Annotated in this window: 54 protein-coding genes (2 of these 54 cut by a window edge); 37 read left to right on the forward strand and 17 right to left on the reverse strand. The window is 58.1% G+C overall.

What is annotated here, in order from left to right; genetic code table 11:
* The 7 genes from BLP65_RS05030 to BLP65_RS05060 form a co-directional block, all read left to right on the forward strand.
* Positions 1-1,459, forward strand: partial view of a PAS domain S-box protein gene (locus BLP65_RS05030; RefSeq protein ID WP_092993426.1) — the 3' portion only. Its footprint begins 404 nt before the window's first position; 1,459 of the gene's 1,863 nt are visible here — the last part of the coding sequence; its start codon lies beyond the left edge, outside the window; its stop codon occupies positions 1,457-1,459.
* 202 nt (positions 1,460-1,661) lie between these two features.
* On the forward strand, positions 1,662-3,374 hold the full coding sequence (locus tag BLP65_RS05035; RefSeq protein WP_092993429.1) for a PAS domain S-box protein: 1,713 nt from the start codon (positions 1,662-1,664) through the stop codon (positions 3,372-3,374).
* A gap of 184 nt (positions 3,375-3,558) precedes the next feature.
* Complete coding sequence (locus BLP65_RS05040) at positions 3,559-4,575, forward strand: efflux RND transporter periplasmic adaptor subunit (RefSeq protein ID WP_092993432.1); 1,017 nt, start codon at positions 3,559-3,561, stop codon at positions 4,573-4,575.
* Entirely contained in the window at positions 4,572-7,799 is a 3,228-nt protein-coding gene (locus BLP65_RS05045; protein ID WP_092993435.1) for an efflux RND transporter permease subunit, read from the forward strand. The genes BLP65_RS05040 and BLP65_RS05045 overlap by 4 nt, the downstream gene beginning before the upstream one ends.
* A gap of 146 nt (positions 7,800-7,945) precedes the next feature.
* Positions 7,946-8,845, forward strand: a complete 900-nt coding sequence (locus BLP65_RS05050) for a selenium metabolism-associated LysR family transcriptional regulator (protein ID WP_092993438.1) — start codon at positions 7,946-7,948, stop codon at positions 8,843-8,845.
* A gap of 9 nt (positions 8,846-8,854) precedes the next feature.
* The gene (locus BLP65_RS05055; RefSeq protein ID WP_092993441.1) at positions 8,855-9,202 is read left to right on the forward strand and encodes a Crp/Fnr family transcriptional regulator; all 348 of its coding nucleotides are present in this window, start codon (positions 8,855-8,857) and stop codon (positions 9,200-9,202) included.
* Positions 9,199-10,278, forward strand: a complete 1,080-nt coding sequence (locus BLP65_RS05060; RefSeq protein WP_092993444.1) for an AI-2E family transporter — start codon at positions 9,199-9,201, stop codon at positions 10,276-10,278. Before BLP65_RS05055 ends, BLP65_RS05060 begins: the two co-directional genes overlap by 4 nt.
* A 114-nt stretch (positions 10,279-10,392) precedes the next feature.
* On the opposite strand, the gene BLP65_RS05065 is transcribed toward BLP65_RS05060, so the two are convergent.
* The 3 genes from BLP65_RS05065 to BLP65_RS05075 form a co-directional block, all read right to left on the reverse strand.
* Positions 10,393-11,820 carry a PhoH family protein gene (locus BLP65_RS05065; RefSeq protein WP_092993447.1) on the reverse strand — a complete coding sequence of 476 codons (1,428 nt, stop codon included), beginning with the start codon at positions 11,818-11,820 and terminating at the stop codon, positions 10,393-10,395.
* A 105-nt stretch (positions 11,821-11,925) separates the two neighbouring features.
* Positions 11,926-12,411: a peroxiredoxin gene (locus tag BLP65_RS05070; RefSeq protein ID WP_092993449.1), complete on the reverse strand. Its 486-nt coding sequence runs from the start codon at positions 12,409-12,411 to the stop codon at positions 11,926-11,928.
* Positions 12,412-12,534: 123 nt separating this feature from the next.
* Entirely contained in the window at positions 12,535-13,071 is a 537-nt protein-coding gene (locus BLP65_RS05075) for a glycine cleavage system transcriptional repressor (RefSeq protein WP_092993452.1), read from the reverse strand.
* 292 nt (positions 13,072-13,363) lie between these two features.
* Between BLP65_RS05075 and dapA the strand changes: the two genes are divergently transcribed.
* From dapA to BLP65_RS05110, 7 genes are all read left to right on the forward strand, one after another.
* A complete protein-coding gene (gene dapA / locus BLP65_RS05080) occupies positions 13,364-14,239 on the forward strand; it encodes a 4-hydroxy-tetrahydrodipicolinate synthase (RefSeq protein ID WP_092993455.1) in 876 nt (291 codons plus the stop codon).
* Between the two features lie 41 nt (positions 14,240-14,280).
* The gene (gene bamC, locus BLP65_RS05085; RefSeq protein WP_175452448.1) at positions 14,281-15,384 is read left to right on the forward strand and encodes an outer membrane protein assembly factor BamC; all 1,104 of its coding nucleotides are present in this window, start codon (positions 14,281-14,283) and stop codon (positions 15,382-15,384) included.
* Between the two features lie 4 nt (positions 15,385-15,388).
* Positions 15,389-16,150 carry an MBL fold metallo-hydrolase gene (locus BLP65_RS05090; RefSeq protein ID WP_092993461.1) on the forward strand — a complete coding sequence of 254 codons (762 nt, stop codon included), beginning with the start codon at positions 15,389-15,391 and terminating at the stop codon, positions 16,148-16,150.
* Between the two features lie 68 nt (positions 16,151-16,218).
* The gene (gene purC, locus BLP65_RS05095; RefSeq protein ID WP_092993464.1) at positions 16,219-16,932 is read left to right on the forward strand and encodes a phosphoribosylaminoimidazolesuccinocarboxamide synthase; all 714 of its coding nucleotides are present in this window, start codon (positions 16,219-16,221) and stop codon (positions 16,930-16,932) included.
* 171 nt (positions 16,933-17,103) lie between these two features.
* Positions 17,104-18,996 (forward strand): DNA topoisomerase IV subunit B, encoded by a 1,893-nt coding sequence (gene parE, locus BLP65_RS05100; RefSeq protein WP_092993467.1) that lies wholly within the window; start codon positions 17,104-17,106, stop codon positions 18,994-18,996.
* Between the two features lie 81 nt (positions 18,997-19,077).
* Positions 19,078-19,209, forward strand: coding sequence for a DUF3096 domain-containing protein (locus BLP65_RS05105; protein WP_092994329.1), 132 nt, complete (start codon positions 19,078-19,080; stop codon positions 19,207-19,209).
* 409 nt (positions 19,210-19,618) lie between these two features.
* Positions 19,619-21,445, forward strand: a complete 1,827-nt coding sequence (locus BLP65_RS05110; RefSeq protein WP_092993470.1) for an asparagine synthase-related protein — start codon at positions 19,619-19,621, stop codon at positions 21,443-21,445.
* Between the two features lie 46 nt (positions 21,446-21,491).
* On the opposite strand, the gene minE is transcribed toward BLP65_RS05110, so the two are convergent.
* The 3 genes from minE to minC all read right to left on the reverse strand — a co-directional run bounded on the left by minE (position 21,492) and on the right by minC (position 23,394).
* Positions 21,492-21,749 (reverse strand): cell division topological specificity factor MinE, encoded by a 258-nt coding sequence (gene minE, locus BLP65_RS05115; RefSeq protein ID WP_092993473.1) that lies wholly within the window; start codon positions 21,747-21,749, stop codon positions 21,492-21,494.
* Between the two features lie 8 nt (positions 21,750-21,757).
* Positions 21,758-22,567: a septum site-determining protein MinD gene (gene minD, locus BLP65_RS05120; RefSeq protein ID WP_092993476.1), complete on the reverse strand. Its 810-nt coding sequence runs from the start codon at positions 22,565-22,567 to the stop codon at positions 21,758-21,760.
* Positions 22,568-22,713: 146 nt separating this feature from the next.
* Complete coding sequence (gene minC, locus BLP65_RS05125) at positions 22,714-23,394, reverse strand: septum site-determining protein MinC (RefSeq protein ID WP_092993479.1); 681 nt, start codon at positions 23,392-23,394, stop codon at positions 22,714-22,716.
* Between the two features lie 335 nt (positions 23,395-23,729).
* Here minC and BLP65_RS05130 point away from each other — a divergent pair, with 335 nt between their 5' ends.
* The 11 genes from BLP65_RS05130 to BLP65_RS05180 all read left to right on the forward strand — a co-directional run bounded on the left by BLP65_RS05130 (position 23,730) and on the right by BLP65_RS05180 (position 33,721).
* Positions 23,730-24,374: an RNA polymerase sigma factor gene (locus tag BLP65_RS05130; protein WP_092993482.1), complete on the forward strand. Its 645-nt coding sequence runs from the start codon at positions 23,730-23,732 to the stop codon at positions 24,372-24,374.
* Between the two features lie 7 nt (positions 24,375-24,381).
* Positions 24,382-24,828: an anti-sigma factor family protein gene (locus BLP65_RS05135; protein WP_175452449.1), complete on the forward strand. Its 447-nt coding sequence runs from the start codon at positions 24,382-24,384 to the stop codon at positions 24,826-24,828.
* On the forward strand, positions 24,825-25,307 hold the full coding sequence (locus tag BLP65_RS05140; RefSeq protein ID WP_175452450.1) for a periplasmic heavy metal sensor: 483 nt from the start codon (positions 24,825-24,827) through the stop codon (positions 25,305-25,307). The genes BLP65_RS05135 and BLP65_RS05140 overlap by 4 nt, the downstream gene beginning before the upstream one ends.
* Positions 25,308-25,770: 463 nt before the next feature.
* Complete coding sequence (locus BLP65_RS05145; RefSeq protein ID WP_092993491.1) at positions 25,771-27,213, forward strand: hypothetical protein; 1,443 nt, start codon at positions 25,771-25,773, stop codon at positions 27,211-27,213.
* A 60-nt stretch (positions 27,214-27,273) separates the two neighbouring features.
* Entirely contained in the window at positions 27,274-27,765 is a 492-nt protein-coding gene (locus BLP65_RS05150; protein WP_092993493.1) for a hypothetical protein, read from the forward strand.
* A 148-nt stretch (positions 27,766-27,913) separates the two neighbouring features.
* Positions 27,914-28,390, forward strand: a complete 477-nt coding sequence (gene soxY / locus BLP65_RS05155; RefSeq protein ID WP_245688240.1) for a thiosulfate oxidation carrier protein SoxY — start codon at positions 27,914-27,916, stop codon at positions 28,388-28,390.
* Positions 28,391-28,430: 40 nt separating this feature from the next.
* Entirely contained in the window at positions 28,431-28,745 is a 315-nt protein-coding gene (gene soxZ / locus BLP65_RS05160; protein ID WP_092993496.1) for a thiosulfate oxidation carrier complex protein SoxZ, read from the forward strand.
* Positions 28,746-29,328: 583 nt separating this feature from the next.
* The gene (gene soxX / locus BLP65_RS05165; protein WP_092993499.1) at positions 29,329-29,796 is read left to right on the forward strand and encodes a sulfur oxidation c-type cytochrome SoxX; all 468 of its coding nucleotides are present in this window, start codon (positions 29,329-29,331) and stop codon (positions 29,794-29,796) included.
* Positions 29,797-29,806: 10 nt separating this feature from the next.
* Positions 29,807-30,703 carry a sulfur oxidation c-type cytochrome SoxA gene (gene soxA / locus BLP65_RS05170; protein WP_175452451.1) on the forward strand — a complete coding sequence of 299 codons (897 nt, stop codon included), beginning with the start codon at positions 29,807-29,809 and terminating at the stop codon, positions 30,701-30,703.
* Between the two features lie 276 nt (positions 30,704-30,979).
* Positions 30,980-33,238, forward strand: coding sequence for a DNA topoisomerase IV subunit A (gene parC, locus BLP65_RS05175; RefSeq protein WP_092993504.1), 2,259 nt, complete (start codon positions 30,980-30,982; stop codon positions 33,236-33,238).
* A 135-nt stretch (positions 33,239-33,373) separates the two neighbouring features.
* Positions 33,374-33,721, forward strand: a complete 348-nt coding sequence (locus BLP65_RS05180) for a hypothetical protein (RefSeq protein ID WP_092993507.1) — start codon at positions 33,374-33,376, stop codon at positions 33,719-33,721.
* A 66-nt stretch (positions 33,722-33,787) separates the two neighbouring features.
* On the opposite strand, the gene BLP65_RS05185 is transcribed toward BLP65_RS05180, so the two are convergent.
* The 11 genes from BLP65_RS05185 to BLP65_RS05235 form a co-directional block, all read right to left on the reverse strand.
* The gene (locus tag BLP65_RS05185) at positions 33,788-35,917 is read right to left on the reverse strand and encodes a S8 family serine peptidase (protein WP_092993510.1); all 2,130 of its coding nucleotides are present in this window, start codon (positions 35,915-35,917) and stop codon (positions 33,788-33,790) included.
* Between the two features lie 19 nt (positions 35,918-35,936).
* A complete protein-coding gene (locus tag BLP65_RS16620) occupies positions 35,937-36,266 on the reverse strand; it encodes a S8 family serine peptidase (protein ID WP_139181424.1) in 330 nt (109 codons plus the stop codon).
* Between the two features lie 353 nt (positions 36,267-36,619).
* Complete coding sequence (locus BLP65_RS05195; RefSeq protein ID WP_092994335.1) at positions 36,620-37,993, reverse strand: glycoside hydrolase 100 family protein; 1,374 nt, start codon at positions 37,991-37,993, stop codon at positions 36,620-36,622.
* Between the two features lie 141 nt (positions 37,994-38,134).
* Positions 38,135-39,268, reverse strand: coding sequence for a tetratricopeptide repeat protein (locus BLP65_RS05200; RefSeq protein WP_092993516.1), 1,134 nt, complete (start codon positions 39,266-39,268; stop codon positions 38,135-38,137).
* Positions 39,265-40,854 (reverse strand): adenylate/guanylate cyclase domain-containing protein, encoded by a 1,590-nt coding sequence (locus BLP65_RS05205; RefSeq protein WP_092993519.1) that lies wholly within the window; start codon positions 40,852-40,854, stop codon positions 39,265-39,267. Before BLP65_RS05205 ends, BLP65_RS05200 begins: the two co-directional genes overlap by 4 nt.
* A 72-nt stretch (positions 40,855-40,926) precedes the next feature.
* Positions 40,927-42,717, reverse strand: coding sequence for a SulP family inorganic anion transporter (locus BLP65_RS05210; protein ID WP_092993522.1), 1,791 nt, complete (start codon positions 42,715-42,717; stop codon positions 40,927-40,929).
* A 319-nt stretch (positions 42,718-43,036) separates the two neighbouring features.
* On the reverse strand, positions 43,037-43,900 hold the full coding sequence (soxA, locus tag BLP65_RS05215; RefSeq protein ID WP_092993525.1) for a sulfur oxidation c-type cytochrome SoxA: 864 nt from the start codon (positions 43,898-43,900) through the stop codon (positions 43,037-43,039).
* A 71-nt stretch (positions 43,901-43,971) separates the two neighbouring features.
* Positions 43,972-44,286, reverse strand: a complete 315-nt coding sequence (gene soxZ / locus BLP65_RS05220; protein ID WP_092993527.1) for a thiosulfate oxidation carrier complex protein SoxZ — start codon at positions 44,284-44,286, stop codon at positions 43,972-43,974.
* Between the two features lie 41 nt (positions 44,287-44,327).
* Positions 44,328-44,792 (reverse strand): thiosulfate oxidation carrier protein SoxY, encoded by a 465-nt coding sequence (soxY, locus tag BLP65_RS05225; protein ID WP_092993530.1) that lies wholly within the window; start codon positions 44,790-44,792, stop codon positions 44,328-44,330.
* Positions 44,793-44,828: 36 nt separating this feature from the next.
* Positions 44,829-45,200, reverse strand: a complete 372-nt coding sequence (gene soxX, locus BLP65_RS05230; RefSeq protein ID WP_092993533.1) for a sulfur oxidation c-type cytochrome SoxX — start codon at positions 45,198-45,200, stop codon at positions 44,829-44,831.
* 316 nt (positions 45,201-45,516) lie between these two features.
* Positions 45,517-46,989: a M48 family metalloprotease gene (locus BLP65_RS05235; RefSeq protein ID WP_175452452.1), complete on the reverse strand. Its 1,473-nt coding sequence runs from the start codon at positions 46,987-46,989 to the stop codon at positions 45,517-45,519.
* Positions 46,990-47,323: 334 nt separating this feature from the next.
* Between BLP65_RS05235 and BLP65_RS05240 the strand changes: the two genes are divergently transcribed.
* From BLP65_RS05240 to nusB, 12 genes are all read left to right on the forward strand, one after another.
* Positions 47,324-47,644 carry a rhodanese-like domain-containing protein gene (locus tag BLP65_RS05240; RefSeq protein ID WP_092993539.1) on the forward strand — a complete coding sequence of 107 codons (321 nt, stop codon included), beginning with the start codon at positions 47,324-47,326 and terminating at the stop codon, positions 47,642-47,644.
* Between the two features lie 587 nt (positions 47,645-48,231).
* Positions 48,232-48,462: a sulfurtransferase TusA family protein gene (locus BLP65_RS05245; RefSeq protein ID WP_092993542.1), complete on the forward strand. Its 231-nt coding sequence runs from the start codon at positions 48,232-48,234 to the stop codon at positions 48,460-48,462.
* A 167-nt stretch (positions 48,463-48,629) separates the two neighbouring features.
* Positions 48,630-49,100, forward strand: a complete 471-nt coding sequence (gene dsrE2, locus BLP65_RS05250; protein ID WP_092993544.1) for a sulfur carrier protein DsrE2 — start codon at positions 48,630-48,632, stop codon at positions 49,098-49,100.
* A gap of 570 nt (positions 49,101-49,670) precedes the next feature.
* Complete coding sequence (locus BLP65_RS05255; RefSeq protein ID WP_092993547.1) at positions 49,671-50,942, forward strand: OmpP1/FadL family transporter; 1,272 nt, start codon at positions 49,671-49,673, stop codon at positions 50,940-50,942.
* Positions 50,943-51,040: 98 nt separating this feature from the next.
* Positions 51,041-51,958, forward strand: coding sequence for a DUF302 domain-containing protein (locus tag BLP65_RS05260; protein ID WP_217631908.1), 918 nt, complete (start codon positions 51,041-51,043; stop codon positions 51,956-51,958).
* Positions 51,959-52,267: 309 nt separating this feature from the next.
* Entirely contained in the window at positions 52,268-53,524 is a 1,257-nt protein-coding gene (gene glyA / locus BLP65_RS05265) for a serine hydroxymethyltransferase (RefSeq protein WP_092993553.1), read from the forward strand.
* A gap of 46 nt (positions 53,525-53,570) precedes the next feature.
* Positions 53,571-54,089, forward strand: a complete 519-nt coding sequence (gene nrdR, locus BLP65_RS05270; protein ID WP_092993556.1) for a transcriptional regulator NrdR — start codon at positions 53,571-53,573, stop codon at positions 54,087-54,089.
* The gene (gene ribD, locus BLP65_RS05275) at positions 54,089-55,198 is read left to right on the forward strand and encodes a bifunctional diaminohydroxyphosphoribosylaminopyrimidine deaminase/5-amino-6-(5-phosphoribosylamino)uracil reductase RibD (protein WP_245688241.1); all 1,110 of its coding nucleotides are present in this window, start codon (positions 54,089-54,091) and stop codon (positions 55,196-55,198) included. Before nrdR ends, ribD begins: the two co-directional genes overlap by 1 nt.
* A gap of 22 nt (positions 55,199-55,220) precedes the next feature.
* A complete protein-coding gene (locus BLP65_RS05280; RefSeq protein WP_092993560.1) occupies positions 55,221-55,883 on the forward strand; it encodes a riboflavin synthase in 663 nt (220 codons plus the stop codon).
* A 12-nt stretch (positions 55,884-55,895) separates the two neighbouring features.
* Positions 55,896-57,005 (forward strand): bifunctional 3,4-dihydroxy-2-butanone-4-phosphate synthase/GTP cyclohydrolase II, encoded by a 1,110-nt coding sequence (ribBA, locus tag BLP65_RS05285; protein ID WP_092993563.1) that lies wholly within the window; start codon positions 55,896-55,898, stop codon positions 57,003-57,005.
* A gap of 123 nt (positions 57,006-57,128) precedes the next feature.
* Positions 57,129-57,605 carry a 6,7-dimethyl-8-ribityllumazine synthase gene (gene ribH, locus BLP65_RS05290; protein ID WP_092993567.1) on the forward strand — a complete coding sequence of 159 codons (477 nt, stop codon included), beginning with the start codon at positions 57,129-57,131 and terminating at the stop codon, positions 57,603-57,605.
* A 17-nt stretch (positions 57,606-57,622) separates the two neighbouring features.
* A protein-coding gene (gene nusB / locus BLP65_RS05295; protein ID WP_092993570.1) for a transcription antitermination factor NusB crosses the window boundary here: on the forward strand, positions 57,623-57,671 show its 5' end (the start). 386 nt of this gene lie beyond the right edge of the window; only the first 49 of its 435 coding nucleotides appear in the window; the start codon lies at positions 57,623-57,625; its stop codon lies beyond the right edge, outside the window.

The raw sequence follows: 57,671 nt of genomic DNA on the forward strand, positions 1-57,671 counted from the left end.
AAACACAGTAGGACTGGTGCTGGACAGCAGAGGCTACATCGTGCGCTTCAGTCCTGGCGCCGAACGGCTAAGTGGCTTGCCGGCCCAGGAGGTACTTGGAGTCGCCATCTGGAAAACGGTAATTGCTCCGGAGTACGCGGATGAGGTCCGTCGCTGTTTCGAGTTGCCGCTCAAGAACCGCCAGTGGATGCAGGACATCATTTGGAGGACGGCGGAAGGCGGACGGCGACGGCTCTCCTGCTCCATTACTGCGGTCGGTGGTGATGATCTGCGGGCAGAGTACTTTGTGGCCAATGCTGTCGATCTGACAGAGTGCTGTACTGCCCAGCGACAGCTCGCCGAGGCGGAAGAGCGCTATCGCCGAATGGTGGAGATCTCGTTTGAACTCGAAGTTACCCAGTGTGAAGGCGTGATTGTCTCCATGAACCAGAGCGGTGCCGAATTTCTCGGTGCCGATTCAGCAGAGGCGTTCATCGGTCGGCCTATCAACAGTCTCTATGCGCCCGACTGTCGTGAAACTGTTTCACAGAGGGCGCAGCTGGCTATCGAAAGATGGGAACCGGCTCCACTGGAGGAGCGTGACATGCTGCGACTCGATGGCAGCACGGTAACGGTAGAAGTGGCCGCGATACCGATGAACTACGAGGGTCGACCGGCTACCCATGCGGTGATTCGGGATATTTCCGGCCGCAAGGCGAACGAGCGCGAACTGCTTCGCTATCGGGAACATCTGGAGGAACTGGTGGCCCAGCGAACCACAGAGCTGGTGGCGGTCAACCGGGAACTGGAGACATTCAGTCACTCGGTGTCCCATGATTTGCACGCACCATTGCGCGCCATCAACGGCTTTGTCGGAGTCCTGCTGGAGGATTTTGGTGAACAATTCCGGGGAGAAGCGCTCCACTACCTGGGCCGTGTGGCCGCCAATACTGAACGGATGGCCGGGATTATTGACAATCTCATGCTCCTTTCCCGGGTCACGCGGCAGCAGATGGAGCAGCATCCGGTGGATTTGACGGAAGTGGGGCGCAGCGTGCTGGAAGAACTGCGGGTTGCCGAACCGGAGCGTCAGACGGAAGTGTTTTTCGATGAAAATATGCAGACCATCGGTGATCCGGCCCTGCTGCGGGTGGTGGTTCAAAACCTTCTCGGCAATGCCTGGAAGTATTCGGCGCGGGAAGCGGCGCCACGGATTGAATTTCGTACCGAGAAGGACGGTGAAGGGCGGCGCTATTTCTGTGTGCGTGATAACGGTGTCGGCTTTGACATGACTCACGCGAAGGATCTGTTCGGCGCCTTTAACCGCTTTCATAGCCCATCGGAATTCAAGGGTGACGGAATTGGACTGGCGACGGTGAAGCGAATCATTCTGCGCCACGGTGGCGAGGTCTGGGCCCACAGTCGTGAAGGTGAAGGCGCCTGTTTCTGCTTCCGCCTTCCGGGCGTAAAGAAGAGTTAAATCCGTACCAGACAGGAAACCGGTTGGTGATATCGCATATTCCAGGAATAGGAAATTGTGGCTATCGCTATGTTGTTGATTTCATTGGTTACTGCTCCTTGACGTACGTTTTTCAGGTGCTTTTCACTTGAGACGACTTCCAAGCCTGAATAGGATAGGCTCTCCGGCATTACCGGATCGGCCAACGGACCAGGTGAATTCAATGGAACCTCACGCGAGCACGATCCATCTAAAAGTTCTCCTTGTCGAGGATTCCGAAGACGATGCGTTCCTCCTTATGCGCGAACTGCGCAAGGGTGGCTACAGTCCCGAATACCGCCAAGTGGACTGCTTGAGCGACGTCGAGACCGCTCTTTCGGAGAGCTGGGATCTCGTGCTGTCCGACTACAGTCTGCCCGGCTTCACCGCCCTCGACGTGCTCCGCCTTTTGGGGCGCTTCGCGCTGGATCTTCCCTTTATCGTCGTCTCCGGGGCGGTCGGCGAGGAGACCGTGATCAATACGATCCACGCCGGTGCCCACAACTACATCATGAAGGACAATCTGGCCCGGCTGAACTCGGCAGTAGAGAGAGAGCTGGGGGAGGCGGAGGGGCGTCGGCAGCGTCGTCGGGCGGAACTGGCGCTGCAGCAGAGTGAAGAGCATTTTCGACAGCTGGCCGGCAACATCGATGGCGTGCTCTGGCTGATCGATCTGGACGAAGAACGGATGATTTACGTCAATCCGGGATTTGAGCAGATCTGGGAGCGTCCCGCGACCACGCTTTTCGGGGCACTCGACGAGTTCCTCGATTTCGTCCATCCCGAGGACTATGACCGTATTGAATCCATTTTGGTGGAGAAAGGCTGGGTAGGCCTGAACGACGAGTATCGTATCCAGCGACCCGATGGCAGCGAGCGCTGGCTGGCCACTCATTCGTTTCCGATTCGCGATGAATCGGGACGGATATATCGATGTGCCGGCCTGACCCGTGACGTGACTGCACGTAAACAGGCCGAGCAGGAGCGTGAAAAGCTGTTTCGGGCCCTGGAGCAGACGGCCGATATGGTCATGATCACGAACCGGGATGGTGTTATCGAGTATGTGAATGCCGCGTTTGAGGATGTGACCGGCTATCAACGCCAGGATGTCACCGGGAAACAGCCCAGCATTCTCAGCTCCGGTATACAGGACCCCGATTTCTTCACCCGTATGTGGCGGGCGCTCACCAACGGCTTGCCATTTACCGATCTGTTCATCAACCGTCGCAAGGATGGCGATCTCTACTACGAGGCCAAAACCATCACTCCGGTCCGTGATGAGCACGGTGACGTAACCCATTTCGTAGCCACTGGCAAGGATGTGACCCGTCGTCTGGCCCGTCAGGAGTCGCTTCAACACCTGGTGGGGCGGGATGCGCTCACCGGCCTGGGCAACCGGGTGCTGTTTGTCGAACGCCTCTCCAGGGGACTGCTGAGCGCTCGCAGGACCAACGAGTCTCTGGCCGTGATGTGCGTCGGAATCGATCTGTCGGGACTGCTGGGTGAGGCACAGATGGAGGACCTCGGCGAACGTCTTTTGACTGCGGCGGCCCATAGAATCAAGAAGAATCTCGACCGTGCCGAGGGACTCGCGCGCCTGAAACGGGAGCAGTTCGCTGCGATCATCTCCGGGGTGGATGACTCGGCTGAGCTGGAAGTGATCGCGCAGCAGTTGATTGACGCCTTCTCCGAACCGGTGGAAGCCGACGGCTACCAGCTGTTCCTGACGCTCAGTGTCGGCATCAGCGTTTTCCCCAACGACGGGGAAGAGACCGAATCCCTCATGCGGCACGCCGAAACCGCCATGCAGCACACCCGGGCTACGGATCGGGCCGGTTACGGCTTCTTCAACTCGGGCATGTCCTTCTCACGGGGTGAAAAGCCGCTTTCCAGTTAGTTCGTTTGCTGGGGCCAGTACACTAGAGGGGCTTGCCACCGGAACGTGTTCACCCCCGCTGCGGCGTTCGCCGTTGCCGGGGTGTTGTCGTTTGGTGGCCTTGAAAATCGATGGTCCCGTAACCATTTTCTGATGAATATAAGAATCTACTAATATGCCTCTCTGTCATAGAGGATCGAAACGCATGCGGATACAACCCTTGATCGCTGCGGCTGCCTTGCTGCTTGCCCCCTCGACCATTGCCGGTGCCGCCCAGCTGCCGTTTGCCGTCGCCGAGGCGCGGGTCGAAACGATCGAACGCGAACAGGTTTTCGACGCGGTTCTCGAAGCCGTGCACCGGGCCACGGTTTCGGCGCAGACCTCCGGGCGGATTCTCGAAGTGAATTTCGATATCGACGACTACGTCTCCAAAGACGAAGTGATTGTTCGTCTGCGCGACCAGCAGCAGCGCGCGGCGCTGGATGCGGCTGAGGCCACGCTTGCCGAGGCGCAGGCCAGTTTCAGACGCATGCAGGATCTGCTGAACCGCGACCTGGTGTCTCGATCCGAGTTCGACAAGGCCGAAGCCGCCCTGCTATCGGCCAGGGCGGCGGTGGAGCAGGCACGGGATCAGCTTGAAAATACCCGGGTGCGGGCCCCCTTCAGCGGCATCGTGGTGGAGCGACATGTGGAGCCCGGTGAAACGGCCAGTCCGGGGCAGCCCCTGATGACCGGCCTCTCCCTCGAGCAGTTGCGCGCCACGGCCAACGTATCCCAGCCGTACGTAGATCAGGTCCGCCAGCGGGGGCAGGCGCGCATTACTCTTCCCGCCGCAGTGGGCGAAGAGCAACAGGTGGTGGAGGCCAAAAGCATAACCGTCAGTCCCTATGCGGATTCTGAGAGCCATACCTTTCGAGTTCGGGTCGATTTGCCGGATGGGCGGCACGGCTCTTATCCGGGTATGTTCGCCAAAGTGGCTTTTACCGTCGGCGAATGGGAGCGACTGCTCGTTCCGAGCCAGGCGGTGGTCCACCGTTCCGAGGTCACCGCTGTTTACGTCGTGCGGGATGGGAGTATCAGCTTCCGACAGATCCGTGTTGGCCGTGACCACGACGGCATGACCGAGGTTTTGGCCGGGCTCTCCGACGGTGAAAAGGTTGCACTGGACCCGATTCGGGCCGGTGTCTACCTGAAGGACGTTCGTGCAGGTGAAGCTCAATGAGTGAAAAGCTGGGTATCTCCGGCCGCATTGCCAGCCGCTTCCTTACTACCGAGATTACGCCACTGCTGGCGCTCGTCGGACTGCTGCTGGGCGTCTTTGCAGTGCTGGTTACCCCGCGCGAGGAAGAGCCGCAAATCAATGTCACCTTTGCCAATATCTTCATTGCCTACCCGGGTGCGCAGGCCCGGGAGGTCCAGAACCTTATCAGTGTTCCAGCCGAACAGATCCTCTCCGAAATCGAAGGAGTGAACCACGTCTATTCCACCTCGCAGCCCGGCTTGTCGGTGCTGACGGTGGAATATGAGGTGGGTGAGGATCGCACCAGTGCCATCGTTCGGCTCTATAACGCGATTTTTTCCAACGAGGACTGGCTTCCGCAGAACCTGGGCATAGCCCAGCCGATCATCAAGCCCAAGGGCATCGATGATGTTCCCATCGTGTCGCTGACCCTGTGGAGCGAGGACCCCGCCATCGGTGGCTATGAGCTGCAGAAGGTGGCGCATGCCATCGAATCGGAACTGAAGCGCGTTCAGGGTACCCGGGACATCTATACCATCGGTGGTCCGGATCAGGTCGCCCATGTCCTGCTGGATCCGGCCAGGCTGGCCGGCTATGGCATCGCCTTCGACGATCTGCGTCAGGCCCTGCAGGTGTCCAATGCCACCCGCCCCTCCGGTGCGCTGGTCAATAACAATCGCGAAATCCTGGTTCAGTCCGGTGAGTTCCTGACGTCGGTGAACGAGGTGCGTTCGCTGGTGGTGGGAGTCCATGACGGCAAGCCGGTCTATCTGGATGACGTGGCCGAGGTAAGTCGCGGTCCCGATCAGCCCGAGCAGTATGCCTGGTTTGGTACCGGCCCTGCGGCCGAAGCCAAGGGGATCGATACCGCCGGTGAGTTTCCTGCCGTGACGGTGGCGATTGCGAAACAGCCTGGAACCAATGCGGTGGCGATTGCCAATGAGGTTATCGAGCGCTTCGAACAGCTGAAGGGCATCGTTGTACCGGACGGGGTCCAGGCGACCGTCACCCGCGATTACGGTCAGACGGCTAACGACAAGGCGCAGACCCTGATCACAAAGCTGATGTTTGCCACCGCCTCGGTAGTGTTGCTGGTGCTGCTGGCCCTGGGCTGGCGGGAGGCCATCATTGTCGGCACCGCAGTGGTCATCACCCTGGCCATTACCCTGTTCGCATCCTGGGCCTGGGGATTCACCCTCAATCGGGTATCGCTATTCGCCCTGATTTTCTCCATCGGGATACTGGTCGATGATGCCATCGTGGTGGTGGAGAATATCCATCGCCATATGCAATTCGGAGACAAGAGCCTGCTGGAGTCAATCCCGGCCGCGGTCGATGAGGTAGGGGGCCCGACCATCCTGGCAACCCTCACTGTCATTGCCGCACTGCTGCCGATGGCCTTCGTAACCGGCTTGATGGGACCCTATATGAGTCCGATTCCCATCAATGCCAGTATCGGCATGCTGATCTCCCTGGCGGTGGCATTCATGATCACACCCTGGATGTCGAACAAGCTGCTGAGCCGTTCGCATGCGGCCCATAGTGGAGATGAATCGGGTGAAACCGGGCTCTACAAACTGTTCCTGCGTGGTATCGGCCCGTTTCTGAGCGAACGCAAGGGGCGCGGCAGGCGCTGGATACTGGGCGGCGCGGTGATAGTGCTCATCATGGGCTCCATGGCACTGGTCGGCATGCAGCTGGTGGTGATGAAGATGCTGCCCTTCGACAACAAATCGGAGTTCCAGGTCGTGGTCGATATGCCGGAAGGGACCAGCGTCGAGCGTACCGCCCGGGTACTGGGCGAACTCGGCGAGTACCTGGCGACGGTTCCCGAGGTCACCGACTATCAGGCTTACGCGGGCACGGCCTCGCCGATCAACTTCAATGGGCTCGTGCGCCAGTACTACCTGCGAGAGGGCGCCAACGTCGGCGATATTCAGGTAAACCTCGCCGATCAGAAGGACCGTGAGCGCCGGAGTCACGACATCGCCCTGTCGGTGCGCGAGCCGCTCCAGACGATTGGGCGTCAGTACGATGCAAACGTCAAAATCGTCGAGGTACCGCCCGGACCGCCGGTACGTTCACCGCTCGTGGCGGAGATCTACGGACTCGATTACCAGGGACAGATCGAAGTGGCCAAGGAGGTTCGGGCGGTGTTCGAATCGACCGAGGACATCATCGACATCGATGATTCCGTGGAGACGCCCGCACCGAAATTCATCCTGCGGGTCGATCAACAGAAAGCGGCGCTGCTCGGGGTGCCGCAGCAGAACGTGGTCGAGGCGGTCCACGCGGCACTATCCGGCAGTGATGTTTCCTACCTCCACGATGTCAACATGAAATACCCGGTGCCGATTCGCCTGGAGTTCGCGGTTGCCGACAAGGCGGAGATCGAATCGGTATTGCAACTGCGGATGAAGACTCGGCAGGGCACATTGGTGCCGCTTTCCGAGATGGTCCACGTACGGGAGACCTCTCGGGAAAATGCGATCCATCACAAGGATCTGCAGCAGGTGGTCTATGTGACGGCCGATATGGCGGGAGAACTGGACAGTCCGCTCTACGGTATGTTCGCTATTCGGGATAAACTGCAGAAGCCGCTAGCGTTCGGGGCCACTATCAACCAGTTTTTGATCGACCCGCCGAAAACCCCTTATGAGTACAGCCTGAAGTGGGATGGTGAATGGCAGGTGACCTACGAGACCTTCCGCGATATGGGAATCGCCTACTCGGTGGGGCTGTTGCTCATCTATCTGTTGGTCGTCGCCCAGTTCCGGTCCTATCTGGTACCGCTAATCATTATGGCTCCCATTCCGCTGACCCTTATCGGGGTGATGCCGGGCCACGCGTTGATGGACGCCAAGTTCACGGCGACATCGATGATCGGCATGATCGCCCTGGCAGGCATTATTGTCCGCAACTCGATCCTGCTGGTGGACTTCATTAATCAGCAGGTGCGGGAGGGCACTGCACTGGATGAGGCGGTGGTTCGTGCGGGTGCGGTTCGTGCCAAGCCGATTGTTCTGACCGGCTTGGCGGCTATGATGGGCGCCTTCTTCATCCTCGATGACCCGATCTTCAGCGGACTGGCGATTTCGCTGATCTTCGGGATTTTTGTCTCCACCCTGCTGACGCTGGTGGTCATCCCGGTGATGTACTACGCCTTCATGCGCAAGCGCGTCGACTTCATCCGGGCACGCGATTAGAGATCGGGAAGCGAACAGGGGGAACCGGTTGACGCTGTATTGACTCAGAATTGCTGCAGTTGAAGCACTTTGCGAGGATTGTCCCCGCTGGTTCGAATAAAGTATCCTTTCCTCCATAAATGGCGCGCATAAAACGATAACTCGATATGGCTGATAGACGCCTGCAAGTTTTTCACACCGTGGCCCGGTTGCTCAGCTTTACCAAAGCGGCCGAATCGTTACACATGACCCAGCCGGCGGTAACTTTTCAGGTTCGCCAGCTCGAGGAGTATTTCAATACCCGCCTTTTCGATCGTACGCATAACCGGATTAGCCTGACCGAAGCGGGAGAGCGTGTATATCGCTACGCCGACGGGATTTTTGCGCTCTATGCCGAGATGGAGAATGCTGTCCGGGACCTCACCGGAGAGGTGAGTGGGGTACTTTTGGTCGGGGCGAGTACCACCGTGGCCGAGTACATGCTGCCGGCCCTCCTGGGAGACTTCAAGAAAAAGTATCCGGAGGTGACGATCCGCCTTTCGGTAGCCAATAGCGATGCCATTGTGGCCATGGTGGAGAATAACTCTATCGACCTTGGAGTTGTGGAGTCACCAGTCCATAACAAGAATCTGGTGGTCGAGACCTGCCGGGTTGACCAGATGGTGCTGATCATCCCTCCGGGACACGAATTGGCGGGCCGGGATTCGGTTCCCATCTCCACCCTGCTGGAGTACCCCTACATCTGTCGTGAAGAGGGCTCCGGCACCCGTGAGGTGATTCTGGATCAGCTCAAGCAGACCTCCATCGATTCGGCCAATCTTGATGTGGTGATGGAACTGGGCAGCCCGGAAGCGGTGAAGGGCGCGGTCGAAGCGGGGATGGGAATCTCCATTGTATCCCGCGCCACCATTGCCAAGGAGCTGGAGCTGGGTACACTGCTGGCGATTAATATCCAGCCGCCCATGGAGCGTCCGTTTTCCTTCGTCCATCAGAAGCAGAAATTCCGCTTGCGGGCGATCGAAAAGCTGCTCGATTTCGCCAAGATCTATTGTCAGGAACATCCCTGAGCGACCACTATGGGCCATCCCGAAAAAAACCTGCTGGAGTGCTTCCGGCGCTTGCCCGATGCAGAGCGTGACACCTTGGTGGCATTTGCAGAGTTCCTGGTGGAGCGGGCCGGGAGCGAGCCGGTGGACAAGCAGCCCAAACCGATCCCCCGTCCGGAGCAGGAGAGCGTCATCGGGGCCATCAAGCGGCTCTCCGAGACCTATCACATGCTCGACCGCTCTAAAATGCTTCATGAAACCTCGGCCCTGATGGCCCAGCACGTCATGCAGGGCCGGGCCGCCTCTCAGGTCATCGACGAGTTGGAGGTAGTCTTCCGGCGACACTATGAAAAGCAGTTCGGTGACGATAACCGATGAACGTCATCACCGATTGGTTCCGGCGCTACTTCTCGGACCCGCAGGCAGTGCTGCTGGTGGTGCTGCTGATGCTTGGCTTTGGTGTTGTTCTGACCATGGGCCGGATGTTGGCCCCGGTCTTGGCGGCGATGGTCATCGCTTATCTGCTGGAGGGCATCGTCGCGGTCCTTGAGCGGGAAGGAGGCGGACGGACCAGCAGTGTTATCCTGGTCTTCCTCGTGTTCATGACTTTCCTGATGTTCCTGCTGTTCGGGGTGGTGCCGCTGCTGTGGACCCAGACGGTGGAGCTGATTCGTGAGCTGCCGAGCTATGTCAGCACCGGCCGCGACGCCTTGCTGCGACTGCCCGAGCATTACGCCTTCATTTCGGAGCAGCAGGTCAATGAAATCATCAGCGTGCTGCGGCTCCATATCACCAATCTCGGGCAGCGTATGCTTTCGCTCTCCATCTCCTCGATACCGGGTCTCATCACCCTGGTGGTGTACCTGATTCTGGTACCGCTGCTGGTGTTCTTCTTCCTGAAGGACAAGCACCGCATCGTCGTCTGGGTGACCGGCTTCCTGCCACGGGAGCGCTCTCTTGCCTCGCATATCTGGCATGAGGTCGATATCCAGATCGGAAACTACGTGCGGGGCAAATTCTGGGAGATCCTTATCATCGGGGTGGTGACCTATGTGATCTTCGCCCTGATGGACCTCAAGTATGCGATTCTGCTGGGGGTGCTGGTGGGGCTCTCGGTGCTGGTGCCCTATATCGGTGCTGCCGTGGTCACGTTTCCTGTGGCTGTGATTGCCTATTTCCAGTTTGGCTGGACTCCCGAGTTTGCCTGGATCATGGTCGCTTATGGGATTATCCAGGCCATCGACGGCAATCTCCTGGTGCCGCTGCTGTTCTCGGAAGTGGTGAATCTGCACCCGGTGGCGATTATCGTCGCCGTCCTCGTCTTCGGCGGAATGTGGGGCGTATGGGGCGTCTTCTTCGCCATCCCGCTCGCCACCCTCGTCAATGCCCTGATCCGTGCCTGGCCCCGCACCGAACCCGACGACCAAATGCCCGAAGAGCCGGCGAGCAGTTAACCACGGGGAACAAGGGAACGGCTTTTAAACCACAGAGGGCACAGAGAGTTTTAAAAGAAGTTCTCTGTGTTCTCTGTGTTCTCTGTGGTTTTCCGTAGTTCCCCGTGGTTTGATCTAAAGCGCCTCGGAAGCGAAATCCGCCAGCCGCGAGCGTTCGCCGCGGAGCAGGGTGATATGGCCGCTATGGGCCCAGCCCTTGAAACGATCGACGACGTAGGTTAGACCGGAGTTGGTTTCGGTCAGATAGGGCGTATCGATCTGGGCGACATTGCCCAGGCAGATTACCTTGGTACCGGGACCGGCACGGGTGATCAGGGTTTTCATCTGCTTCGAGGTCAGGTTTTGGGCCTCATCGATGATAATGTACTTGTTGAGGAAGGTCCGACCCCGCATGAAGTTCAGGGAGCGGATTTTTACTCGCTTGGCCACCAGTTCCTGGGTGGCTGCCCGCTCCCAGTCACTGTTGTGTTCGGACTGGGTGAGAACCTCGAGATTGTCCATCAGGGCGCCCATCCAGGGGGCCATCTTCTCCTCTTCGGTGCCGGGGAGAAAACCGATATCCTCGCCCACCGGAACGGTGACGCGCGTCATGATGATTTCGCTGTAAAGCTGTTCATCCAGGACCTGCGCAAGGCCGGCCGCCAAGGTCAGCAGCGTCTTGCCGGTACCCGCCTGACCGACCATCGTCACGAAATCGATCTCCGGGTCCATCAGCAGATTCAGTGCAAAGTTTTGCTCCCGGTTACGGGCGGAGATGCCCCAAATCTTTTGACTGCCGCGGAAATCTTTTACGGTTTCGATGATGGCGCTTTCATCCTCCACCGTCCGCACCACGGCCTCGAAGGAAGCGGGCTCGTTGTCGTCTCCGTTCAGGAAAAGGAATTCGTTGGCATGCCAGTGAGCGGCGTCGGGACCGGCTACGCGGTAGAACGTGCGCCCCTCCTTTTTCCAGGATTCCATTTCCTTGCTGTGTAATTCCCAGAAATTGCTGGTCAACTCCTCGTTACCGCTATAGAGCAGATTGACGTCTTCCAGCACCTGATCGTTGCGGTAATCCTCGGCGTGAATACCGATAGCGGCAGCCTTGATGCGCATGTTGGTATCCTTCGATACCAGGATGACCGTCTGTTCAGCGTGCGTTTCCCGGAGCGCGAGGGCCGTTCCGAGGATATTGTTATCCGGCTTGCTGCCCGGCAGGGTGGCGGGAAGATTGGCCTCCATACTGGAGGTCTGGAAAAAGATCCGGCCGGTGGGGCGCTGCCCGGCACTCTCCCCCGGCTCACCGAGGGGAAGGCCCGCGTCGATGTCGGCCTTGTTGGCACCCGTCATCACTTCGTCGAGGAAGCGGCTTGCCTGGCGAGCATTGCGGGCAACTTCCGAATGGCCTTTTTTATTATTGTCGAGCTCTTCGATGACGACCATCGGCAGATAGATATCGTGTTCCTGGAAGCGGAACAGGGCGGTGGGATCGTGCATCAGCACGTTCGTATCAAGCACAAAAAGCCGTTTACCGGCCGGACGGGCGCTTTTGTTGTCAGTCATTGAATGTTCAAAACTCCGGATATTTTTCGAGCGCGGGACGGGCACGCTTGTTGAGAAAAAACGCTGTAAAAACCCCGCGCAATCTGCATCCCAGTGGTGCAATTCTCACTCATGGTTTTGTGCATGGAGTCCTTTAACAGCCTCCAGAACGGCTTCGGCATGGCCGTCCACCTTCACTTTGCGCCACTCCTCCCGCAGGATCCCTGCAGCATCGACAAGAAAAGTACTGCGCTCGATGCCCATGACCTTGCGACCATACATGTTTTTTTCCTTGAGAACGTCGAATGCCCTGCAGAGGAGCTCTTCCTTGTCCGATAGCAAATCGAAGGGGAAGCCCTGCCTGGCCTTGAAGTTTTCATGGGCCTTCACGCTGTCCCGGGATACGCCCAGGATGACCGTATCGTACTTATGAAAGGAATCATGAAGGTCACCGAACGCCTGTCCTTCCCGGGTGCAGCCGGGTGTGCTGTCCTTCGGGTAAAAATAGAGCACCAGGTTCCGACCCCTCAAATCCGACAGACGAATCGTCTGATCGCCGGTCGCAGGCAGGCTGAAGTCGGGGATTTCCTTTCCGATCGCTATTTGGCTCATGGTTGTCCGCTCCTTTCGATATTGGCCTTTGATCCTTCGCCGCGCGCAGGGACGGCGGAATAATTGGACTGCCGGCAACTGCAGCAACTGACTGGTTCCGTTTGCTTGCGGGCGGTTAACTGCTCAACCCTTGACCGGCTCGAGGACTGCATCGAGATTGAGCGAATCGCAGAAATCGAGAAACTCGTTTCGCAACTGGGCGATGTGAATATCGCCGGGAATGTTTACCGTGATGTTGGCCGAAAACATCTGGGTCCCGGTATGGGCCGCGCGATAGCTCTCGGTATAGAGATCCTCGATGTTGATGTTACGGGTCGAGAAAAATCCGGCAATCTGGTTGACGATACCCGGATGGTCGAGTGACACCACATTGATCAGGTAGGGCATCCCGCCGGTCCGATCGGGGCGCTCTTCGGTGCGCTTGGCGATGATGGTCAGCTCAAGCCGCTTTTCCAGCACGGGGAGCAGGTGTTCGAGCTTGGCGACTTCAGCCCAGGAGCCCTCCACCATCAGAAGAATGGCGAACTCGCCGCCCAGAACTGTCATGCGGGTATCGAGGATGTTACAGCCCGCTTCCATTACGGGACCGGTGAGGCGATCGACGATACCGGGCCGGTCCTTGCCGAGTGCGGAGATCACGAGATACTTGGACTGAGTCATGCGGTAGAGTTCTTATCCTTGGAGGTTCCATATTGAGTTTATCACCCAATATGGGCTCCGACATAGCCGCCCCTGGTGCGGCTGCAGGCGTTATTTTGTTGCGCGCCGTACCCCTGCTGCTCAGGCCGGAATCAATGAAGGATTGTAACCACGGGGTACACGGGGTACACGGGGACCACGGGGCACAATGCTCCGCTCACCTCTGGTAGCGCCCGCCTGCGGAACAGTTCGCTTGTCTTCAAACAGGTGCCAAAGTACCATGCATTCTTAATTTTTCGGCTGGAGAACGGGCATGTTTCATGGCAGTCTGGTGGCCCTGGCAACGCCGATGCGGGCCGATGGTTCCATCGACGAGCAGAGCCTGGAACAGCTGGTCGAGTTCCATATTGAAAACGGCACGGACGGAATCGTGGCTGTTGGCACCACCGGAGAGTCCCCAACGCTCGATCATGACGAGCACTGCTGGGTGATAAAACGGGTGGTTGACATGGCCGGCGGCCGGATTCCGGTGATAGGAGGTACTGGCGCCAATTCCACCCGGGAGGCGATCGAGTTGACCCGTTGCGCCATGGAAGCAGGGGTGGACGCCTGCCTGCTGGTGGTACCTTACTACAATAAGCCGACTCAGGAAGGCATGTACCTGCACTTCGCCGCTATCGCAGAGGCGGTTCCGGTGCCTCAACTCCTTTATAACGTGCCGGGTCGTACGGCCTGTGACCTTCTGCCGGATACCGTTGAGCGGCTCTCCCATGTCTCTAATATCGTCGGCATCAAGGAGGCGACCGGGGACATGCAGCGTGCCCGGGAACTGATCGAGCGCTGCGGCGACCGGATGGACATCTTCAGCGGTGATGATGCGACGGCGATGGAGCTGATGCTGATGGGTGGCAAGGGAAATGTCTCCGTGACTGCCAATGTTGCTCCCAGGCAGATGCATGAGATGTGTGCGGCCGCCATTGCAGGCGACCGTGAAATGGCGGAGGCGATCAACAGTAAGCTGATGCCCCTGCACCGCAAACTGTTCGTCGAAGCGAATCCTATCCCGGTCAAATGGGCACTGCATGAAATGGGGCTCATCCCGCCCGGAATTCGTCTGCCTCTGACCGTACTTTCGGATGCACACCACGAAACGGTACGCGACGCACTGCGCCAAGCGGGCGTTCTGTAGGAACCGGGTGCTCCCCATTTTTGAGTGTTGAGGATTTTTCGGTGCGAAGACTGATTTTGATCGTGGCGGCATTGACCCTTTTGTCACTGGTGGCCGGCTGTAGCAGTGGTTCCAAGTCCACCCGTAATGCCGAGTATCGGCAGGCCGGAACGCTGCCGCCACTGGAGATTCCGCCGGACCTGACCAGTCCGGTGGTGCGGAACGACACCTCCCTGCCGGAAATTTCGTCCGGCCAGCACGCCTCTGTGACGGACGCAGGCGGTCAACGTTCGGCTGTGCTTGCCAACAAGAGCAATGTTGAGGTGAAGGGCCGGGGCGACCAGCGATGGCTCCAGATTGATGCCGCGCCCGAAGACGTCTGGAACCGGGTTCGTGGATTTTGGTTGGAGCACGGTTTCGAGCTCGAGATTGATGAGCCGGATATCGGCATTATGGAAACCCGCTGGACCGACGATCCGACCGACAGGCCGGAAGGGTTCCTCCGCAAGTTGCTCGACCGGCTCTATTCTGCGTCATCGCGTGACAAGTTTCGTGTGCGCCTCGAGCGTACTGATGATAACAAAACCGAACTCTATCTGACCCATTACGGGGTAGAGCAGGTGGTGATGGAGCAGCAGGTAAGGGGCAATGAGGACCTGGTCTGGCAGCCGCGTCCGAGCGATCCCGAACTGGCTCAGGAGATGCTGAATCGGATTATGGTTTCCCTGGGAGTTGATGCGCAAACCTCGAGTCGCATGCTCGCTGAGGTAGAACCGGAGCGGCCGCAAGCCGAGCTGGTGAAAGCCGGAAGTGAACTGCATGTCGTTGTGCAAGATGGCTTTGACCGCGCCTGGCGACGCACCGGCATAGCGCTGGATCGCATCGGGTTCGTTGTGGAAGACCGTAATCGCGCCGAGGGTGTGTATTTTGTCCGTTACGTTGATCGGTTGGCCGATGCGGGCGAAAAGGCGGAGCAGGGGTGGCTGAGCAAGCTGTTCGCCAGCGATGACGAGCGTGATTCGGTGAAAGACGGCGAAAAGGCGCGTGTGGTGGTCCGTGGCGACGACCGTGAAACCCGGGTTGCCCTGCAGAACGCCGAAGGCGCTGCCGCCGATCCACGCCGGGCCGAGATGGTGTTGGAGCGATTGGCGCAGCAGTTGCGCTAGCCTGGTGCGATTTGCATCTCTTGGCAGCGGCAGTAGCGGAAATGCTGCACTGGTAGAAGAGGGCGGCACCTGCGTCCTCATCGATTGTGGCTTCTCCGTTCGGGAAACCGTGCGACGGCTGGCCCGTCTGGGTCGCTCGCCGGAATCGATCGACGCGATACTGGTGACCCATGAACACGCTGATCACATAGGCGGCGTGGGGGTTTGGGCCCGGCGCTACGGTACGCAGGTCTGGATGACGCCCGGTACCTGGGGGCGCCGGGACCTCGGTGAGCTTCCCCGGATTGAGTTGTTCAGCTGCCATGAACCGTTTGCCATCGGTGATCTCGAGATTTGGCCTTTTCCGGTACCACACGACGCCCGTGAACCGAGTCAATTCGTGATTGGCAACGGTGCCTTTCGGCTGGGAATCTTGACCGACGCCGGGCGCTCCACACAGCACATCGAAGCGCAACTGGAAGGCTGCGATGCGCTGATGATTGAATGTAATCATGATTCGGGGATGCTGGCCAACGGGCCATATCCGCCCTCACTCAAGGCGCGGGTAGGCGGGGAACATGGACATCTCAGCAACTCCCAGACGGCGGGCGTACTGGAACGGCTGAATACCTCGGGGCTCCAGCACGTGGTAGCCGCCCACCTCAGCGAGAAGAACAATCACCCGGACCTGGCGCGGGCCGCCATCAGTGATGCCCTGTGTTGTGCACCGGAATGGGTTGCGGTGGCTGAGCAGGACGAGGGTTTTGGCTGGCGCGAGATTGTCTGAGCAGATTCTTCGAGATCGCGATGAATTACTATTGATTGCCCTTGTTGGGCGAAATCCGGGAAGCCGATATGGAAAAGAAGTCTGAACTCTACGCCGGCAAGGCGAAATCGGTGTACAACACCGACGAAGCGGACAAGTTGATCTTGCAGTTCCGCGATGACACCTCGGCGTTCGACGGCGAAAAAATCGAACAGTTGGCACGCAAGGGCATGGTGAACAACAAGTTCAACGCCTTCATTATGCAAAAGCTCGAAGAAGCGGGCGTACCCACCCACTTCGAGCGTTTGCTGTCCGACACCGAGTCGGTGGTAAAGAAGCTGGAGATGCTTCCGGTGGAGTGCGTGGTGCGAAATATTGCAGCCGGTTCCATCGTCCGGCGACTGGGCGTGGAGGAGGGCATCGATCTTGACCCGCCCACGTTCGAATTCTTTCTCAAGGATGATGCCCGGCACGATCCGATGATCAACGAATATCACATCCGGACTTTCGGCTGGGCTACAGAGGCCGAGATTGAGCAGATGAAGGCGCTGACCTTCCGGGTGAACGAAGTCTTGAAAGCACTGTTTTGCGACGCGGGGCTGCTGCTGGTCGACTACAAGCTGGAGTATGGCCGATTCGAAGGTCGGATCATCCTGGGTGATGAATTCACACCGGATGGCTGCCGTTTGTGGGATGCGCAGACCCGCGACAAGCTGGACAAGGATCGCTTCCGCCAGGGCATTGGCGGGGTGGTGGAAGCCTATGAAGCGGTGGCACGCCGCCTCGGAGTCTCTTTGGACTGAGCTTCCGCTTATCGGTCGCCAACGCTGATTTCCCCAAGCCACTCTGTGTCCTCCGTGGTTAGACCATTAGCTGCCAACCCCTGAACCCCGGCTGCCGAACCGCCCACTGCGTCCGCTGGTGGATTGCGCTACAATCCAAGCCGCTCAAGCGAACGGAGATTGTGCAGGCCTATGGCTGTTGACTACACCGCTGAATCGATTGAGGTCCTTTCGGGTCTGGAACCGGTGCGCAAGCGCCCCGGCATGTACACCCAGACCGAAAGGCCGAATCACCTGGCCCAGGAGGTCATCGACAACAGTGTCGATGAGGCGATTGCCGGGTACGCCAAGAGCATCGAGGTGACCCTCTACGACGATGGTTCGCTGGCGGTGAAGGATGACGGTCGCGGCATGCCGGTGGACATTCATCCCAAAGAGGGCGTGCCCGGCGTCGAGGTAATCCTCAGCAAACTGCACGCCGGCGGCAAATTCTCCGACAAGAACTACCAGTTTTCCGGTGGTCTGCACGGGGTGGGGATCTCGGTGGTCAATGCCCTCTCCAAACACCTGGATGTCCGGGTGCGGCGCGGTGGAAAGGAGTACAAAATCACCTTCGGCGACGGCAAGAAAAAGTCGGACCTGGAGGTGATTGGTGAGGTGGGCAAGCGTAATACCGGCACCACTCTGCACTTCTGGCCCGACACCACTTTCTTTGATTCGCCGAAATTCTCCGTTCCCCGTCTCAAGCACATCCTTCGGGCCAAGGCGGTGCTCTGCCCCGGATTGCACATCCGCTTCAAGGAGGAGGTCAGCGGCGAAACTACCGAGTGGCTCTACGAAGATGGTCTGCGGGACTATCTGATGGACGCCCTGCAGGGCTGGGAAACCCTTCCCGAGGAGCCCTTTCTGGGTAGCTTCAGCGGAACCACCGAGGCGGCTGAATGGGCGGTGGTGTGGCTGCCGGAGGGGGGTGAAGCAACAGCGGAAAGCTATGTCAATCTGGTGCCCACGGCCCAGGGTGGCACCCACGTCAACGGACTCCGCACCGGACTCACCGAAGCCATTCGCGAATTCTGCGAATTCCGGAATCTGTTGCCACGTGGTGTGAAGATTGCCCCGGACGACGTCTGGGACAAGCTCAGCTATATCCTCTCCGTCAAAATGGCGGATCCGCAATTCTCCGGCCAGACCAAGGAGCGCCTCTCTTCACGGGAGTGCGCCCCGTTTGTCTCGGGAGTGGTGAAGGATGCCTTCTCCCTCTGGCTCAATCAGCACACCGATCTCGGCGAACGCATCGCCGACCAGGTGATCAACAGCGCCCAGTCGCGGCTGCGGGCCGGGCGCAAGGTTGCCCGCAAGAAAGTCACGCAGGGACCGGCCCTGCCGGGCAAACTGGCTGACTGTTCGAGCTCCGATCCGGATCGGACAGAACTTTTTCTGGTGGAGGGTGATTCGGCCGGTGGTTCGGCCAAACAGGCCCGCAACAAGGAGTTTCAGGCCATCATGCCGCTACGCGGCAAGATCCTGAATACCTGGGAGGTGGACCCGGCCGAAGTGCTGGCGTCCCAGGAAGTACACGATATCGCCGTTGCCATCGGTGTCGATCCCGGCTCTGAAAACCTGTCAGGGCTTCGCTACGGCAAGATTTGTGTGCTCGCCGATGCCGACTCCGACGGTGCCCATATTGCCACGCTCCTGTGTGCGCTCTTTTTGCGCCATTTCCGTCCGCTGGTGGCTTCCGGCAATGTCTACATCGCCATGCCGCCGCTCTATCGGATCGATGTGGGCAAGGAGCTTTTCTATGCCCTGGACGACGCCGAGCGCCAGGGCGTGCTGGATCGCATTGCCGCCGAAAAGAAAAAGGGCAAGGTGGCGGTCACCCGCTTCAAGGGACTGGGCGAGATGAATCCCATGCAGCTGCGTGAGACCACCCTGGCCCCCGATACGCGACGCCTGGTGCAGCTGACGGTCGAACCCGGCGACGATACCAACCAACTGATGGATATGCTTCTCGCCAAGAAGCGCTCACCAGAGCGTAAATCATGGCTGGAGCAGAAAGGGGATTTGGCGGAAGTGCTGGCATAGCGGATACGTCTTCAGCTTACGGAGTCCGCTTTGCTCCCCACCGGCTACACTTGGGGAAACGAACGGAAAACGGACCTTTCCATGACCATGGTCACCATACAACCTATTGTGGCACTGATTGCCGGGATCCTGATTTTACTGGTTCCGCGGATGCTGAATTATGTTGTCGCCGTGTACCTCATCATCGTCGGAATCCTCGGCCTCATTCAGTAGTAGCTAGTGGTGCCGAAGGGTGCTTGTGTGCCGGCCCGAAGGGAGCCCCGCTAAATGGGCTCATCCTGCGCCACGATGTAGGTCGACTTTAGCCCTTCGCAAACCGATGACCCCCTGAAGGCCGACCTACAGGCATCCTGCCCGGGCCGGCGCGTGTATTCCAAGCAGCGCAGCGCGCCTTGCCCTGGACCCATTAGCGGGGCTCTGAGTGTCACACTATTTCCCGCCCGCATGGACCACAAGCCGGCGAGAACCGCTCTTCGCGAGTTCCGTTCGCGCACGAACTAACATCGACTCTTTGGCATTCTCCTGACTGCCTCATCGGTAGTGGTAAGTCCGTGGCTTCTTGCCATACTTTTCTGTCTGAAGGGCTGGAGCACGCAACCCTCGGAACGGAAAGCAGAGGCCTATGCCAGGTATCGTGATCAGCTACGACCCGCGTGGCCGTAACGGAGAAAACGCTCGTACTGTTGCGGCTATGCTGCGTGGACTTGGCCGTCCCGATTGTGAGCCTTCCATGCATATGGAAGGCGAGGTGGTATTGGCGTCCTGTGGCGGAAGATCGCTGCATTGGGATGCCTCTCACAGCTGTTGTGTGCTGTTCGAGGGAGAGTTGGTGGGTGAGGGCCGCGATGCCCCTGAACTCCGGCTTCTGGAGCTCTACCGGGAACGTAAAGAGGGTTTTGTCGAGACTCTGAATGGCACGTTTGCAGCCGTAATCTGGGACATGGCTTGCAAGCGCCTGATGGTGGCCAATGACCGATTCGGGCTTCACCCACTCTATAAGGCTTTCGTGGACGGGCGCCACATTTGGGCCTCATCCCCCAAGGCGATGCTGGCCAATCCGGCATTTCCGGCGCACCTCAACCCGGCCGGTCTGGCCGATTTTCTCGGGCTCAATCTGTTCCAGGCCGACGATACCCTGGTCCGAGGCGTCTCCGAAATCACCCCGGGAACCTTCACGGTTTGCGAGCCCGACGGCATGCGAACGCTGCGCTATTGGGATTTTGTCCTCAGCGAGGAGGAGAATGGCCGTTCCGCCCGGAGTTACGTGGACGGTGCTGTTGATGTACTTCGAGCCAGTGCCGATCGCAGGCAGGCCCATGGGGAAACCAGCGGTTTCCTGTTGAGTGGCGGGACCAGTTCCCGCGTAGCTCTCGGTGCACTCGATCGGAGTCGATTGGTCGGGTTGGCTTTCGGCGCTCCGAACAGTTCGGAGGCGGCCTTTGCCTGGCAGGTAGCGGAAACCGCAGGCATTCCGTTTCGGTTTCATGCCCTCGGACCGGAGCGACTGAAAGCTGACGCCCCCCGGGGTATTGAGCTCAGCCCCGAACCGCTAAGCTGCATCCAGTTCGATGGACTCGGGGCGTGGGGAATGAACGATACCGACGCTACGGTGATCGTCACCGGGTGCGGCGGCGCCGCTGTATTCGGGCAACCCGCGCGGCCGCGAGAGTGGGCCAACGAATTTACCGCCGAACGCCATTTCGAGGCTTTGCGCATTTTCAGCGATGAGGATTTGTCACAACTGCTTCAACCGGAATGGTACCGAGAGGTTGAAGGCGCAGCAGTGCATCGGTTTCGGGATGACCTCGCACGCTGCCCGTCGCGCCACGGGATCCACCGGTTGGACTACTGGGCGCTGCGCCAGTGGACCCGCCGCCTCGATAGCCGGTTGGCCCATCTCTTTCCCGACGGGACACGGATACGACCCCTGTTTCTGGACAACGAAGTGGTCGATTTTGCCCGTGCACTGCCCCCATCGCTGCGTTGGGGTGAAAAATCGGTCTATCGACGTGCCCTGTTGAAGATCGCTCCCGAACTGGCCAGCCTGCCGGCGACGACTACAGGCGGTCTGCCGCTCTCCTACGGCCTGCGCAGGCTGCGATATCATCACCGCCTCGCTGCATGGCGCCAACGATTCAGTCGGCTATCCGCAGGCACTCCGGTTGCCAGTCGGCCGCTCGGTGCCGCACCCGATTATGCCTCCTGGTTGAGGGGGGAGCTCCGCGACTGGATGACAGAGCTGCTGCTGGAGCCACGGACACTCGATCGTGGCCTGTGGCGTCGGGAAGGGCTCTCTGCCCTGATCACCGACTGTCTGGATGGGGGCGAGCGGGCCGGGTCCGCCGCCCGCAAGCTCTTCACCCTGATCAGCCTCGAACTGTGGTGCCGCCGCTACTTCGATACCGCCGGAGCGGCGGTTCTGCCGAGCGACCACTCCGAGGCCCGCTAGCGGTTTCGCCGGTGTCCTCTATCAACAGCCAGTAATCGAATTCTACTTAAGGCTTGTCCGGCAGTGTGACATTCAGTTCCAGTACCTCGTAGTCCCCTTCCTGTTCGAGGTTGACATGGACCTGTTCCTGATCGATGGGGATGTATTTGCGGATGACTTCCAGTATCTCCCGCTGCATGGCCGGGAGAAACTCATAACGACTGTTGCGTTCGCCGCGCTGGTGGGCGATCACGACCTGTAGCCGCTCCTTGGCCAGCTTGGCGGTGCTGGGCTTTGATTCGCGGAAGTATTTGAGTAGACCCATGATTCACCTCAACCGAAGAGTCGTTTCAGCAAGCCCTTGGGTTCCGCCTCGACGAAACGAAGCGGTACCTGTTCACCGAGGAAACGGGCGACGGCGTCGGAATAGGCCTGTCCCGCCCGGTCCTTTTGATCCAGGATTACCGGCTGACCGGCGTTGGACGCCTGTAGTACACTTTCCGATTCGGGAATTACGCCCAGCAGTCCGATCCCGATCAGCTCGACGATGTCGTCCACGCTCAGCATGTCACCCCCGGAGACCCGCTCCGGCGCGTATCGGGTGATCAAGAGATGCTCCCTGACCGGCTCATCCCCCTGTTCCGCACGGCGCGATTTGCTGGCGATGATACCGAGCATCCGATCGGAATCGCGCACCGAGGAGACTTCCGGGTTGGTGACCACGACGGCTTCATCAGCATAGTACATGGCCATCTGTGCACCGCCTTCGATGCCGGCCGGCGAGTCACAGACGATGTATTCGAATCCAGCCGCCTTCAGTTCTTCAATGACCTGACCGACCCCCTCACGAGTGAGTGCGTCCTTGTCCCGTGTCTGGGATGCAGGCAGGACGTAGAGTCCATCGACACGTCGGTCCTTGATGAGTGTCTGATTGAGGTTGGCCTCGCCCTGGACCAGATTGACGAAATCGTACACCACGCGCCGTTCGCAACCCATAATCAGATCCAGGTTGCGCAGGCCCACGTCGAAATCGACTACGACACTCTTGTGGCCCCGCAGGGCCAAGCCGGTGGCAAACGCAGCACTTGTGGTGGTTTTTCCTACACCTCCCTTGCCGGAAGTCATAACGATTACTCTGCTCAATGTGCTCTCCCCGCTTCTTGCTCGCACTAGTGATCAGTCAGGTCAGGCACGCCTGACAAGTTGTGGCCGATAGGAGGTTCCCGTGCCTCGCGGCCTTTATTGGCGCCGTCCTGCACTGGGACGGGCGCTCGGTCGCACCGGACATCTTACACGGTCTCGATGCGCAACTGTTTGCCATCAAGATGGATGTACGCCGGCCCGCCGTATTGGTCAGCCTCCTGCTCCTCCAGGGGCCGGTAGTGTCCTGCCACAGAGACCATTTCGGCATGTAGCGCACTACAGGAGATAACAGCCCTTTCGTCCCCTAGTATTCCCGCCAGCGCACGCCCCCGCAGCGGCGCGTGAACGTGGATCGAGCCCCCTGCCAACACCTCCGCGCCGGCGCTTACCTGAGCCAGTAGAATCAGATCACCGGGGGTATGGATCTGTTGTCCCGAGCGGACCGGATGAGTGATGACGCGCGCCGGCGGGCGCTTCGACTCCGGTTCCGGAGTCTCTTCAACAGCCCGCTCCCGCTGCCCGCCCAGTAATCGCCAGCCGGCAGTCTGTGCTGCATCTGACTGCGTCGGCCCGGCATTGCAGACTCCGGCCGGGATAATGCCCGCCTCGCGCAAGGCGGCATCCAGCGCCACGAAGTCGGGCAGTGATTCCGTCCCTTGCAACGGCATCAGATCCAGCACCACGAGCGCCCCCTGGAACATGCCCGGTGCTTTGGAAATGGTCTCTTCCAGTGCTCGACGGAAGCTTTTGACATCCGTATCGCACAACAGCAGACGTTGCATCAGCTGCATACCGGCACGTAGCTCGAAGGGGCGGGGGTCGCTCATATTCCGTTAACATATTCCGAAAGAAACCTCACCGCATTATACCGGCCAGAGGTACCTTTGTGGGAACAGCGATTTGATCGTATCCGGCGGGGGTGCCATCGGATCGGAACAGGTGAACCCCTTAACATACGGCGACATTCATCGCCTGAATAATGGCCTGGCGGGACCTGCTACGAATGTGGCCCGATCGAGCCACCTGCCGCTTGCGCGATCGGCGATCACCTGGCTGTTTTTTCGGAGAAGAAACAGTTGCTTGCGAGAGAGGAAGGAATACGGGGGTCTGGCCTGTAGCGAAACTGAACCGAAACCTGGAACTTTTATGTCTGTAGAGCGTTATGACAATAAATGATTACGGAGTACGGCTGAAGGTGTCTGTTCTATCGATCGCCCCGATCCTGAGTGGCTTGGGCAGGTCCAAACGGAGGGATGTCCGCGAACTTCCGGATGAAGAGTGCGCCGAAAGGTCCGGAGCCGGGGACAACGACGCCTTCGCCGAGCTGGTGCGGCGCTATCAGAATCGTGTCTATCGCTATATCAAACGCATGGTCGGTTCCGGGGAGGAGGCGCGTGATCTTACACAGGAGACCTTTTTGCGGGTGTATAAAGCGCTGCCGAAATGGAATGAGCAGGCCCTGTTCCGCGCATGGCTGTTTCGGATCGCCAGTAATGCAGCGATTGATGAATTACGCCGCCGCCATGACCATCGTCACCAGTCACTCACTGGACTTGACGAACCGGTGTCAGAACAGCCAACCGTTGAACATACCCACTACACTGCAGAACGTTGTCTCTTTCTTGAGAAGGCACTTACCCGAATTTCAGAGATTTATCGCCAGCCCCTGCTTCTGCGAGAGCTTGAGGGCATGACCTACTCGGAGATAGGCAAGTTGCTGGATTTGACCGAAGGCACTGTAAAATCCCGTATTGCTCGTGCGCGTGCGCAGCTGTGCGAACTATTCAAAAACTGCGGATATGGTTGACAGTACCATGACGGATCCTTGCCCGAAAATCGAGATGCTCTCTGCATATGTGGATGGGGAGCTGCCTTCAGTCGAGATGTTTGCGCTGGACGAACATGTGTCCAGTTGCGTCCGCTGTCGGGAGACGGTCTCCGGAATCCACCTGCTGGGTTCGGCGCTCAACGAGGAAGATGCACCGCCCATTGACCTCGTTCCGGAAATCATGGAACGCATCAAATGCGAGCGGGATGTGGTTGAAGTGATGGGGATGGGCTGGAGTCGATGGAGCCCCGTGTCGCTCTCTGCTGCCGCCGGGATAATGCTGGCGATTGGCGTACTCGTCGGCCATGGCGTTTTTTCCCACTCGGCATCGTCAACCGATCCATTGACAGGCAGAATGTGGGCCTTCGATCTAATTCCGCCTGGCGGGGTGTGCATTCACAACAACGCTTGCTTCGAGGTGCGCGCCCAATGAAACGATACTGCCTGCCAACTCTGCTGATCCTTTCGCTGGCTCTGAATGGAGGTGTTCTTGGCATGGGTGGCATCTATCTCGCCGAAAGCTGGTTCGGTCCCAAGCCGGCTCAGGGTCATGCCATGCTGGTTCAATATCTCGAGCTGGAGGGAGAGCAGCGGCGGATCTGGCAGGAAAAAGAAAAAGGCTTCATGAACGACTTGACCCGTGCCTGGAAGCAGATTCATGGTCATCGTGAAAAGATGATACGTGAGATCTTTTCCGATTCACCAGACCAGGAGTTTATCGAGCTCCAGCGCGCGGCCATCTCTAAAGTCCAGGAGCAGCAGCAAAACTACGTGATTGCGCAGATGATGGCAGAGCGGGAAATACTCGACGCCAACCAGCGCCAGAAGTTGGCTGATCTGCTGATTCAGCAGAACCCGATAGGCTCCCTCGAAAAAGTCCTCGCCGACGAGCTTCACCATCCCCACGACTAGCACTTCTAATTATCCCACGCTGATTTTGTATACCTGAACTGGCTGTGCGGCGGCCCCGTCGCATCCTGGCCTTTGTGGCCGTAAAGGTTCGCCCTTTTCCAGGCCCCGCATGTACAACCCGGGTCGTTGGTAGTGCCCGTATGCGTATTCCTTGGAAGTGAAGAACAAATCCTTCGCTTTTAAAGCAATCCCCATCTGAAAGCGACGTCATCAACTGTGCCTGTGAATTTTTATTAACACTATCATTATATTTAAATATTGGTTTATTAAGATTGTATGTGTTGCCCGTCTTGTTTTTGAGTTGCGGATTATTGTCGATAATTTTTTATAAACTTAGTTGGAACCTTTTCCTTTTGCTCCCGTTAATTATTAAGACAACGACGCATTTGTGTCGTGATGAGCGAAAAAAAATGGGTTTGTGCAGTAAGCGCAATCCGTGATTATCACAAAGGGGGAAGAGCGCATGTGGAAGAAAAGTGTACTCGCCTTGGCGGGAGGGGTTTTGGCTACCTTTGCAGCCAACGTCTACGCGGTGAACTGGATTATGATACAGGGCACCGAGCCGCCGAATTCCAAACCACGGTTTTTCGGTGCGGCTGCATTGACCTATTCCAACTTCGTGGGGTGCGACCGGTTGTCCGGCATGGCCAAGCCTGACGGCACACCGGATGGCGATCTGAACGCGGGTCCCGGTCTGAACAACGGCTATTACGTAAACAACTGTCGTGTCGGACCGGAGCTCGAAAACAAGGATAGCGGGTTCAATCTGAACGCCCTGGTCCTGGGGTCTCGCGGACCGATCACTGATAAGACCAATTACTTCATCACTACCCAGTTCGGCTCCAATGCGGCGACCTACTTACCGATGAATACGGATCGTGAAAGAATCGGGACTCTGACGGATGCCAGTGTTACGTTCAATCACATTCCACGGGCCCGGCTGAAAGTGGGGCTGTTCAAAAAGCCCGGACCCGAAGAGCTCATGCAGTCGCTAAAAAATCACAACTTTATCTACTTGACCGACTTTACGCGACGCGATCAGATTGAGCGCTTTGTCACCGGCAACGCAAAAGGAACAAAACCGATCCCGGACCAGGGTACGCCTGTCACGGAAGCCTACGATGCCGATGTCGGTCGGGATTGGGGCGTTCAGTTCTTCGACGCCTTCCGCATCGCCGACTGGCAGCATACGTATGCGGTGATGGCCGGAAATGGGAACGGTATTCATCAGACCGATAACAATAGCGAAAAGGATCTGAACCTGTACTGGTCGTCAGAAAAGGACCTTCCTGGCGGTAAAGGGCCATATAAGCATGGGATCAAGTTCTACGGCTATCACCAGAAGGGTGTCCGCAACTTCATCAAAGCCGACGGAACTGACAGCGAGGACTTTGACCGCATCCGCTACGGCGTCGGTATGAAAGCGCTGGGCAAGCTCGGCGGATACAAGCAGAGATTCGCAGTTGATTTGATGTATGCGGATGGCATGGTGCTACAGTCTGCGGTGACCAGCTGCACCGACTGTCCGTATGGCGGTCAGATACAGATTGCAGCGGAAGAGGGCAACAAGGCGCGTGGAACCACGATTGATTACGGGTTCTATCTGAACAAAAAGTGGCAGTTCGACGCGCGCTGGTCACGTAATAATCTCCTTTATGAGACGGCGGCCAACACCAAATGGAGTCCTTCGGATGAGCGCATCATCACCGAGTTTGCCGTCGGTACCAATTATCACATAAGTCCCAAGACGCGCCTGACCCTGAACTACGTGTTTAGGGACTCGGAGGCACCCAATGCCGTGGAACATTCCAATGCGAACATAGCGGAAGTAAAGACCCAGAACGCGGAAAACGCCACGTCGACCGTCGGTGATGTGCTTGGCCTGCGGATAATGCACTTTTTCTGATAGTTTGAATTTTTATTAGATTCTTGTTGTTTCCAGTGGTGTAAATAGAAGAGGTATGAAATGCGTATAAACGGAAAGCTGGTCGCAATTTGCTTGATGGGCGCGGTCGGGGTTAGCTCCGTAACGGCCTGCGCGGCGCGAGGAGAACCAGTACCGAATCAACAAAAAGATCCCGACCAGCGGATCGTACTGGAATTGCCGCCGGATGAGCATTACATGGTGTTAGAGGAGATGCGCAACTTTGTAGTGGCGATTCAGCAGATCGCCGATGGTTTGGCTCGCGATGATTTTGATCAGGTGGCGGCTGCGGCAAAGACCATGGGAAGTGGCGCTGCCAACGAGATACCTCCTCGTGTCGTAAACAAACTGCCGGAGACCTTTAAACAGTTAGCGGGCAAGGTGCATACCACCTACGACGCCATCGAGTTGGACGCCGGCAGTATGGCTGACACTCACCTGGCCCTGGAACAGCTTGGCGAGTTGTATGGGTATTGTGTGGCATGCCACGCCACCTATCAGTTGAAAAAAATTCCGTTTCCCGACGCAAAGTAATTAACCTTCGGAAACAGTATGACAACCAGCAGTTGGTGTTCGCTCAGGTGACCAAGGTCTGTTAAAAAACTTACAGCAGGCACAGGTCGGCTCTATCGAAAGTGACAAGGTTTTGCTGGTAACAAGCATTAATGACAGGAGTAAAAGAATGATGACAAACATGAAGCGCCGGACCTTGCTTAAAGGCTCTTTTGCGGGCGCTACGATGGCGATCGCCGCCGGCGCTGGATTGTTGAAGCCCAGCCGGGTCCTGGCGGCCTGGCCTGAAAAAGCCTTCAAGGCAGAAAAGGTGGATGGTTTTCTGCAGAACATCTATGGCAATACCAGCCTCGAGGCCAGTGATGATATTCAAATCCAGGTGCCGGAGATTGCGGAAAACGGTGCGGTCGTGCCGGTGACAGTCACTACCGGCATGGCCAATGTCCAGAGTATCGGAATAGCTGTCGTCAACAACACGAATCCCCTCGCGGCAGTATTTCATATGTCCGACAACACAGACGGTTATGTATCCACTCGCCTGAAAATGGCCGGAACTTCTGACGTGCTGGCAACGGTGAAGGTGGGAGATGAAACCTTCTTTGCCCGCAAGGAGGTCAAGGTCACTATCGGTGGTTGTGGCGGCTGAACGATCAGCCAATTAAAACGCAAGAACAGGAGTAACAGCAATGGCTGGCAGCATCATGATTCGTGCCAATAAAAACGGCGAGCTAACTACGGTCAAGGCCTTGATTAAGCACCCGATGGAGACGGGCCTGCGTAAGGACAAGAAGAGCGGCAAGAAGATCCCGGCGCATTTTATCCAGGAAGTGAGTTGCAAGCATGCCGGTAAAGAGGTGATGAGTGCACAGTGGGGGGCCTCCGTATCGAAGAATCCGTACTTCACCTTTCGCTTCCGCGGCGCCGATAAGGGCGATCGCGTAACGCTGACCTGGGTTGATAACCAGGGCGGCAGCGAGTCCGGGGAAGCCGAGGTCGCTTGACTCCCGAATTACTGCAACTGCGCGGGCAGGGGGCAGGCCCGCGCAGTTTATCTTGCCTGCAAGTCACGTTCTCGGGCAGGGCGCGGTTGCTGATCCTTTCTGTCAGTGCAAGGCGCAGTCTCAGGTTTTTGGTTGACGCGTCGCCCTATCGGCGGGGACTGAGTTTTTTCCTTGCGTGCCGTACCCCCTGCTGCGCAGGCCCGAATCAGTGAAGAACTCTTAGCCGTCATTGCGAGGAGCCCCAGCGACGCGGCAATCCGGGGTTTTGGGAGCAGTAGATTACTTCGTCGCCGGGGCTCCTCGTAATGACAGCAGGAAAGGGCAAGTTATTCAGGAGGACGCCTACAGAAATGTAGGCGGTAGAGCGACCCATGCCGCCATGGATGGTGGCAATAGAGAATGTCGGGAACCTATTCTCGAGGATGCCAAAGCCGAGCCCCAGCGATGCGGCAGTCTCGGAGTTGGGAGTAGAGATTACTTCTCGCCGAGGCTCCTCGCAATGACTGCGGCGGCAAGTTCTTCAGGAGGGGTTCAGTAATTATTGCTCTCGGATAGTAGTAATAAAAACCAGGAGGATGGGGATATGTCTATCGGACGCGTAATAAGTTTTTTGTTGCCTGTATGCGTCATGCTGGCGGTCAGCGGACAGGTGACGGCGGAACAAAAGAAGAAGGTGACAAAACCTTCGGAGTTCCCATGTCTGAGTTACACGGCACCGTGCGGAAAAATCGGGGTGCGGCCGGTCGTGAAAAAGATGCCGCAAGACCTCTCTTTGGGTGATCCGGAAAGGGGTAAACAAATCGCCTTCAAGCGGAAAAAGGGTAACTGCCTGGCGTGTCATCGAATGAAAGGCGGGTCGCAGTCAGGTACTCGTGGACCGGATTTGAGCCAATACGGTTCCTCAGGTCGAACTGCCGCCGAAATATACGCGATGATTTACGATAATCGCTGGCAGTTTCCAGACACCGTGATGCCTCCATTTGGAACAAATGAGGTTTTGACCGATCGCGAAATCCGTGACGTTGCTGCTTTCCTGCGGGCGTCGCGCTAAGGGGTGCATGATGAAACTGAAAGCCATTTTTGTCGTACTTGCCGGTATGTTTGCCACCTCCGCCCTGGCCGTCGAAGCGGCGAAGGATACCTATCCGCGTACTGCGATTGTTCCAGCACACGGGGTCTGGGGAGATGAAGCGTTTTCCAATACGATTCAGTACTGGGGTAGCGAAGAGGCCCTGAGTCAAAATGCTGCACTGCAGAATGATCCCGACAAGGTCTGGAAGCTGAATCATAAACACAAGGATGGTGACCGGATCGATATCCACCCGGGACACATCGGGGTGGATGAAGGCCGGGAAATGGTGGACTCGTGGAGCAGCAAGAAACCGGAGTTTCTCAAGTGTTTGTCGGAGGGTAAGGGATCGCTGGACGGACTTGCTGCAAATTATCCTAAATATGATGAGAAGCTCGAGCGGATAATGACGGTCGAGGCCCGCATCGAACACTGCTCGCAGACCCATTTGCCGAAGAAGATCAAACAAGGCTCGCCAGCCAATACCACCATCGCCCTTTACGTGAAATCGCTAAGCGCAGGAAAGCCGATTCAGGTTGACCTTTCGTCGGCTCCCGTAGAGCAGGCGTACCAGCGTGGCGAAAAGCTCTTTTACAAGCGTATTGGTCAGCTCAATTTTGCCTGTGCATCCTGCCACACTCCGGGAGGTGTGATGGGACACAAGTTGCGCGGCGAAGTTCCTACAACCCCATTCGGTGATGTGGCGCATTATCCGACCTACCGGACGCCGGTGGGGGAGTTGGAGCCGTTGCACCTGCGCTTTAAGCGTTGCCACAAGCAGATGCGCGCACAGCCGTTGCCGCCGGGCGATCCGGCCTATACGGACCTCGAAGTGTTCTTCTCCGTCTTGTCCAATGATTACCCGATTTCGGTACCTTCATTGCGGTGAGAGAGCTTCCATCCTGAAGTATTTAGGTGAGGCAGGGAAGCCTCGCCATTTTAGATGCGCCGTCTCCCAGGTAGGGGGAGCCGCACCCACCGACCATCAACGGTTTTACACAAACCGGCCCCTTCCCTTGCAGTCTAAACATTAAAATGCCTCGTTTACACTGTCTCGCTGCCAGCTGCGCGGGTTTCCCGATTGCCGTGGCCGGCCCGGTACCGGTACGATTAGCAGCCGGCGTTCCGGCGCTCTTTTTAACTGATCTTAACCGCGGGTTTGCGCATGGCTGAATCGACCGAGATGAATTACGAAGGCGTAGAGCGGCTGCCTTTGAAGGCTTTCACCGAAAAGGCGTACCTGGATTACTCGATGTACGTCATCATGGACCGGGCCTTGCCGAATATCGGCGACGGCCTCAAACCGGTTCAGCGGCGCATTATCTATGCCATGAGTGAACTCGGGCTCAGCGCCCTCTCCAAGCACAAGAAATCGGCACGTACCGTCGGCGACGTGCTAGGCAAATACCATCCCCACGGCGATTCGGCCTGCTATGAGGCCATGGTGCTGATGGCGCAGCCTTTCTCCTACCGGTACCCGTTGGTGGACGGGCAGGGCAACTGGGGCGCACCCGACGACCCAAAGTCGTTCGCCGCGATGCGTTATACCGAGGCGCGCCTGGCGAAGTTCTCCCAGTTGCTGCTGGCCGAGGTGGGCCAGGGCACCGTGGACTGGACTCCCAACTTCGACGGCACCATGGAGGAGCCCTCCGTCCTCCCGGCACGGGTGCCGCACGTGCTGCTGAACGGCACCACGGGTATCGCCGTCGGCATGGCCACCGATATTCCACCTCATAACCTGAGGGAGGTGACCACGGCCTGTATTCGTCTGCTCGAATCGCCACGGACGACAGTGGAGGAGCTTTGCGAGCATATCCAGGGACCCGATTACCCCACCGAGGCAGAGATCATTACGCCCCGCAAGGATCTGCTGAAGATGTACCAGACCGGTGGTGGTTCGCTGCGCATGCGCGCCAAGTGGGAGCGCGAGGAGGGCGAGGTGGTGATTACCGCACTGCCGTTTCAGGTCTCCGGGGCCAAGGTGCTGGAGCAGATCGCGCAGCAGATGCAGAACAAAAAACTGCCGATGGTGGAGGACCTGCGTGACGAGTCGGACCATGAAAACCCGACCCGACTGGTGATCATGCCGCGATCCAACCGGGTGGACCTGGAGGATCTGATGCGGCATCTGTTCGCCACCACCGATCTGGAGCGCACCTATCGGGTCAACATGAATGTGATTGGTCTGGATGGACGCCCGCGGGTCAAGGACCTGCGCAGTATGCTCACTGAGTGGCTTGAATTCCGGTTGCGTACGGTGCGGCGGCGCCTGGAGCACCGGCTCGAAAAGGTCGAAAAGCGGTTGCACCTGCTGGAAGGGCTGCTAACTGCGTTCCTGAATATCGATGAAGTGATTCATATCATCCGCACCGAAGATGAGCCCAAACCGGTGCTGATGGCGCGTTTCGAACTCAGCGAGGTCCAGGCCGACTTCATCCTCGATACCAAGCTGCGTCAACTCGCCCGCCTGGAGGAGGTGAAGATCCGGGGCGAGCAGGAGGAACTGGCCACGGAGAAGGCAAAACTCGAAAAGACGCTGGGCTCCAGCCAGCGGATGCGGACGCTGGTGCGTAAGGAGCTTACGGCCGATGCCGAAGAGTACGGTGATGAGCGCCGCTCGCCCATTGTCGAGCGCGAGGCGGCCCAGGCCATGGATGAGACAGCACTGATTCCGGCCGAACCGGTGACGGTCGTTCTCTCGGCCAAGGGTTGGGTGCGTGCCGCCAAGGGGCACGACATCGATCCTGCCGGCCTGAGCTACAAGGCCGGCGACAGCTACCGCGATGCCGCGAGGGGCAAGAGCAATCAGCAGGTGACCTTCCTCGATTCCACCGGCCGCAGCTTTTCGATTCCGGCCCACAGTCTGCCTTCGGCACGAGGACAGGGGGAACCGCTCACCGGGCGGGTGAATCCGTTGGCCGGTGCCGAATTCTGTGCGGCCATCATGGCAAACCCGGACGAGCAGTTCCTGGTCGGCTCGGACGCCGGTTATGGCTTCCGGGTCAGATACGCCGACATGGTGGCGGGTACCAAGAACGGCAAGGCGCTGCTCAAGTTGCCGATGGGGGCGAAGGTGTTGCCGCCCCAGCCGGTCTCCGACCCAGACAGTGACTCGATTGCGGCGATCACCATCGAGGGAAGGTTGCTGGTATTTCCGCTCTCCGAACTGCCACAGTTGGCCAAGGGGAAGGGCAACAAATTCATCAGTATTCCGGCGTCTAAGGTGGCGGCCCGTGAAGAGTACGTCGTTGCCCTGGTGGTCCTGCCGGCGGGAGCCCATCTGGTGCTGCATGCCGGCAAACGGCATATGACCCTGAAATCGTCGGATCTGGACCATTACCGGGGCGAACGTGGGCGGCGCGGCAACAAGCTGCCTCGTGGTCTGCAGCGGGTGGATGCTGCAGAGGTGGAGGTGAAAGGCTAAGGCCTTGCGCGGCTTCGGATCGAGCGGGCCCACGTTCGGTGCGGCTGTATGCCGGTCGAGCTTGCGGCTACAATCGACGGTGCACAAGGGGTGCACCCGACTTCCAGCCTTCCCGGCGAAACAGAGGAGCGATGCATGGCTATCCAGGTGATCCCCATCCTGAAAGCGCTGGGGCCCGTCATTACCACGGCCGGTAGTCTCTATGCGGAATGGCAAAAGGGGCGGGAACCCGGAGCGGGGGCCACGGAGCGGCCCTCGGGCACCGCCTCCGAGCGTCTGCTTCGCCTGGAGGCGCTGAACGCGGAAAATGCCAACCTCATTGCCCAGCTTGGAGAACAGCTTCGGGCCGTCGCCCTGCAGGTGGAAAAGGCCGAACGTGCCGCCGAAGTTGAACGTGCCCGACTGGGCTGGCTGGTGAATATCGCCCTGGGCGTCGCGCTGGTTGCGATAGCAATGGCCCTCTGGGTCCTGTTTGCCGGCTGATTCCGGCCATTCGCCGGAGGAGTCGGGCTTTTACGGAACGAACCGGACGGGACTTGTCGCCACGGATTAGGCGATGGCCTTTCGCACCTTGCCCCGAATTCGACGTCGGACCGTCAGACCGGGCAGTAGCGCAGCAATCAGCCACAGCATGGCACCCCCTCCGCCATCGCCGGACGGCGGGTCGAAACGGACGCTGAGGGTGTAAGGCATCTCGCTGGGTACGTAGCCGACCTTTTCGGTGGGGATGAACAAAATCACGCTGGCATAGTAGATTCCCGGTGAGGGTTCGGCGATGGTGATGGCCTCATCACTCGTGCTTCCTACGCTTCTTAGTGTGTCCTTGTCCATGCAGTTGGGCGGCAGGGGCGTGTACCAGTAGCAGAATTGTGGCTCCGGACGGGCCCCATGGCGCACCAGCAGATCGACTTCCGCCCCCGAGGCCGTACTGGTGGTGGTGACCGTCAGGTTTCTTGCACCCTCAGGCACTTCGAAGTGAAAACCGTGTACCTGGTCCCAATGGCTCGACTCACGGATTCGCTCATCCAGAGTGAGCTTACCCTCCTCGGGTGCAAGGGAACCGAACTCGAGGGCGAAGCGGCGGGTCACCTCGTAATCGCCATCGGAAAGTGAAAGTTCCAGGGGCAGGTGCTGATGGGCCCTTGCGCCCCCCGCCATGCGAACGGTAAAGGCCAGTTCGGCCTCCGCTCCTTGAGACAGGGGGGAAGCCAGGCTGTCGCTGTCATCGACGACGATCAGGTCCGGGGCGAGGCTGCGGAGGATGCCGGTCACCACAGCGGCATCGTGCCATTGATTGGAGAGCTTGACCCGTAGTGTCGCGCTCTCCGCCGGGTCCAGTTCGCCATTGCTGTTGCCGGCAGCGTCGTCGATGTGCCAGTCAGCGATCACCAGTACCGGCCGGGGAGAGATCGTCATGGCGCCGTGGGCGTTCGCCCGCCCGTCGGTGGCCAGCTTGCCGTTGGTGATAGGGTCCACCCCCGCCAGGAGTCTTCCCTTCATCTCCCGGTAATCGAGAGGGTTTTCACCCTGCGATTCGCGCTCGGCCTTGACCAGCGCCGCTACGGCCGCGGTGTAGGGCGCGGAAAACGAAGTGCCCTCGGCAAACTGGTAAGTGGCCACCCGGTCGCCCTGCTCATTTCGGGTCCAGCTCGTCGTGTAGATGCTGGAACCCGGGGCGGCGAGGTCGACGCTCCGCGGTCCGATTTGCGTGAAGACGGAGAGGCCGTCCTGGGGATGGCTCGACGCCACGGAAAGCACGTTGGGCAGGTCATAACCCGAGGGTGCATTGGGAATGGCGTCATTGCTGTAGCCGCCATTTCCGGCGGCGGCGAGGAACAGGATTCCCTCCTTTTCCAGCTGTTCAATGGCATCGAATTCCGCCTGGGAATAGGCACCACCATAACTGGCATTGATGATGTGCGCGCCGTTGTCTGCCGCATACTGGTAGGCAGCGATAAGCTGGGCGACGCTGTAATTGGTACGCAGGGGCATGATTTGCACCCGCTGTGCCGGGCTGGTGATCCCGGTGCCGTTACTACCCCGCGCCCCGGCGGTACCAGCTACCAGAGTGCCGTGGATCTCATCGGGACCGGCAGTCGGGTCTGCATCATCAGCGGCAAAATCCCACCCCGGGATGAGGTTGGCCTCGAGGTCCGGATGGCTGAGCAGAATACCATTGTCGATTACGGCGATGACGACGCTGTCCGCATGCGTTTGCAGATCCCACGCCCGGGGCAGGTCCATATCTGCCCCGGGCAGGCCGTCGGTCGGGTCAATACTGCCTGAAGACAGCGATTTTCCGGTGTTGTAAAGCCCCCACTGCCGCTCGTCCAGTTCGTCGGGAAATACTTCATGTGGCTGGTGGATGAAATTGGGCTCGGCGTATACGACCTGTCTGGAGGCCTGCAGTTGGCGGACGCTCGTGGCAACATCGGTATTGTCGGGGAGCGTCCATTTTTCGACGCCGAATCGTCGAAAGGTTTGGGCGCGCTTGCCATTGACCGGTGCCATTGCCAGCGCCCTGGCCCGCGCATCGGTCCCCGGCTGAAACTTGACCAGCAGCTCGCCGGGACGGTAGGGAAGCGGCTGTTCTGCCTTTGTAGGGCTCCCTGAGGCCGCGCTGGCGAATGGGGCGAACCACAGTCCGGCAATGAGGATCAGGGTTGAGCGGGTAATCATCTATTCGTGTTCCCGAAAATTAGCGTGTGTAGGGACGGTGGCGAACATTGGGTTCGGCATAGACGACTTCGGGCCTTGCGGTCAACCGGCGTATGGCGTCTTCCATGGACGTACCCTCGGGGATGCGAATGAGGTAGAGGTTGCGATGCTGCTGTCGGACAACGCTGGTCCCCTGGTCTTCGGTAATCCGCATGACCTCGGCCCTACTGATGTCGTCCGCAAACCGGACCAATAGCTCTCCGGTCTCGAGCGAAGCCGCTGCTGGCGAGTCCGACGGTTGCGGCGCATCGACACTACAGCCGGAAGTGAAAAACGGTACGCAGAGGCATAGCGCCATCAGTGACTTCACATTTTTTCCTCTAATTTCACGAACACCCTTGGTAAAAAGAGTAGGCGCCAGGGCGCAATTGCGGAATCGGTTTCCTGTTTATCGTATTCGGCCAATGCGGGACCTCTTTCGGTTCACAGATTGGCCCCTAAGTCCGGAGATGTATGGACTTGGGGCGTCTTTGCGCTCCAGTCCCGGAGCTTGCCGGTTGTTGTTCGTGAAAATCGAGGTCTGCAGCACCTGGGTGCGTGGCGCGTTACATGGAGCCCTAAGGCGATAGGATTTTGGGAGCGATTTCGGAGCGAATGGGGTGTGTGACGGCTTGCGGAAGGAAAATGGGGCCGGATTGGGCTCACCAGAGCGGTTAAAGGCCTTCAGTGGCTGTAGAGACCCAGAGACCTCAGCTGAGTCGATTCACTGAGGAATTTCTCCCCAAGTATCAAGGAGGTGGCGGACCAGGTCTGAAAATGATTGGAGCGACGCCCGACCAGTCGTCCGTGGCGCCCGTCGTAATACTCCGCCCAACGATCGGCAGGAAGCCGCTCGGCCGCCTGGGCGTAGGCTTTTTCTGCCAGATCGGTACGTCCAACCTTGACGGCCGCTCCGACGAACGTCCACAGAAGTGCAGGCCAGTTGCCTCCGTTGTGATAGGACCATGGTGCGTTTTTGGGATCGCTGCCGGTCATCAGGCGCCACTCTTCGCCTTCCATGGCCGGGTAGCTGATCTTGACGGGCATGGTGCCTATCAGGTCGGGCCAGCGCTCCTCATACAGAAGCATTATGCGCTGCGCCTCCTCATCAGTAGAGAGCCCAAATAGAATGGACAGCAGGTTACCGAGTGCGAAAAACCGGAAATCCATCCGCCCGGGCCCAAGGTTACCCACCAGGTAGCCGGCATCGTCGGGAAGCCAGTCGGGCACCCAGTCGGGGATGCTTTCGGGGTGAATGTTCAGGATGTTGACGCTCTCCTGCCCGAATTGCTCGGTTTTGTAGCGATGGATTTCGTTGAGGCGGGGCACGTCTAGCCAGTAGTAGATACGGATGTAGGTGCGCAGTGTCCGAAGTCGTTGATCGACCCGTCGTACCAGCCCCTCGTTCCCGTCAGTGGTTTCCAGAAGTTGGCGCGCGCCGCAGAGCGCACCAAAAAACAGGGCCTGAACTTCCAGCGGATGGCCGTAAACCCCCATGCGGCGGTCGATCATGAACGAACCGTCCGGAACCAGCAGAGTAGGGGCGACCTCCAGGCGATCCCTGAGTAGCAGATCGAGGATCTGGCGCATACCGCGCTGCACATCGGGTTGATGGGCAAAATCTGCATCGTCACTGACGGTTACATAGGCCCGGAGCAGAATCATCCACCATAGCATTGAATCCACCGGCGCCACCCGGCCGATGGCGTGATCGCCGAAATCGGCAATCAACCGCTCACCCTGGTCGTCGCCGACGACCTTGAAACTGGCAGGCATGACCCCGGGGGCCGGTTCATGGCCGGCCCAGCGCTCCTGCTGATGGCGAAGTTCAAGCACCGTCTGCAAAAAGTCACGAACGATGGTTTCGCGGCCATCCAGCAGGTAGACCAGCGCCGAGGGTACGAAATCGCGCACGAAGCAATCGGCATAGTTTTCTGCCGGTGCATTGGGGTCCCGGGCTGCGACAGTACCGATGACACGGCCCCGATAGCGCATCTCGGAGGCCTCCAGGATTGCATAGGCTGCATCAATGGGCGTGGCGTGGGATGTCGTAGCCATAGCCAAAAAGAGTAACGGCAGGTGGAGCCTGGGTTCAATGCCTTTGGTGGATCGCCGATCTTTTTCAGGAAAACGGGTGTCCGCTGGCAGGTCTCGTGTGCCCCAGGAGAGCGGTGCGTCCACAAGTGCACCGGGGGAGCGTCAAGTCTCGGCGTTTTCAGCCGAGTTTCGCTGCGCCTGCTTTTCGCGCAGCTGCTTCAGACGTTCCAGCACGCGTTCGGCACGGTCGAGGTTGTCCATGGCGGGACGGTGTTCCGGACGCAGTTTGAGGATGCGTTTCCAGAGCTGAACCGCCCGCTCGAACTCACCGCGGCTGTAGTAGGTCACACCCTCTTCGAAGAGGCGGTCAACCTCGATATCGATTGCGACCTCCAATTGCTTGCGCTCGCTCTCGACCTCGGACTGATGGAGGGTGGTTTCTTCCAGTTTCTCGAGAATCTTGCGGGCGTTTTGATACTGGCCATCCTCATAGGTGCGCCGGTATTCGCTCATAAGCTCGTCGAAGTGCTGGTGGGCGGATGCTTTTCTGGCTTCGGCACGCTTCAGCCTGCGTTCGCGGGCCTCTTGGGACGCCCGTTTTCGAGCTGCATGCCACTCCTTGAGTCTGGTGTGGGCGCTTTGGACCCTTTCATCATTGGAGATAGAGGCTGCCAGAGGCAGTGTGCGTTCTGCCACCTCGTATTCGCCAGCTTCGAGCGCTGCACTGCCGGTTCGGGCCAGATGTTCGGCGGTCTCCCGGATGGAACGGCGGTGTTCCTTCAGTGCTCTGCCGGCGTCCTGGTCGCGTGGGTCGATACGGGCTATTCGTTCGTAAACGGGAAGTGCGCGCTCCAGGAAGCGGGCTCGGGCCACCATCAGGTTCAGACGCTGTTCGGCCACCAGAGAGGATTGCTTGCGATGTAATTCTGCAAGGCCATCCTTGAGGTAGGTGCTGTCCGGCATCCCTCTGAGGGCCCTGTCATAGGCGTTCAGCGCCCCGGCCCAGTTGCCCTGTTCCATATGCTTGGTCGCTTGCTCGACCATCTCCTTTTCATACGTCTTCGCCAGGGACTCGACTTTCCGCCGCTTCTCCGCCAGCCGCGAGTATTGCGGATCCTTCGGGTCGATGGCCGACAGGGCATTCAAGGCCCGGCCATACTGGCGCTCGACGATCCAGGTATCCAACTGTGAATCCAGATCGTTGCCCTTCAGTCCCGGGAGAGCGCCCAGTGCCGAGCAGCCGCCAAGCAGCGCAGCCATGCCTGAGACCAGTAGTGTTCGCGATAGTCGATTCATGCGGCTTCGGACGCCAGGGTTTCGAGAATCCGGCGGTTCTCGGCCAGCATTTCATCACGGAAGGGATCATTGATGTCGGTGACGCGCAGAATGGCGACGGGGTGTTCTTTGCCCCGCAAGCTGATAGTACTTTTCTTCTCCGCCACAACACGTCCGGCAACGCCCTTCATCGCAACCATATCTTCGGTAATGATGATTTCACCCGGTTCGCCGGCGTGAGAAAGTCGGGAGGCCAGGTTTACCGCGTCGCCGACCACGGTGTAATCCATTCGGTCCGCCGACCCCATGTTACCGGCCAGCATCCTTCCACTATTAAGACCTACGCGAAAGTGTACCGGTAGCAGGCCCTTTTGTTGCCGACATCGGTTGAGATCGTCAGTCAGTGCGATGATCATGGATGCACAGGCGGTAGCCCGAAAGGCGTGATCTTCATGATGGACCGGGACACCAAAGACGATCATGGCGCAATCGCCCATGTACTTGTCAATATGGCCGCCGCAGAAGTCTACGGCGCGGGCGATTTGAGTGAAATAGGTATTCAGCAAGTGGCTGACTTCTTTAGGGGTCATCTTTTCCGAAATGCTGGTGAAGCCGACGATGTCGGCGAATAATACACTCGCTTCGACATGCCTGCCCCCCAGTTGGACCTGCTCGACATTTTCGAGTTCCGATAATACCTGTCTCGCTACGTTGGGGGAGACATAGCGGGAAAATACCTGTTCCACCTGCTCCTTGCGGAGCAGCCCCTCGCCCATGCTGTTCATGGCATCCATCAGTACACCAATTTCGTCATTGCGGCGACCGGTGAAACGGAAGTCATACTTCCCTTCGGATATGGCGCGACTGGCATTGATTAACTGGTGGATGGGTCGTGTCAATCGTCCACCGAGATAGAAAGAAGCCCCTACTCCCAAAAGTACGATTAACAAGGTGGTGGCGCTGACCGCAGTGATGGTATCAGTCTTGGCCTGTTCAAGCAGAGAGCGATCGAAAGCGAGCAGGGCGTAGCCGGCAGTGACATCGCGGTAGCGAACCGGTGCCACGAACGCCGTTAATGCCTGTGGCGATTTTTTACCGGGAACGCTCCAGTCTATGCGCTGTCGGTCTCTGGTTGTGAGTCCGATCCCCGCTGCTTCAAGTCGGTTCGAAAGCGGTACGATACCGGTATGTGTAATGCGCAACCCTTCATCCGAATAGATACCGACACCAAGGACGGTCTTGTCCTTGATAAGGTTGTTGGCGGCGAGCTGCAGCGTCAGTGTGTCGCCTGCCAGCAGCGGCTCTTCAATGGAATCGGCCACCTGACCGACCAGTGTGTTGCCGAAGGTCTGGATTTGCTGTTCAAGCAAACGAGTCTGATTGCTGCCCACCAGAAGGCCGAGCAATGTCATACCGCCTGCCACCAGCAGAGTGAATACCAGCGCCAGTTTGTAGGCAATGGGAATGCGATCGGGGAGTCGGCGATGAACCGCCGTTTCACAGATGTCGCGTTGATCCCGATACAACACGGCGCACCGAGCCAACAGTCCGTAACTGTTACGGGACAGGTTATTGGCGATGCTGTTCAGTGACTCGCGCCAGTGCATGGGCTCCTCGGTTATGTGCTGCCGCCGGCTCGATACTACCACGACATGGCTGGGTACTGAACGCTGTGCCGATTAGGCGTTGGCTTCGCGGACCGCGAGTTTTTCACACTCATTGAAAACGCGATGCCGGCAAGTGCGGCAGACGGCGTGATCCAGGTGATCGTTTATCACGCACTCGAGTGCCCGGGTCTTGGAGTTAAAGATGTTTTCATCGCCGATGGAGGTTATCAATCCGGTGCGACGAAGCATGTTGCAGACCTTGTCCTTCACTTCGTACAGGTAAAGCTTGCCGCCCGCCTGCCGGCGTCGGCTGGCCTCTTTAGCCAACAGCTCGGCTCCTGCCATGTCGACGAAATTCATGCCCTTGGCGACCACGAGCAGGTGTTCCCTGGGGTCGATGGCCTGAAAGCGCTGTTCGACATAATCGACGGCCCCGAAGAACAGGGAACCATCGATGCGGATGATCTTGAACTGGGGACATGTCGCCAGAGAGCTATTGGTAGTGAAGGCGCGTTTGGGGTGGGATGGATCCGGTACGCGCGGCAACACCTGGGGCCGGGAGGTTCGGGACAGGTAGATAATCAGAGAGAGCATCACGCCGAGCATGATGGCCAGCTCCAGCTCGAGAAATAGTGTCGAGAAGAAGGTGGTTGCCAAAACCCCTGTTTCCGAGCCGCTTGCCCGCAGAATGTGCCGGATGTGGTGGAAATCGATCAAACCCCACGCCACCAGGAACAGAATGCCGGCCATCGCCGCATTGGGTAGCAGGTAGGCGTAGGGAGCGACGAGAATCACGATGCCCATCAGCATCACGCCGGCGAAGGCGGCTGCCAGCGGGGTGCGGGCCCCTGCATCGTAGTTGACGCCGGACCGGTTGAAGGAGCCGGTGGCCACGTAAGATGAGAAAAAGCTGCCCACGATATTCGACAGGCCCTGACCGAGAAACTCCTGATTGCCGTCGAGGCGTTGTCCCGAGCGCACCGCCAGAGAGCGGGCAATGGAGACCGCCTCGGTCAACGCCAGGAGCGTGGCTGCAACCGCCACCGGCGCCAACTGACGGATGGTCTCGAGGCTCAGATCCGGTGCCGACAGGGGCGGGAGCGAGGCGGGCAGGGCGCCGACGCTGCTGATCCCGGTCAGTTCCGCGCTGTAACGATTGTTGAGAATCGCAGCCACGACACTGCCCATGGCCAATGCCGCGATCATATAGGGAACCCTGGGAATAAAACGCTTCACCAGGATTCCGGTCACCAGTGTGGCAACGGCGATGCCGGTGACGTAAGGATTAATTTCGCTCAACCGGCTGAAAAACTGCATGACCATTTCATGGAAATGGAGTCCCCGCTCCATTTCGAGACCGAAGAAATTCTTGATCTGGCTGGTACCGATCAGAATCGCGGCACCGGCGGTAAAGCCGACCACGACAGAATGGGAGATGAAGTTCACCAAAGTCCCGAGGCGCACCATTCCCATGACAAACTGAATGATACCGACCATGAGCGTCAGTGTGATCGCCAGGCTTACGAATTCGGATGAGGCCGGTTCGGCAAAGGTGGAAAGGGACGCGAAAAGTACGATGGAGGCAGCCGTCGTCGGCCCTGACACCAGATGCCAGGAGGAGCCGAACAGAGCAGCGATGATGGCCGGCACCATCGCGGCATAAAGACCGTACTCGGGAGGCATTCCTGCGATTGCGGCAAAGGCGACACCTTGGGGAAGAACGAGAATCGCCCCGGTTAGCCCGGCAACCGCATCCGCCCGTAGCGTATGCCGATTTACCATCGGCAGCCAGCGCAGAAACGGGAAAATCTTGTACCAGTAGAGGCTGCACTGTTTGTCAGATGGGGCTGCGGCTGATTCCATGAAGATTTTGCGATGCTCGAGTTGGGGAATTCACTATCTTACGGAATAAGCATGTATCAGTTCAAATGGCGGGTTCGATAATAAATACTTTATGTTAGTTGAAGTGGGGGTTTCCGAATGCCCCCACAAGGGCGGAGAACACGGCGCGGGAGCACCATGTCGGCGAGCCGGGGAACGGCAGATTACGGCACGGACAAAGCGGAGCCCTTGTTCTCTGAATGACCGCCTGTGTGATGGTCGGCAGCAGCATGTACGAGACAGGGGTGGCGCATAAAAAAACCCGGCCGTAGCCGGGTTTTGGTTCAGGCAATGTACTGATTTACTTACGTGTTCTCGACGCACTTACGGGAATGTCGTTGCTCATGTAAGTAAGAAAGTACTCCAGTGCCTTGTACTCATCACTCTGGGCCGGGAAGGGTTTGGCCCGGACCTGCTTGTTGCAGCCGCCGAATCGTCGGTGCATGGTTCCGAGACCACCCAGGTCGTCGCTGCTATCCTTGGCAGCCCACTTCATCCGCCAGACCGGGAAATGGCTCGGGTGACCGAGCGCGGGGCTCAATGTATCCGAACGGATACGCATGCCGGGATTGTCGACGTGGCAGTTGGCGCAGGACAGGTTCAACTGACCGCGTTTGGTGTAGTAGAACTCCTTGCCCTTGTTGTACCACTCCAGCGCCCGCGGATCGTCCGGCACTTCGACATCGAGTTTCTTCCCGTCGGAGGTCGAAGCCATGTAGGCGGAGATGGCCGCCAGCTTGCCCTTCTTCCATTTGAGCGGTTTTTCGTCATTGGCCTCCCGACATTCATTGATCTCCCCTTCCAGCGTTTTTATGTCGCCGGATTCGGAGTCGAAATAGGGGTAGTTTTGACGAATACCGATACCGCCGTTCGGAAAGCAGTCGGCGTAGCTCTTGCCGTTGGCGAACTTTTCATTGAAGAACTGTTCGCCCTTTACAAGCGCTTCATCCCAAGGCGGGAAGTCCTCAATGGCTTCCCAGGATGAGCGGGCATCCTCATTGACGGCATATACGCCGTTTGTGTACTCGTCCAGTGGCACACCCGGGAAGCGCTTCATGTAGTGCGCCTGGAAGTCTTTCTGGTCTTCCTCCGGTGACGCCTGAGCGACCAGGGGGCTACCGGCGACAACGGCCAGTGCTGCAGCCGCGGCTATCAGCTTTTTCATAGCAGGATCCTCCATCCTCCGAATACGACATGGGGTATTTTTTATTTTATTGAACGGGCTATTCGGCCCGATCAGCGGATCGTGGTCTCGACAGAATCGGACTCGCCCTGGTTATCCGCCCAACTCAGCGTGACCTTATCGCCCTTTTTGGCGCCTTCGAATTCGAAAGCGAGGTAGGGATTTGTCGACACGGCACCACCCCAAAGGCCGGTGAGGACCTTTTCGCCTTCATGCGCGCAGTTCACTTCCTGAATGAAATGGGCGGGGATCTTTTTGCCCGTTTTCTTGTCCTTGCGCAGGCCGGTTTCCATCGGGTGCTTGATGAGAGCCTTCACCTGACAAATATCGCCCTTCTGCTGGGCGCGGATTTTGATGGTCTTGGACATTGCTTGTGTTTTCCTCCAGATTCGGTATTTGGCTGGACTGTTTAGCCGCCGCAGCCGCCGATGGTGACCTTGACTTCTTTGCGAGCGCTGTAAGCCTTGCCGTCGGCCTTAACAACAGCGATGACGTTGGAGGTCTCACCCATCTTGATACGGGTGGAGATAGACGGCCTGGCAGAGGCGGCCAGCTGATAGGAAGCAGCCAGCGGTGTTCCGTTTTTCTCGGCGATGATGGAAACGGACTCAGCGTTCGGCAGATCGGCCGATATACTGATCGGTACCACTGCGCCGTTTTCGGCGATATCCGGGGCCTTGATGCTTACTGCATCGCTTGGTTCGGTCAGGGCAGAATCGTAGAGTCCCTTGAGCGCGTCTTGTACGCTCTCGGCTTCAAACGCGTCTTTTGGCCAAGCGGCCAGCACCTGTCGGGGGCTCAGAAGACCGGCGCTCACGGCGGTTGCAACGGCTCCGCTTGCGAGGGTCCCCTTGAGAAAAATGCGACGTTTCATGTTGACAACAACCTCGTTGTTTAATGGATTTTCAAATTACAGCGTGTAGATGTACTCAACGATCTTGTCGATCTCCTGTTCAGACAGGATTTCGTGCCGGCCGAACGGTGGCATCATGCTGTTTGGGTTTTTCTTGTTGGAATCCCAAATCTGCGCACGCAGCGTGTCTTTATCCGGAAAGCGTTCCTTCATGCTCAACAGCGGAGGCCCGATATTGCCGGGCATGTCGCCATCATCGATTTGATGGCAAGCAAGGCAGTTGCCCTTTTTTCTATTGAAGCTCAGCTGTTTTCCCTGTTCGACAACGCTCGGCTCGGCGGCAACGGTCACCTGCGGCACTATAGCAAAAGTACCGAGGACTACCGCGACTGCGCTTGCGGAAGTGATGATTTTTAATGGTTTCCGCATCTTCTCCTCCTCCTCCAGTGGTTTTTTATCTGTCCTGTGGGGTTGGACAGTCCGACAACATCCGTGAAATCACTACATGCCGGAGTTTGGCAACAAGCGGCAGGTTTTTATCCTTAACTTTGGTACGAGCTTAAAGGCGAAATTAGCTCAACACGTTCTTTAGGATATACGAAGCAATTCAGATGGCAAGCCTTGATTGTGGTCTAACTCGTTATTTTTTCTGCAAAAATATATTAGCTGATACTGAAATTCAAACCCTGTTCGGAGGGGTGGATTGGCCGGAAGACCTTGTCTTAGAAAGGAAATAAGTTGCACCTTAATCCTGCGACTCGAGTTCAGCCTCCCGTTTGAACTGCTTCAGACGTGCTCCTATGCGGGAGGCAATATAGAAGTCATTTCCGGCGTAGTCCTGCGCAGCGGTGAGCTGATCGATTGCGCTGTGAGTCTCACCGATCCGGAAATAGTATTCGCCCAGTGCCAGCCGTGATGCCGCCTCGTGGCCAAGCGCCGCTTCCGCACGGCTGAGATGCTTGTAGGTTTCGGGAGCGGTATCGAGATTGGTGCGAATCGCCCTCTCGAATCGGCGTCGCGCCTTTTCGGGTGCTTCGGCATGAAGATGGATTTCACCCAGAGCCAGTAGAAGCTCCGGATTGTCGGGGTAGAGTTCGAGTCCAGTCTCCAGAAGCTGCGAAGCCAGGTCGTAGCGCTCATCTTCCATCTCCAGGCGGGCCAGTTCGGTCCGGTAGGCAATGCGTTCGGGAGCCTCTTCTACGAAGGCCTTCAAGATTTTCCTGGCGGCCCCGAGCTCGCCGCTCGCTCTGAGGGCCAGTGCGAGTGTGAAACGATCGGCATGTCGGTTGGTTGAGCGCCCGGCATCCAGTCGGGAATCCACCCGGCGGGCGAGTGCAGCCGGATCGTCCGATAGGTGGACCTCGAGTCTGGCTTTTGTAATCCAGTAATCGGTTTGCGGCTGGCTTGAAGAGTCGGGAAAGACCCGAGCACGCCCTTCGGCATCCGCAATGCGGGATTGGTTGACCGGGTGGGTTCGGAGAAATTCAGGCACACCGCTGCCGTAATAACGACTCTGTTCTTCCAGTTTTCGGAAGAATCCCGCCATGCTGCGGGGATCGTAACCGGCCGCCGCCAGCGTATCGATGCCGAGACGATCCGCTTCTTTTTCGTGCGCACGGGTGAAATCGAGTTGCATCTGTGCCGCGCCGGCCGTGGTGGCGGCGATGGTCGCCTCCGCCAGCTGCGGGTTCTGGGCGCCGAGCAGGATTGCAGCGATCACTGCCGCCGTCATCGGCAGATTCATGCGGTTGGCTTTTTCGTAGCCGCGCGCCAGGTGGTTCTGCGTGACATGAGCGATTTCATGGGCCATGACCGCTGCCACCTCATCCTCGTTTTGGGTAGCGGTGATTAGACCCGCATGGATGCCGATATAGCCGCCCGGCATGGCAAAGGCGTTGATGGAGGGGGCGTCCACCAGGAAAAAGGTGAAATCGCGGGGGCCGTATTCTCCGGCCGCCAGTAATCGATAGCCGAGCGAGCGCACATAGCCGGCGAGTTCGGGAGCGTCAATGATTTTCCCCGCCTGGTGCAGTTGGCGCCACATCGCCTTGCCTATGCGCTGCTCTCTTTCGGGCGTCAGAACGGAGCCGGAGGCATCACCCATATCAGGTAGCGAGGAAGCCTCCACCATAGCAGGGGTGGGGGAAAGCGAAAGCGCAGCGCTCAGCGCGACGACATTTGCAATTCTCTTGGTTCGGGCGAATCGGGGTAGATGCATGTCTCGGTATCCGAGTACTCGGTTATTGAGGTATTTGAAGGCACCGGGCATCGCCAAGTGACCGCATACTTTGAAGCGAGCGAGGTAAATCCTTGATATCGGGTCGTCGGCCGCATGATTGTTTGGACGTAGAAGGTAGAATAACGCAGCCACTGTTGTCGAGGAATGGGTTCCATCGCATCGAATTTGTCTGGTGGCAGGGCCTATACCGTTCTCCGGCATGGCAAATGCGAGAAAGTGCCCACACGGCCCCTTTTACGCCGCCCCTTTGAATTCTGGTAAATACTTTATAAACTTATTAGCATTCTTTAATAGAGAGTTGGTTGGAGGCTGCATGTTCAATATCAAGGAAATCGATGCCCATCAATTGGATCAGATGCTGAATGACGAGGGCCTGCAGGTCAAACTGATCGATGTGCGCAGTCCAATGGAGATTGCCCAGGGGACTATTCCGGGTGCAGAGCACATCCCCTTGCATCTGATACCGGCGCAAATCGACCATATTCCCGAGGACCAGCCTGTGGTATTTTACTGCCGTACCGGCGCTCGTTCTGGGCAAGCCTGTGCCTATCTGTCTCAACTGGGACGCGAAAACACCCTCAATTTGCGCGGAGGTGTGATGGCCTGGGTGCAGGGAGGGCTGGCAGTGGCATAATCAGAGCCGCCTGGGAGCCTGTCCGAGAATAGATTGACCTGCTCGGCTCTGGCATGCTCGAGAATAAGTTCCAGACATTCTCTACTACCGCCATCCTTGGCGGCATGCTGCGCTCTACTCCTTCATTTCTGGAGTCGTGGGGGCCAAGCCTGATTGAGCCAGATTTCCCGCTCATTTTTGTTAAATAGAACCACTATTCGCCTCAAATGACCGAAAAATCTGACTCAATCAGTCTTGCCCTCGTGACGGTCGCTATTGTCGGACAGGCTCCTAGCCAAAGAGTACCGCAAGTGACCGGATTTACACGCAAAAGTGCTATTTCCCCCAGTTGCCGTTTCGATGTGTGCCATAAAGGGGTACTTGCTTTCAGTGCGCGCTTGTCATATAAGGGAAATATTGAATTCTAACTTAGTTCCATCCATAAACGGGTGCCGTGGCAAATGCCTCCCAAGTGGAGCAAAATCAGGTGTTCGCAGTAAGCCCTCGATGGATGGGAACCGGTTAACTACTCGGCCAAGTCTTCTATTTCCGAGCGGACTTGGCTTTTTTCTTTGTTTTGTTGTCACTTATATATAAGGAGAGAGAAAATGGCGAATTTCGACCAAGAACTCGACGCTTCCGGCCTGAACTGCCCGCTGCCCATTCTGCGTGCGAAAAAGACGCTCGGTTCCATGGAAACCGGTCAGGTCCTGCGCATTGTGGCCACCGATCCGGGTTCCGTGAAAGATTTCGAAGCCTTTTCCAAGCAGACCGGTAATGAGTTGATGGAGTCCGGTGAAGAAGGCGGCAAATTTACCTTCCTGATCAAAAAGGCGTAATTCAGCCAATCACCGCAAAGCTGCATGGACGGATGGGAAGCCGCTACTTCAGAGTCGGCTTTCAGGGAGTCTCATCGGCGTCTTTGCGGTGACCTTATGGGCCTTTTCCGGCCAGTCCGGGAGAGACTTCAGACCCGAAAATAATGACGACCAGGGGGGCAGTCTTTATGTCGGACCAGAAAAAACTCGCCATCATCGCTACCAAGGGAACGCTGGACTGGGCCTATCCGCCTTTCATCCTCGCTTCCACGGCAGCTGCACTGGGATACGAGACCGAGATCTTCTTTACGTTCTACGGTCTCAAACTGCTGGAAAAGAAGCTGGATCTTCAGGTTACCTCGCTAGGTAACCCGGGCATGCCCATGCCCATGCCCATGCCGGTGCTGGTACAGGCACTGCCGGGCATGCAGAGCATGATGACTTCGATGATGAAGCAGAAGATGAAGTCCAAAGGGGTTGCCAGTGTTGAGGACCTGCGGGATTTGTGTCTGGAGGCCGAGGTCAAGATGGTCGCCTGCCAGATGACCGTGGACCTGTTCGATATGGATCCCAAAAACTTCATTGATGGCATCGAGTTCGGTGGAGCGGCGACATTCTTTGAATTTGCCGGTGATGCGGATGTCTGCCTTTACGTCTGATATCGTCCCTGATGTCATTCACTGACAGCTTGTCGGACTACTTTCGGCTGGCTGCTAAAGACCCCGCTACGGCGGGGTTTTTTTATGGTGCGCCAGGCATGGCGCGTAGCGCCTTGACTCGTGTTGTTCGGTACAGGTGGCGCTGGCCGGATTTCCGCCATCATGGTGCGGTCAGGGAAGCTGAAGGCAAAGCACTGGCCTGAGCGAAAAGCCGCCGGCGCAGAATGGGTAGCAGACGCTGTAACAGATGGACCGATAGGGAGATGTGCTACATAAGCAAATTAGTAATTTGCTGATATTTTAATATAAATATTAGTAGATTCGGATTATAACAAGACGGTTGACACTTTAATGTCACCTAAATAATGTTAACTCCAGTGACGACCGCTTTTTCAGAGCGGTTCGTCTATAACAACGATTAGTTGCCAAAATAAAACTACGATTAGTAGTCCCGTGAAGAAGAGTTTTTCAAGGAGAGAGCACATGAGCTTCTATTGCGCAGCGTCCCGCAAATCGATTACCAAAACTGCAAATACGTCTGACGGCGCTTCCACCGTGCGGATTGGCCACATGAAACCAACCCGGGTTGCCTTGGCCATCGCTGCCGCCACCATGATTGCGACCCCCGTTTTTGCCACCAACGGCGATAACCTGATCGGCCTGGGTGCCCAGTCCCGCGCGCTGGGGGGAACCGGCACTGCCGCGTTCTACGGCTCCGAAAACGCCCTGACAAACCCCTCGCTGCTGGGCAAGGCCCAGGGCAGCGAGTTCGCCATCGGCGGCACCCTGTTCATGCCGGACGTGAAGGCGGAATCCGATGTTGCAGGTATACCGACCAGCGCGACCAGTGATGCTGACACCAACGTTATCCCCGAAGTCTCCATGTACCGCCGCATCAACAACAACTGGACCTTCGGCATGGGGATGTACGGTACCGCGGGCATGGGTGTCGATTATCGCGATGAACCTGCGTTATTCAGCGCCACCACTAATCTTCAGCTGATGAAGTTCGTCCCGGCGTTTGCTTATAACAACGACAACTACGGCTTCGGCTTCGCACCCGTCATTCAGTACGGGGCCCTGGATATCAACTATTCGGGCACCCCGGGTTTCAATGGCACCGGAGTCTCCGACGACCTTGGGTTCGGCGTCAATCTGGGTGCGCACTTCGATGTAAATCCGGCCCTGACCGTGGCCGTGGCCTATCAATCCGCCATCGATATGGAGTATGACGACCAGCTCACCGATGCGGCGGATGGCTTCGGTCTCGGTCCATGCGCGCAATGCACGCAGACCATCACTTCGGACAAACTGGAGCAGCCGGCGGAGATCAAGCTCGGTGTGGCGTACGACATGAACAACCGCTGGATGCTGACTGCCGATGCCAAGCAGATCCAGTGGGGTTCCGCCAATGGCTACGAGGACTTCAACTGGGATGACCAGATGGTCTACGCCCTGGGCGCCAAGTATACCGGCAACGGCTTCTGGGCCGGGTTCGGTTACAATTTTGGTGAAGACCCGATTGATGTTCTCGAGAACGACCCGACGAATCCGATGACAACTTATGCCAACCAGGGCATCAACCTGTTCAACAACCACTTCTTTCCGGCCATTACCGAAGACCATGTCACCGTCGGCGGCGGTTACAGCCTGAGCAAGACTACGACGCTTGAGGGCGCATTTGTCTATGCACTGGAGGTCGACAAGACAATTGATACAGGTTCAATCAGTGATGCTTTCGACGATGGCGTGCCTAACGGTAGTGTGCCCGCAGATGGTACGTCTCATACTGTGGAGCATTCTCAAACGGGTATCACCGTCTCCCTGCGGATGAACTTCTGATTGGGATCGGACAGTTTAAAAAGAGATGGAGTAACGGGTAACAGGTCGTCCGGCCTGTTACCCTTTTCAGGATCAAAACAATCAGGTTTGTGATGAACATGATCAAAAGATTTTTACTGACCGTTGCCATGGTGGCGGTTGCCGCCACTGCGCACGCTGCCGGCGATAATCTTAAACCCTTTCTGCTGTCGGAAGTGACCAGCGGTGATGTGGCGGAGGTGCAGGCGTCAGTGGAGCAGAAGCTCGGAGAGGCCGGTTTTGACGTGGTCGGCCGTTATTCGCCCTATCAAGGTGCGACGATTCTGGGTGTCACCTCCGATGCACTGCGTGCTGCCGCAGCCCAGTCGGAGTTCGGCGGTTACGCAGCAGTGCAGCGGGTGGCCCTGACCAGCCTCAATGGCGAGGTACAGGTCTCGTATACCAACCCCACCTACATGTCCCACGCGTACCGCATGAATGGCGATTTGGCGGAAGTCACCGCAGCGCTGGAGCAGGCGCTGGGCAACGCCGGAGCTTTCGGTCCGGACAAGGGCATGGCCTCGAAGAAAGTGCGTAAGTACCACTATATGTTCGGTATGCCCTACTTCGACGATGGGATTGAGCTTGCCAAACACGACAGTTACGAGGCGGCCGTTGCCGCTGTGGAGAAAGGCCTGAAGGAGACGGAAGGAACGACCCGGGTGTGGCGGGTCGATGTGCCCGGCAAGGAAGAAACCGTCTTCGGCGTAGGTATGGCCAAGGGGAAGGATGGCAGTAAATACGCCGATGACCCCTACATCATGGGTGAGATCGACTTCAAGGAGCTGCGCTCTACGGCCCACTTGCCCTACGAAGTGCTGGTATCGGGCGATCGGGTCTACACCTTGCCGGCGGAGTTTCGCATCGCCATCAACTTCCCGGACCTGAAAATGATGGGCTCCAACAGCTTCATGAACATCATGGAGACTCCCGATGCGGTTGAGGAACTCCTGACCCTGGGTGCGGGTGGCAAGGCCGAAAAGGCCACTTTTTGGTAAACAACACAGAGGAATGATGACGCGCGGTAAAGTAGCGAAAGTAGCATCCGCCTCTACCCGGGCCCGCGTGTTCCCCTCATTTCCCTGAGACGAATAGCTACTGGGGGGGAGAACAAACAGAAGCCCGATCACGGGCCATGGACGTCATAGACTGACTCGTGGACCGGAAGTCCGATACTAGAGCCCCGCTTGCGGGGCTTTTCTTTTACGCCAGTGAAAAAAATCCCCCGATCGGGTATTCTGTACGGCTTTTCCGGCCCGGCTCGGGGCGGTCAACGGTTCTCAACATTGCCGATTCAGGGGTAGCCGATGTTCAGCAGAGACATGCACATTGCGGGATTTGACGATGAGCTTTGGAGCGCCATGGAGAAGGAGGTGGTGCGCCAGGAGGAGCATATCGAGCTGATTGCTTCGGAAAACTACACCAGTCCGCGTGTAATGGAGGCTCAGGGGTCGGTTCTGACCAACAAGTATGCGGAAGGCTACCCCGGTAAGCGCTACTACGGCGGCTGCGAATATGTGGATGTGGCCGAGCAACTGGCCATTGATCGTGTAAAGCAGCTGTTTGGGGCCGACTACGCCAACGTCCAGCCCCATTCCGGCTCGCAGGCCAACGCCGCCGTTTACATGGCCCTGCTGCAGCCCGGTGACACCATACTGGGCATGAGCCTGGATGCCGGGGGCCACCTGACCCATGGGGCCAAACCGAATTTCTCGGGGAAGATCTACAACGCCATTCAGTACGGTCTCGACGAAGGGAGCGGAGAGATTGACTACGAGCAGGTGGAACGCCTGGCCGTTGAACACAAACCAAAGATGATTGTCGCCGGTTTTTCGGCCTATTCCCGTGTGGTGGACTGGCAGCGCTTCCGTGATATCGCCGACAAGGTGGGTGCCTGGCTGATGGTCGATATGGCCCACGTGGCGGGCCTGGTCGCCGCAGGCGTCTATCCGAACCCGGTGCCGCTGGCTGATGTCACAACCTCGACAACACACAAAACCCTGCGTGGACCGCGCGGCGGTATCATTCTCGCCAAGTCCAATCCGGACATCGAGAAAAAGCTGAACTCGCTGGTCTTCCCCGGCACCCAGGGTGGCCCGCTGATGCACGTCATCGCCGGCAAAGCCGTGGCGTTCAAGGAAGCCCTCCAGGATGACTTCAAGGCCTATCAGGAGCAGGTGGTGAAGAATGCCCGCGTCATGGCAGAGGTCTTCATGGAACGTGGGTTCGATGTGGTCTCGGGCGGCACCGACAATCACCTGTTCCTGGTAAGCCTTATCAAGCAGGAGTTGACCGGTAAGGACGCGGATGCCTGGTTGGGCGCCGCCAATATCACGGTGAACAAGAATGCCGTTCCCAATGACCCGCAGTCACCCTTTGTCACCTCCGGTATACGACTCGGTACAGCGGCCTCTACCACCCGCGGCTTCAAGGAAGCCGAATGCCGCGAGCTGGCCGGATGGATGTGCGATGTCATTGAAGGTCGGGGCAGTGAGGCCGTTATTGCCGAGACCAGACAGAAGGTTCTGGATCTCTGCAAACGCTTCCCTGTCTACCAGCGATAGAGAGCCGGGCCTCGATCCTAGCCACTAGCCACTGGAAACTGTCGTCATGCGCTGTCCGTTCTGCACTGAGCCCGACACCAGGGTGATCGATTCGCGGCTGGCGAATGAAGGGGATTCCGTTCGTCGCCGGCGCGAGTGCATCACCTGCGGAGAGCGGTTCACTACCTTCGAGACTGCTGAATTGGTGATGCCCCGCATCGTCAAGCAGGACGGTACCCGCGAGCCCTTCAGTGAAAGCAAACTGCGCCTGGGCCTGCAGCGTTCCCTGGAGAAGCGGCCGGTGGACACCGAGGCCATCGAAGGAGCGCTGAACCGGATCAAGCATCGTATCCGGGCCACCGGTGAGCGCGAAGTCGCCTCTCCCAAAGTGGGAGAGTGGGTAATGAACGAGTTGCGGGAAATGGATGAAGTGGCCTATGTCCGTTTCGCTTCCGTGTACCGCAGTTTTCAGGACGTCAATGCCTTCCGGGAGGAGATTGAGCGGCTGCAGAACGAACCTTCGTCAGAGGCGCGCCGCAGTCAACTCACTCTGCTCGATGGCGAGTCGCCCAAAAAGAAAAAGTGATGTCTGTATTTACGACCGACGACCACCGTCATATGGCACGTGCGATCGAACTCGCCGGGCGTGGGCTGTGTACGACCGATCCCAACCCCCGGGTTGGATGTGTGCTGGTGCGGGACGGCAGAGTGGTGGGCGAGGGCTGGCATGAAATCGCCGGGGGCCCCCATGCCGAAGTGGTGGCGCTTCGCAGTGCCGGCGAAGCCGCCCGGGGCGCTACTGCCTACGTGACACTGGAACCCTGCAGTCACCATGGAAAGACCGGTCCTTGTAGCGATGCCTTGATCGAAGCGGGTGTCTCTCGCGTGGTGAGCGCAATGCAGGATCCGAACCCGAGAGTCGCCGGCGAAGGGCTCGAGAGACTGCACGGGCAGGGTGTCGACGTTGCGGTTGGTCTGATGCAGCCACAGGCCGAGGCGCTGAATCCCGGTTTCGTTATGCGTATGCGCAATGGCCGTCCCTTCGTACGCGGCAAACTGGCGATGAGTCTGGACGGGCGTACGGCCATGGCCTCCGGCGAAAGTCTATGGATCACCGGCGAGGCTGCCCGCAGGGATGTTCAACGGCTTCGTGCCCGCAGTTCTGCGGTTGTCTCCGGCATTGGAACGGTGCTTTCCGATGATCCTTCGCTGAACGTCCGGCTCGAAGGGCAGGAGCGCCAGCCGCTTCGGGTTGTACTGGATCCCCGGCTCTCCATGCCGGAAACGGCAAAGATGTTGACGCTGCCCGGGAAAACGCTGGTGGTAACGGCTGCCAGCCCCGACGATGCGTGGGAGCGCCTGGAAGCCAGGGGGGCCGAAGTGGTGGCACTTCCTGACGGGCCTGACCGGATCGATCTGCCAGCCATGCTTCGGCTGCTCGCCGAACGGGAAATTAATGAGGTTCTACTGGAGACCGGAGCCATTCTGAGCGGTGCGATGCTCAGGGCCGGATTCATCGATGAATTGGTCGTTTACATGGCGCCCCGCCTGATGGGGGACAGTGCCCGCGGTCTGTTTCGGCTGCCCGGGCTGGATGCGATGGCCGATACCCTCGACCTCGAAATCGACGACATTCGGGCGGTGGGTCGGGATTGGCGGATCACCGCCCGGCCGGTCGTCAAAGCGACGGTATAGTCAGGCAGGAGAACTGGAAGCCATGTTTACCGGAATTATCGAATCCATTGGCGAGATCGCCGCACTTGAACCAAAACAGGATGATGTACGGGCGTATGTCCGTACCGGTAAGCTTGACCTGACGGATGTACAGTTGGGCGACAGTATCGCCGTGAATGGTGTCTGCCTGACGGCGGTTGAACTGCCCGGGGATGGCTTCTGGGCGGATGTCTCGGGCGAGACGCTGTCAAAAACCGGCTTCGGCGATCTCAAGGCCGGCAGCCGGGTGAATCTGGAAAAGGCGCTTACTCCCACCACCCGCCTGGGTGGTCATCTGGTCTCCGGTCATGTGGACGGGGTGGGCCGGGTACTGGAGCGTCACCCGGCGGGGCGTTCGGAGCAGTTCAGGATCGAGGCGCCCGCCGAGCTGGCGCGCTACATCGCCAAAAAAGGATCCATCAGCGTCGACGGCATCAGTCTGACGGTTAATGAAGTGAAAGGGGCGATTTTTGAGCTTAACATCGTCCCGCATACGCTGCAGGAGACCACCATGGGTGAGTTCCGGGCGGGGCGTCGCGTAAATCTGGAAGTCGACATCATTGCCCGTTACCTTGAACGCCTGATCCTTGGCGACAGGGCTGCAGAGCCGAATGGGGCGGGGATTTCGGAGGCTTTTCTCGCCGAAAACGGTTTTTTGAAGAGATAGCGAACCATTGATATGGCACTGAATACCATCGAAGAGATTATCGAGGATATCCGTCTGGGCAAGATGGTTATCCTGATGGATGATGAAGATCGGGAAAACGAGGGGGACCTGATGATGGCCTCCACGATGGTCCGTCCCGATGACATCAATTTTATGGCCCGTTACGGGCGCGGATTAATCTGCATGACCCTGACGCGGGAGCGCTGTGAACAGCTGCACCTGCCGCTGATGGTGACTAACACCAACGACAAGCACGGCACCAACTTCACGCTCTCCATCGAGGCGGCCAAAGGGGTGACCACCGGCATCTCCGCCTACGACCGGGCACATACGGTTCGCACGGCAGCGGCGCCCAATGCCGGGCCTGACGACATCGTACAGCCGGGACACATCTTTCCGCTGATGGCTCAGTCGGGCGGGGTACTGACCCGTGCCGGGCATACGGAAGCGGGTTGCGACATGGCCCGGCTGGCGGGACTGGAGCCCTCGTCGGTGATTGTCGAGATCCTCAATGAGGATGGCACCATGGCGCGCCGTCCGGACCTGGAAAAATTTGCTGAAGAGCACAACCTGAAGATTGGTACGGTTGCGGATCTTATCCACTATCGCCTGCACAACGAACCCAGTGTCGAGCGGGTGGCCGAGTGCACCATGCCCACCGAATGTGGCGAATTCCGGCTCGTCGCCTATCGGGATCTGATTGAACGGGAGTTGCACCTCGCCCTGGTGAAGGGGGAGGTAACCGAGGGTGAACCGACCCTGGTTCGGGTGCATCTGGAACATACCCTGTGTGACCTGTTTGCTAATCAGCGCGGTGACTGCGGTTGGCCGCTGCGTGACGCCCTGTGCCGCATTGCCAACGAGGGCAGCGGGGTTGCCATCATTCTCCGTCAGCACGAGGATGCGGACACCTTGATTCGTCACATCCGCGACTATCAGGTGCAGGATGAGGGGGTCACGCTTCCCAGGCAGGACAAGGTCGAAGACCTGCGGACCTACGGCATCGGCGCACAAATTCTGCTGGACCTCGGTGTGAAGAAAATGCGGGTGCTCTCGGCACCGAAGAAGATGCATGCGCTGTCCGGCTTCGGGCTGGAAGTGGTGGAGTACGTCGACGACTGACGAGGTATCGATGGGCTCGAACTATATCGGGGTCCATCAGGCCTTGTAGTCGAACGGTTTTCTCCGTGTTCTCTGTGGTTTCTATCAGAATGCGCTAGTAACCAAAATTACAGGAAAAAAGTCATGGCTGGGATCAAGAGTTTTGAGGGGGAGCTGACCGTCAGCGGTGCCAAATTCGGTATCGTCGTCAGCCGCTTCAATAGTTTTGTAGTGGAAAGCCTCCTGGACGGTGCGGTGGACACCATCAAACGCCACGGCGGTGCCGAACAGCACATCGAGGTCGTTCGGGTTCCGGGCGCCTTCGAGATGCCGCTGGCCGCCAAACGCATGGTTGCCGCCGGTCGCTACGATGCCATCATCGCACTGGGGGCAGTGATTCGCGGCGGTACTCCACACTTTGAATATGTCGCTTCGGAATGCACCAAGGGACTCGCCCAGGTCTCCCTGGATAGCGGAATCCCCATGGCATTTGGCGTGCTGACCGTCGACAGTATTGAACAGGCCATCGAACGCGCCGGGACCAAAGCCGGCAACAAGGGAGCCGAGGCCGCCATGTCCGCCATCGAGATGGTCAATTTGCTCCCCAAACTCGACGCCTGAGGAGGTCGCAACCTATTATGAGTCGCGCCCGCAGCTGCGCCCGACAGCGTGCTATTCAGGCCCTCT

Source organism: Thiohalomonas denitrificans, assembly GCF_900102855.1.
Classification (GTDB): Bacteria; Pseudomonadota; Gammaproteobacteria; order Thiohalomonadales; family Thiohalomonadaceae; genus Thiohalomonas; species Thiohalomonas denitrificans.

Bases quoted from the DNA above. Each gene is read 5' to 3' on its own strand.
- BLP65_RS05045 (WP_092993435.1), top strand. From the start codon at position 4,572: ATGAGTGAAAAGCTGGGTATCTCCGGCCGCATTGCCAGCCGCTTCCTT.
- BLP65_RS05140 (WP_175452450.1), top strand. From the start codon at position 24,825: ATGAAACGATACTGCCTGCCAACTCTGCTGATCCTTTCGCTGGCTCTG.
- BLP65_RS05105 (WP_092994329.1), top strand. From the start codon at position 19,078: ATGACCATGGTCACCATACAACCTATTGTGGCACTGATTGCCGGGATC.
- soxZ (WP_092993496.1), top strand. From the start codon at position 28,431: ATGGCTGGCAGCATCATGATTCGTGCCAATAAAAACGGCGAGCTAACT.
- BLP65_RS05180 (WP_092993507.1), top strand. From the start codon at position 33,374: ATGGCTATCCAGGTGATCCCCATCCTGAAAGCGCTGGGGCCCGTCATT.
- BLP65_RS05260 (WP_217631908.1), top strand. From the start codon at position 51,041: ATGATCAAAAGATTTTTACTGACCGTTGCCATGGTGGCGGTTGCCGCC.
- ribBA (WP_092993563.1), top strand. From the start codon at position 55,896: ATGGCACTGAATACCATCGAAGAGATTATCGAGGATATCCGTCTGGGC.
- BLP65_RS05280 (WP_092993560.1), top strand. From the start codon at position 55,221: ATGTTTACCGGAATTATCGAATCCATTGGCGAGATCGCCGCACTTGAA.
- ribD (WP_245688241.1), top strand. From the start codon at position 54,089: ATGTCTGTATTTACGACCGACGACCACCGTCATATGGCACGTGCGATC.
- soxX (WP_092993533.1), bottom strand. From the start codon at position 45,200: ATGCGGAAACCATTAAAAATCATCACTTCCGCAAGCGCAGTCGCGGTA.
- nrdR (WP_092993556.1), top strand. From the start codon at position 53,571: ATGCGCTGTCCGTTCTGCACTGAGCCCGACACCAGGGTGATCGATTCG.
- parC (WP_092993504.1), top strand. From the start codon at position 30,980: ATGGCTGAATCGACCGAGATGAATTACGAAGGCGTAGAGCGGCTGCCT.
- soxY (WP_245688240.1), top strand. From the start codon at position 27,914: ATGATGACAAACATGAAGCGCCGGACCTTGCTTAAAGGCTCTTTTGCG.
- BLP65_RS05200 (WP_092993516.1), bottom strand. From the start codon at position 39,268: ATGAATCGACTATCGCGAACACTACTGGTCTCAGGCATGGCTGCGCTG.
- BLP65_RS05055 (WP_092993441.1), top strand. From the start codon at position 8,855: ATGGGCCATCCCGAAAAAAACCTGCTGGAGTGCTTCCGGCGCTTGCCC.
- dapA (WP_092993455.1), top strand. From the start codon at position 13,364: ATGTTTCATGGCAGTCTGGTGGCCCTGGCAACGCCGATGCGGGCCGAT.
- BLP65_RS05065 (WP_092993447.1), bottom strand. From the start codon at position 11,820: ATGACTGACAACAAAAGCGCCCGTCCGGCCGGTAAACGGCTTTTTGTG.
- soxZ (WP_092993527.1), bottom strand. From the start codon at position 44,286: ATGTCCAAGACCATCAAAATCCGCGCCCAGCAGAAGGGCGATATTTGT.
- ribH (WP_092993567.1), top strand. From the start codon at position 57,129: ATGGCTGGGATCAAGAGTTTTGAGGGGGAGCTGACCGTCAGCGGTGCC.
- soxA (WP_175452451.1), top strand. From the start codon at position 29,807: ATGAAACTGAAAGCCATTTTTGTCGTACTTGCCGGTATGTTTGCCACC.
- soxY (WP_092993530.1), bottom strand. From the start codon at position 44,792: ATGAAACGTCGCATTTTTCTCAAGGGGACCCTCGCAAGCGGAGCCGTT.
- BLP65_RS05255 (WP_092993547.1), top strand. From the start codon at position 49,671: ATGAAACCAACCCGGGTTGCCTTGGCCATCGCTGCCGCCACCATGATT.
- BLP65_RS05070 (WP_092993449.1), bottom strand. From the start codon at position 12,411: ATGAGCCAAATAGCGATCGGAAAGGAAATCCCCGACTTCAGCCTGCCT.
- BLP65_RS05235 (WP_175452452.1), bottom strand. From the start codon at position 46,989: ATGCATCTACCCCGATTCGCCCGAACCAAGAGAATTGCAAATGTCGTC.
- minE (WP_092993473.1), bottom strand. From the start codon at position 21,749: ATGGGTCTACTCAAATACTTCCGCGAATCAAAGCCCAGCACCGCCAAG.
- BLP65_RS05210 (WP_092993522.1), bottom strand. From the start codon at position 42,717: ATGGAATCAGCCGCAGCCCCATCTGACAAACAGTGCAGCCTCTACTGG.
- BLP65_RS05040 (WP_092993432.1), top strand. From the start codon at position 3,559: ATGCGGATACAACCCTTGATCGCTGCGGCTGCCTTGCTGCTTGCCCCC.
- parE (WP_092993467.1), top strand. From the start codon at position 17,104: ATGGCTGTTGACTACACCGCTGAATCGATTGAGGTCCTTTCGGGTCTG.
- BLP65_RS05035 (WP_092993429.1), top strand. From the start codon at position 1,662: ATGGAACCTCACGCGAGCACGATCCATCTAAAAGTTCTCCTTGTCGAG.
- BLP65_RS05195 (WP_092994335.1), bottom strand. From the start codon at position 37,993: ATGGCTACGACATCCCACGCCACGCCCATTGATGCAGCCTATGCAATC.
- glyA (WP_092993553.1), top strand. From the start codon at position 52,268: ATGTTCAGCAGAGACATGCACATTGCGGGATTTGACGATGAGCTTTGG.
- BLP65_RS05075 (WP_092993452.1), bottom strand. From the start codon at position 13,071: ATGACTCAGTCCAAGTATCTCGTGATCTCCGCACTCGGCAAGGACCGG.
- purC (WP_092993464.1), top strand. From the start codon at position 16,219: ATGGAAAAGAAGTCTGAACTCTACGCCGGCAAGGCGAAATCGGTGTAC.
- BLP65_RS05245 (WP_092993542.1), top strand. From the start codon at position 48,232: ATGGCGAATTTCGACCAAGAACTCGACGCTTCCGGCCTGAACTGCCCG.
- BLP65_RS05050 (WP_092993438.1), top strand. From the start codon at position 7,946: ATGGCTGATAGACGCCTGCAAGTTTTTCACACCGTGGCCCGGTTGCTC.
- BLP65_RS05135 (WP_175452449.1), top strand. From the start codon at position 24,382: ATGACGGATCCTTGCCCGAAAATCGAGATGCTCTCTGCATATGTGGAT.
- BLP65_RS05130 (WP_092993482.1), top strand. From the start codon at position 23,730: ATGACAATAAATGATTACGGAGTACGGCTGAAGGTGTCTGTTCTATCG.
- BLP65_RS05205 (WP_092993519.1), bottom strand. From the start codon at position 40,854: ATGCACTGGCGCGAGTCACTGAACAGCATCGCCAATAACCTGTCCCGT.
- BLP65_RS05060 (WP_092993444.1), top strand. From the start codon at position 9,199: ATGAACGTCATCACCGATTGGTTCCGGCGCTACTTCTCGGACCCGCAG.
- BLP65_RS05240 (WP_092993539.1), top strand. From the start codon at position 47,324: ATGTTCAATATCAAGGAAATCGATGCCCATCAATTGGATCAGATGCTG.
- dsrE2 (WP_092993544.1), top strand. From the start codon at position 48,630: ATGTCGGACCAGAAAAAACTCGCCATCATCGCTACCAAGGGAACGCTG.
- BLP65_RS05110 (WP_092993470.1), top strand. From the start codon at position 19,619: ATGCCAGGTATCGTGATCAGCTACGACCCGCGTGGCCGTAACGGAGAA.
- BLP65_RS05150 (WP_092993493.1), top strand. From the start codon at position 27,274: ATGCGTATAAACGGAAAGCTGGTCGCAATTTGCTTGATGGGCGCGGTC.
- soxX (WP_092993499.1), top strand. From the start codon at position 29,329: ATGTCTATCGGACGCGTAATAAGTTTTTTGTTGCCTGTATGCGTCATG.
- minC (WP_092993479.1), bottom strand. From the start codon at position 23,394: ATGAGCGACCCCCGCCCCTTCGAGCTACGTGCCGGTATGCAGCTGATG.
- soxA (WP_092993525.1), bottom strand. From the start codon at position 43,900: ATGAAAAAGCTGATAGCCGCGGCTGCAGCACTGGCCGTTGTCGCCGGT.
- BLP65_RS05145 (WP_092993491.1), top strand. From the start codon at position 25,771: ATGTGGAAGAAAAGTGTACTCGCCTTGGCGGGAGGGGTTTTGGCTACC.
- BLP65_RS05185 (WP_092993510.1), bottom strand. From the start codon at position 35,917: ATGATTACCCGCTCAACCCTGATCCTCATTGCCGGACTGTGGTTCGCC.